This window comes from Empedobacter sp. UBA1574 (assembly GCF_002322895.1).
In the GTDB taxonomy this organism is placed as follows: domain Bacteria; phylum Bacteroidota; class Bacteroidia; order Flavobacteriales; family Weeksellaceae; genus Empedobacter; species Empedobacter falsenii_B.
This window is the reverse complement of sequence record NZ_DCOI01000013.1, coordinates 1-43766: the sequence shown is the minus strand read 5'-3', so window position 1 is coordinate 43766 and position 43766 is coordinate 1. Positions and strand designations below refer to the sequence as shown.

Annotated in this window: 45 protein-coding genes; 32 read left to right on the top strand and 13 right to left on the bottom strand. The window is 31.6% G+C overall.

Annotated elements, in window-relative coordinates:
- Positions 1-495: 495 nt before the first annotated feature.
- The gene (locus B3578_RS03205) at positions 496-924 is read left to right on the top strand and encodes an NUDIX domain-containing protein (protein ID WP_280037508.1); all 429 of its coding nucleotides are present in this window, start codon (positions 496-498) and stop codon (positions 922-924) included.
- Here the strand turns inward: B3578_RS03205 and B3578_RS03200 are convergent.
- From B3578_RS03200 to greA, 4 genes are read right to left on the bottom strand one after another with little or no spacing between them, the layout of a single operon-like run.
- Complete coding sequence (locus B3578_RS03200) at positions 921-1304, bottom strand: hypothetical protein (protein WP_052217679.1); 384 nt, start codon at positions 1302-1304, stop codon at positions 921-923. The genes B3578_RS03205 and B3578_RS03200 overlap by 4 nt on opposite strands.
- Positions 1305-1874 (bottom strand): tetratricopeptide repeat protein, encoded by a 570-nt coding sequence (locus B3578_RS03195; RefSeq protein WP_291047011.1) that lies wholly within the window; start codon positions 1872-1874, stop codon positions 1305-1307.
- Between the two features lie 3 nt (positions 1875-1877).
- Complete coding sequence (locus B3578_RS03190) at positions 1878-2270, bottom strand: HIT family protein (RefSeq protein WP_114999218.1); 393 nt, start codon at positions 2268-2270, stop codon at positions 1878-1880.
- 22 nt (positions 2271-2292) lie between these two features.
- Positions 2293-2772 carry a transcription elongation factor GreA gene (greA, locus tag B3578_RS03185; RefSeq protein WP_291047008.1) on the bottom strand — a complete coding sequence of 160 codons (480 nt, stop codon included), beginning with the start codon at positions 2770-2772 and terminating at the stop codon, positions 2293-2295.
- Between the two features lie 134 nt (positions 2773-2906).
- On the opposite strand from greA, the gene B3578_RS03180 reads away from it, so the two are divergent.
- From B3578_RS03180 to B3578_RS03135, 10 genes are all read left to right on the top strand, one after another.
- Positions 2907-3356 carry a hypothetical protein gene (locus B3578_RS03180; RefSeq protein WP_286496394.1) on the top strand — a complete coding sequence of 150 codons (450 nt, stop codon included), beginning with the start codon at positions 2907-2909 and terminating at the stop codon, positions 3354-3356.
- 206 nt (positions 3357-3562) lie between these two features.
- Positions 3563-4855 carry a phosphopyruvate hydratase gene (gene eno, locus B3578_RS03175; protein ID WP_221856624.1) on the top strand — a complete coding sequence of 431 codons (1293 nt, stop codon included), beginning with the start codon at positions 3563-3565 and terminating at the stop codon, positions 4853-4855.
- Positions 4856-4935: 80 nt separating this feature from the next.
- Positions 4936-6219 carry a citrate synthase gene (locus tag B3578_RS03170; protein ID WP_125350643.1) on the top strand — a complete coding sequence of 428 codons (1284 nt, stop codon included), beginning with the start codon at positions 4936-4938 and terminating at the stop codon, positions 6217-6219.
- A gap of 133 nt (positions 6220-6352) precedes the next feature.
- The gene (locus B3578_RS03165) at positions 6353-7021 is read left to right on the top strand and encodes a sterol desaturase family protein (protein ID WP_291047003.1); all 669 of its coding nucleotides are present in this window, start codon (positions 6353-6355) and stop codon (positions 7019-7021) included.
- 38 nt (positions 7022-7059) lie between these two features.
- Positions 7060-7968 (top strand): M28 family metallopeptidase, encoded by a 909-nt coding sequence (locus tag B3578_RS03160; protein ID WP_219035372.1) that lies wholly within the window; start codon positions 7060-7062, stop codon positions 7966-7968.
- On the top strand, positions 7968-8150 hold the full coding sequence (locus B3578_RS03155) for a hypothetical protein (RefSeq protein WP_125350646.1): 183 nt from the start codon (positions 7968-7970) through the stop codon (positions 8148-8150). The genes B3578_RS03160 and B3578_RS03155 overlap by 1 nt, the downstream gene beginning before the upstream one ends.
- A 66-nt stretch (positions 8151-8216) precedes the next feature.
- Entirely contained in the window at positions 8217-8735 is a 519-nt protein-coding gene (locus tag B3578_RS03150; protein ID WP_291047000.1) for a DUF421 domain-containing protein, read from the top strand.
- A 6-nt stretch (positions 8736-8741) separates the two neighbouring features.
- Positions 8742-9305: a DUF1572 family protein gene (locus B3578_RS03145; protein ID WP_291046998.1), complete on the top strand. Its 564-nt coding sequence runs from the start codon at positions 8742-8744 to the stop codon at positions 9303-9305.
- A gap of 62 nt (positions 9306-9367) precedes the next feature.
- Positions 9368-9700, top strand: coding sequence for a PadR family transcriptional regulator (locus tag B3578_RS03140; protein WP_125350649.1), 333 nt, complete (start codon positions 9368-9370; stop codon positions 9698-9700).
- Between the two features lie 83 nt (positions 9701-9783).
- Positions 9784-10401, top strand: a complete 618-nt coding sequence (locus B3578_RS03135; RefSeq protein ID WP_291046996.1) for a hypothetical protein — start codon at positions 9784-9786, stop codon at positions 10399-10401.
- Between the two features lie 26 nt (positions 10402-10427).
- Here the strand turns inward: B3578_RS03135 and aqpZ are convergent, their stop codons facing one another.
- Together aqpZ and gcvP are read right to left on the bottom strand one after the other, a co-directional pair.
- Entirely contained in the window at positions 10428-11138 is a 711-nt protein-coding gene (gene aqpZ, locus B3578_RS03130) for an aquaporin Z (protein ID WP_125350651.1), read from the bottom strand.
- 152 nt (positions 11139-11290) lie between these two features.
- A complete protein-coding gene (gene gcvP, locus B3578_RS03125) occupies positions 11291-14146 on the bottom strand; it encodes an aminomethyl-transferring glycine dehydrogenase (protein WP_291046994.1) in 2856 nt (951 codons plus the stop codon).
- 230 nt (positions 14147-14376) lie between these two features.
- On the opposite strand from gcvP, the gene hisE reads away from it, so the two are divergent.
- From hisE to B3578_RS03110, 3 genes are read left to right on the top strand one after another with little or no spacing between them, the layout of a single operon-like run.
- The gene (gene hisE, locus B3578_RS03120; protein WP_125350653.1) at positions 14377-14721 is read left to right on the top strand and encodes a phosphoribosyl-ATP diphosphatase; all 345 of its coding nucleotides are present in this window, start codon (positions 14377-14379) and stop codon (positions 14719-14721) included.
- An 18-nt stretch (positions 14722-14739) separates the two neighbouring features.
- Positions 14740-15516 carry a M48 family metalloprotease gene (locus B3578_RS03115; protein ID WP_291046992.1) on the top strand — a complete coding sequence of 259 codons (777 nt, stop codon included), beginning with the start codon at positions 14740-14742 and terminating at the stop codon, positions 15514-15516.
- A 16-nt stretch (positions 15517-15532) separates the two neighbouring features.
- The gene (locus tag B3578_RS03110) at positions 15533-16204 is read left to right on the top strand and encodes a TPM domain-containing protein (protein ID WP_291046990.1); all 672 of its coding nucleotides are present in this window, start codon (positions 15533-15535) and stop codon (positions 16202-16204) included.
- Positions 16205-16647: 443 nt separating this feature from the next.
- On the opposite strand, the gene B3578_RS03105 is transcribed toward B3578_RS03110, so the two are convergent.
- Positions 16648-17049 carry a thiol-disulfide oxidoreductase DCC family protein gene (locus B3578_RS03105; RefSeq protein ID WP_114999244.1) on the bottom strand — a complete coding sequence of 134 codons (402 nt, stop codon included), beginning with the start codon at positions 17047-17049 and terminating at the stop codon, positions 16648-16650.
- A gap of 72 nt (positions 17050-17121) precedes the next feature.
- On the opposite strand from B3578_RS03105, the gene B3578_RS03100 reads away from it, so the two are divergent.
- Entirely contained in the window at positions 17122-18510 is a 1389-nt protein-coding gene (locus tag B3578_RS03100) for an HTTM domain-containing protein (protein ID WP_291046988.1), read from the top strand.
- A 42-nt stretch (positions 18511-18552) separates the two neighbouring features.
- On the top strand, positions 18553-19056 hold the full coding sequence (locus tag B3578_RS03095) for a DUF2314 domain-containing protein (protein WP_219034560.1): 504 nt from the start codon (positions 18553-18555) through the stop codon (positions 19054-19056).
- A 75-nt stretch (positions 19057-19131) separates the two neighbouring features.
- On the opposite strand, the gene B3578_RS03090 is transcribed toward B3578_RS03095, so the two are convergent.
- Complete coding sequence (locus B3578_RS03090; protein ID WP_291046986.1) at positions 19132-21264, bottom strand: Tex family protein; 2133 nt, start codon at positions 21262-21264, stop codon at positions 19132-19134.
- Between the two features lie 362 nt (positions 21265-21626).
- Here B3578_RS03090 and B3578_RS03085 point away from each other — a divergent pair, with 362 nt between their 5' ends.
- A complete protein-coding gene (locus B3578_RS03085; RefSeq protein ID WP_221856687.1) occupies positions 21627-22049 on the top strand; it encodes an acyl-CoA thioesterase in 423 nt (140 codons plus the stop codon).
- Between the two features lie 54 nt (positions 22050-22103).
- A complete protein-coding gene (locus B3578_RS03080) occupies positions 22104-23309 on the top strand; it encodes an RsmB/NOP family class I SAM-dependent RNA methyltransferase (RefSeq protein ID WP_038333863.1) in 1206 nt (401 codons plus the stop codon).
- A gap of 63 nt (positions 23310-23372) precedes the next feature.
- Here B3578_RS03080 and B3578_RS03075 read toward each other — a convergent pair whose 3' ends face one another.
- Positions 23373-25526 carry an OmpA family protein gene (locus B3578_RS03075; RefSeq protein WP_291046984.1) on the bottom strand — a complete coding sequence of 718 codons (2154 nt, stop codon included), beginning with the start codon at positions 25524-25526 and terminating at the stop codon, positions 23373-23375.
- Positions 25527-25815: 289 nt separating this feature from the next.
- On the opposite strand from B3578_RS03075, the gene B3578_RS03070 reads away from it, so the two are divergent.
- The 3 genes from B3578_RS03070 (at position 25816) to mnmA (ending at position 29422) form a co-directional block, all read left to right on the top strand.
- Positions 25816-26682: a cupin-like domain-containing protein gene (locus tag B3578_RS03070; RefSeq protein ID WP_291046982.1), complete on the top strand. Its 867-nt coding sequence runs from the start codon at positions 25816-25818 to the stop codon at positions 26680-26682.
- Between the two features lie 165 nt (positions 26683-26847).
- The gene (locus B3578_RS03065) at positions 26848-28164 is read left to right on the top strand and encodes a Na+/H+ antiporter NhaC family protein (RefSeq protein WP_291046980.1); all 1317 of its coding nucleotides are present in this window, start codon (positions 26848-26850) and stop codon (positions 28162-28164) included.
- Between the two features lie 64 nt (positions 28165-28228).
- On the top strand, positions 28229-29422 hold the full coding sequence (mnmA, locus tag B3578_RS03060) for a tRNA 2-thiouridine(34) synthase MnmA (RefSeq protein ID WP_219034556.1): 1194 nt from the start codon (positions 28229-28231) through the stop codon (positions 29420-29422).
- A 184-nt stretch (positions 29423-29606) separates the two neighbouring features.
- Here the strand turns inward: mnmA and B3578_RS03055 are convergent, their stop codons facing one another.
- Positions 29607-30260, bottom strand: coding sequence for a CDGSH iron-sulfur domain-containing protein (locus B3578_RS03055; RefSeq protein WP_219034555.1), 654 nt, complete (start codon positions 30258-30260; stop codon positions 29607-29609).
- A gap of 161 nt (positions 30261-30421) precedes the next feature.
- On the opposite strand from B3578_RS03055, the gene B3578_RS03050 reads away from it, so the two are divergent.
- Complete coding sequence (locus B3578_RS03050; protein WP_219034554.1) at positions 30422-30901, top strand: GNAT family N-acetyltransferase; 480 nt, start codon at positions 30422-30424, stop codon at positions 30899-30901.
- 55 nt (positions 30902-30956) lie between these two features.
- On the opposite strand, the gene B3578_RS03045 is transcribed toward B3578_RS03050, so the two are convergent.
- Positions 30957-31301 (bottom strand): DUF2071 domain-containing protein, encoded by a 345-nt coding sequence (locus B3578_RS03045; protein WP_291046976.1) that lies wholly within the window; start codon positions 31299-31301, stop codon positions 30957-30959.
- Positions 31302-31391: 90 nt separating this feature from the next.
- On the opposite strand from B3578_RS03045, the gene B3578_RS03040 reads away from it, so the two are divergent.
- Positions 31392-32426 (top strand): alpha/beta hydrolase, encoded by a 1035-nt coding sequence (locus tag B3578_RS03040; RefSeq protein WP_291046974.1) that lies wholly within the window; start codon positions 31392-31394, stop codon positions 32424-32426.
- Positions 32427-32469: 43 nt separating this feature from the next.
- On the opposite strand, the gene B3578_RS03035 is transcribed toward B3578_RS03040, so the two are convergent.
- On the bottom strand, positions 32470-32961 hold the full coding sequence (locus B3578_RS03035) for a metallophosphoesterase family protein (protein ID WP_125350164.1): 492 nt from the start codon (positions 32959-32961) through the stop codon (positions 32470-32472).
- A 34-nt stretch (positions 32962-32995) separates the two neighbouring features.
- Between B3578_RS03035 and truA the strand changes: the two genes are divergently transcribed.
- From truA to B3578_RS03015, 4 genes are all read left to right on the top strand, one after another.
- Positions 32996-33751, top strand: a complete 756-nt coding sequence (truA, locus tag B3578_RS03030; RefSeq protein ID WP_291046972.1) for a tRNA pseudouridine(38-40) synthase TruA — start codon at positions 32996-32998, stop codon at positions 33749-33751.
- Entirely contained in the window at positions 33738-35498 is a 1761-nt protein-coding gene (locus B3578_RS03025) for an ABC transporter ATP-binding protein (protein WP_291046970.1), read from the top strand. Before truA ends, B3578_RS03025 begins: the two co-directional genes overlap by 14 nt.
- A gap of 76 nt (positions 35499-35574) precedes the next feature.
- On the top strand, positions 35575-35991 hold the full coding sequence (locus B3578_RS03020) for a hypothetical protein (protein WP_219034549.1): 417 nt from the start codon (positions 35575-35577) through the stop codon (positions 35989-35991).
- 135 nt (positions 35992-36126) lie between these two features.
- Positions 36127-37077: a LysR substrate-binding domain-containing protein gene (locus B3578_RS03015; protein ID WP_038333906.1), complete on the top strand. Its 951-nt coding sequence runs from the start codon at positions 36127-36129 to the stop codon at positions 37075-37077.
- A gap of 58 nt (positions 37078-37135) precedes the next feature.
- On the opposite strand, the gene B3578_RS03010 is transcribed toward B3578_RS03015, so the two are convergent.
- Complete coding sequence (locus tag B3578_RS03010; protein ID WP_221856730.1) at positions 37136-38254, bottom strand: calcium:proton antiporter; 1119 nt, start codon at positions 38252-38254, stop codon at positions 37136-37138.
- A gap of 196 nt (positions 38255-38450) precedes the next feature.
- Between B3578_RS03010 and B3578_RS03005 the strand changes: the two genes are divergently transcribed.
- From B3578_RS03005 to B3578_RS02985, 5 genes are all read left to right on the top strand, one after another.
- Positions 38451-38762, top strand: a complete 312-nt coding sequence (locus tag B3578_RS03005; RefSeq protein ID WP_038333915.1) for a DUF3817 domain-containing protein — start codon at positions 38451-38453, stop codon at positions 38760-38762.
- Between the two features lie 614 nt (positions 38763-39376).
- Positions 39377-40579, top strand: a complete 1203-nt coding sequence (gene fabV, locus B3578_RS03000) for an enoyl-ACP reductase FabV (RefSeq protein WP_125350168.1) — start codon at positions 39377-39379, stop codon at positions 40577-40579.
- 313 nt (positions 40580-40892) lie between these two features.
- The gene (locus B3578_RS02995) at positions 40893-42302 is read left to right on the top strand and encodes an amino acid permease (protein ID WP_291046955.1); all 1410 of its coding nucleotides are present in this window, start codon (positions 40893-40895) and stop codon (positions 42300-42302) included.
- 545 nt (positions 42303-42847) lie between these two features.
- Positions 42848-43072: a hypothetical protein gene (locus B3578_RS02990; protein WP_291046953.1), complete on the top strand. Its 225-nt coding sequence runs from the start codon at positions 42848-42850 to the stop codon at positions 43070-43072.
- Between the two features lie 5 nt (positions 43073-43077).
- Complete coding sequence (locus tag B3578_RS02985; protein ID WP_280052099.1) at positions 43078-43611, top strand: STM3941 family protein; 534 nt, start codon at positions 43078-43080, stop codon at positions 43609-43611.
- Positions 43612-43766: the final 155 nt, after the last annotated feature.

Sequence of the window (43766 nt, the reverse complement as noted above, 5' to 3'; positions counted from 1 at the left end):
GTTTTTATTAAAAGCCTCAAGATTTATTTCTTGAGGCTTTTTTGTATTTATGGATTTCGCTTTAGGCTGAAGGCTGTAAGCTTAATGCATCTTCAAACTATGTTCTATGAAACAAGAAGCTTCCTTTCATCCAACAAGAAGCTTCTAATTAGTCAACGAGAAGCTTCTTCTTTATAAAAAGGAAGCTTCCTTTATAACTTACAACTCATAAATCGAAAAGCCCCTATTTCCCTCAAGTGGATATTTTAACTTCTACTTCTATTCCTGTAAGTCTTAAATCTTACGTCTTATAACTTATTACTCAAAACTCAGAACTTACAACCCGCGTTAGGGATAGTAGTGGAAATCCTTTTGTAGAAATTGGATTTTCCTGTAATCACTTCCAATTTTCTTCTACAAAAGATTGCAACGGATAGCCCGACCGAAGGGAACGCTATAATAATACGCATTTGAATGAAGAATTTTTATATATTTAGGTTTTAAAGTAAACAGGATATGAAACCATTTAATGTGCGTGTATATGCGTTATTGGAACACAAGGGAAAGGTATTGGTGATTCACGAGCCGTTTCAGGGAGAGTTAATTTATAAGTTTCCTGGCGGTGGATTGGAGTTTGGTGAAGGAACAAAAGATTGTATAAGGAGAGAGATAAAAGAGGAATTGAATTTGAAAGTAGAAGTTCATGAACATTTTTATACACAAGATTTTTTTGTGTTGAATGCTTTTGATCCGACAGAACAGGTTTTATTGATTTATTATAAAGCGACAATTACAGAGAAAGCATTGGATAAATTGAAAGTTTTGGATGCGGATATCAACGAATTGTTGTGGTTATCCAAAGAAGAATTGAATGTAGAGAAATTTACGTTAGACGCAGATAAAGTGGTAGTTGATTTGTATAAAAAAGAAAACTTCGAATCTTAAGACTCGAAGTTTATTATTTTTTGATCATCAAAATACTGTATAACGGCGTATTTCATTAACAAGGTTTGTTCATTTGTTTTGAGAGGTGGTAAATCTTCCAACAACTCAAAATGTGGCCAACCATCTGGATCTAATCCATCGAAACGATAAAAACCAAAAGGTTCTAACACGCGACAAACTGCAATGTGTAATAAATTGAGTTTATCATCTTTTTTGAATCGTTTTTTTCCTTGTCCTAATTCTTGAACACCGATCAAAAAAAGAATCGTATCTAAATCTGGTCTTTCACCATCTGTGAAATTTTGTTGAAAGAATTCTTCAATCAGTTTCCATTTGTTGGTGTTTGATGATGATTCTTCTGTAAATTTTGATATATCCATTTAGAATTTACGTCCTTTGTGACGCATATGTGGGTTTTGTAATTGCGAATTACTTACGTTGAAACGTTTCATTTGATCATTCATCATTTTGATTTGATCTGTAAACATTCCTTTCGAATCGTTTTTCTTCGCTTCTTTAATGTAACCTTCCGCTTCTTTCTTTTTACCTTTTGACATTGCAGCTCCAGCCAAAGATAAATTAGCCATTGCTCTGTCATGATCAAACGATAAACCGTAGTTTAAGGCTTCTTTCATATATTTTTCTGAAACGGCAACATTATTCTGCGCTTCAGTAATTCCCATCATGTAGTGGTAATATCCCATTTGCTTAGGAATTAATTCTGATGATGGATTTTTGATCTTTTGTAACCATTTTTTCGCTTTTGCCATATCCTCTTTACGCAAAAACCAGAAAGCTAACAAGATGTTTTCGTTTCTGAAATAGAATAAAATTGGAAATACAGCGACTAATAACGACACAAATCCCCAACCGTATTCGCGAATGGTAAACAAAAAGATTGCTAAAGCGATTAATACAGCGGCGATTACTAATTTAATGTATTTGTTCATCGATTATAAATATGATTTGATATTATCTGCAATTTCGATCATTTTCTCGGCAGATAATTGAAGTTTTGGATTTGAGAAATTGATATCTTGCATTGTATTTAGAGGAACCAAATGCACATGTACATGTGGTACCTCTAAACCAACAACAGCTACGCCAACGCGTAAACAAGGTATTGCTTTTTCTATAGCTTGTGCAATTTCGTAAGAAAAGTCCATTAAACCTAAATAGGTTTCTTTGTCTAAATCGAAGATTTTATCGACTTCTTTTTTCGGGATAACCAATACATGACCTTCTACCAAAGGAAAAGCGTCCAAAATAGCGATGTACTTATCGTTTTCGGCAATTTTGTATGATGGTATTTCTCCGTTTATAATTTTAGTGAAAATGCTTGCCATATGTTTTTTAATTTTTGAAATCTTAGTCCAAAGATATTTCTAAAATTTGAAAATTTAAAGTCATTCCGTTAGGTAATGTAATTTCTGCAACTTCTCCAAGTGATTTTCCTAACAATCCTTTTGCGATTGGAGTATTCACAGAGATACGCATTTTAGCTAAATCAGCTTCAGATTCAGGTACCAAAGTGTACACTAATTCTTGTCCGTTCGCTGTATTTTTTATTTTAACTTTTGATAATATTGATACTTTAGAATGGTCTAATTTAGATTCATCAATTACGCGTGCATATGCTACAACTTCTTTCAATTTAGCAATTTGCATCTCTAACATTCCTTGAGCCTCTTTTGCAGCATCATATTCTGCATTTTCAGATAAATCTCCTTTATCACGCGCATCAGCAATTTGTTGCGAAATTTTTGGACGCTCAAAAGTTTCTAACTGATGAAGCTCTTCACGCAACTTTTCTAATCCTTCTTTCGTTACATATTGTATATTTGCCATAACAACAATGTTTAATTAATTTTTTATTAAATAGATCTTATAAAATAAATAATCCTACACATATGTAATACTATGCGCAGGACTATTTAGTTATTGTACTACAAAGATAATAAAAAAAATACAGCAAATTAAAAATGAAACAATTTATTAAAACGATTCTAAATAAGGTTATTTTGGTTTGTGTTTTTGCCAGCTTATTTCAAGGTTGCAATTCAGATGACGGTACAGTAAGTTGTGTGCCAAATACAATTGTGAATGTATCAATCAATATCAATTTACCATTATATTCTAATCTAAATAATCCAGGAGGATGGGTATATGTTGAAGGAGCAACAGCAGGTTCTAGAGGTTTGATTGTTGTACGTACAGCTTCTGGTTTTAAAGCTTACGATCGTAATGCGCCGCATATTTGTCCTGGTGCAGAAACTACTTTGTATGTAAAGAATGACATCAGTATTGTATGTGATGCAGATAATTCTGAATGGATTTTATTGACAGGACAACCTACAAAAGTAGCGAACAGAGCACCAAGAACTTACCAAGTTTATGTAAATGCAAATGGAACGCTTACAATAACGAATTAAATTTTTTATCGAAAGTTTTTTTAATTCACTCAAAAAATAATAATCTTTGCAGGCATCTAAATTATACTTCTTTATTATGCATGCATAAATTTTTCGAATTGTTTTTGAATTAAATTATTTTTAAAAAAAGATAATTTCGTTGTAAAGATTACTCAAATCCATTATTTTTGGTAAATCAAAATTTTATCAATTAAAAAATATTAATAATGAGCATTATTTCGCATATCCATGCAAGACAAATTTTAGATTCTCGTGGTAACCCAACTGTAGAAGTAGACGTGTATACAGAATCAGGTGTTTTAGGTCGTGCAGCTGTTCCATCAGGAGCATCTACAGGAGAGTATGAAGCAGTAGAATTACGTGATGGTGGAGACTTGTACTTAGGTAAAGGAGTTTTGAAAGCTATCGAGAATGTAAATGAAGTGATTGCTCCAGAATTAATTGGTTTTTCTGTTTTCGAACAAAATTTAATCGATCAAGTAATGATTGATTTAGATGGAACTGAAAACAAAGCTAAATTGGGTGCTAATGCAATTTTGGGTGTTTCTTTGGCGGTTGCAAAAGCTGCAGCAGAAGAATTAGGTTTACCATTGTTTAGATACATTGGAGGGGTTAATGCAAACACATTACCAGTTCCAATGATGAATATCGTAAATGGAGGTTCTCACTCTGATGCGCCTATTGCGTTCCAAGAATTCATGATTATGCCAGTTCAGGCAGAATCTTTTTCTGATGCGTTACGCAAAGGAACTGAAGTTTTTCATGCATTAAAGAAAATTTTACACGATCGTGGTTTATCTACAGCAGTAGGTGACGAAGGTGGATTTGCACCAACTTTTGATGGTACAGAAGATGCTTTAGATACTGTAATTTCTGCAATAGAAAAAGCAGGTTACAAAGCAGGTGAAGAAATTATGATTGCATTAGATTGTGCATCATCAGAATTCTATCACGATGGAAAATATGACTATACAAAATTCGAAGGAGAGAAAGGAGCTATCCGTACTTCTGCAGAGCAAGCAGCTTATTTAGCAGAATTGACAGAGAAATATCCAATTATTTCTATCGAAGATGGTATGGATGAAAACGATTGGGAAGGTTGGAAAATCTTAACAGATAAAATCGGTAAACGTGTTCAGATTGTTGGAGACGATTTATTGGTAACGAATGTAACTAAATTAGAAAAAGCAATTGATGTTGAAACAGCAAATTCTATCTTAGTAAAATTCAATCAAATTGGTACGTTAACAGAAACGATCAAAGCAGTACAAATGGCGCAAAATGCACGTTATACAGCAGTTATGTCTCACCGTTCTGGAGAAACAGAAGATGCTACAATTGCAGATTTAGCTGTTGCTTTGAACACAGGACAAATTAAAACTGGTTCTGCTTCTCGCTCTGATCGTATGGCGAAATACAACCAATTATTACGTATTGAAGAGATTCTTGGAGAAACTGCAATTTTTCCAGGGCTTAAGGCTTTTAAAGTTAAGCGATAAAATAATTTGAGACTGATATTTATCAGTCTCAAATTAATAAAAAAAGTGTAAATTACGCAATAAATAATATAAACTATAAAATGTCAGATAAGGTAATATTAAATTACAACGGAAATGAGTTGGAGCTACCTGTTACAACTGGTACAATGGATGAAAAATCTATTGATATTTCCAAGTTAAGAAGTGCTACTGGATTAATCACAATGGATCCAGGTTACAAAAATACAGGGGCATGCGAATCTAAAATTACATTTTTAGATGGTGAAGAAGGTAAGTTGATGTACCGTGGATATCCTATTGAACAATTAGCAGAGAAATCTTCTTTCGTAGAAGTAATGTATTTGTTAATCAAAGGAGAATTACCTACACAAGCTGAATTAGATAAATTTATCGCTGATATTAATGAGTATAACTATGTGTCAGAAGATTTAATCAAAATCTTAGATGCATTCCCAAGTTCTGCTCACCCAATGGGAGTATTAACATCTTTAACAGCTGCTTTATCAGCATTCAACCCAAAAGTTGTTGATGTTACTTCTCCAGATGATATGTACAAAGCGGCAGTTACTTTATTAGGTAAATTCCCAGTATTAGCGTCTTGGACACAAAGAAAAATTAAAGGATTACCAGTTAACTACTCTAACGATAAATTATCTTATGTAGAAAACTTTTATCAATTATTATTCAAAAAACCAGGTCAAGAATTAGACTTAGATCCAGTTATTATTGATGCAATTGACAAATTATTAATCTTACACGCGGATCATGAGCAAAACTGTTCTACATCAAGTGTACGTTTAGTAGGTTCTTCTCATGCAGGTTTATTTGCTTCTATCTCTGGAGGTATTTCTGCATTATGGGGACCATTACACGGAGGTGCTAACCAAGCAGTATTAGAAATGTTAGAAGCGATCAAAAATGATGGTGGAGATGTTGAAAAATACTTAGCTAAAGCAAAAGATAAAAACGATCCATTCCGTTTAATGGGATTTGGACACCGTGTTTATAAAAACTTTGACCCTCGTGCGAAAATCATCAAAGTAGCTGCGGATAACGTTTTAGAGAAATTAGGAATCAATGATCCTATTTTAGATATTGCGAAAAAATTAGAGCAAGCTGCTTTAGAAGACGAGTATTTCAAATCAAGAAACTTATATCCAAACGTAGATTTCTATTCAGGAATTATCTACAAAGCGTTAGATATCCCAACTGAAATGTTTACAGTTATGTTTGCTGTTGGACGTCTACCAGGATGGATTGCACAATGGATGGAAATGCGCGAAACAAATCAACCAATTGGTCGCCCTCGTCAATTATACACAGGAGCACCATTACGTGATTACGTTGAAATTGAAAACAGATAAGAATTTTCTTATTTATCATATAATCCGAAAATCAAACTTTGATTTTCGGATTTTTTTTAACAATTAATTTTTAGAGATTGTTTGTTTAAAATATGTTAAAACCTTATTTTTAAGTAAATTAAATTTTGTAACCATGAAATTTGAGAAAATACATAATAAAGGTCAAGCGCAAATCTTCGAAAACAAATACCTCGAAATGTTGACAAAAGGTCATCCCGCAGTTATTTGGGGAATGTACATTCCTCTACTTTCCTATTGTATTTATTATGGAATTTCTAGCTACGATTTATCTACAATAACATTTATTTCAATTTTTTTTGGAGCGATGTTATTTTGGACCTTGTTCGAATATTTTGCGCATCGTTATCTTTTTCATTGGACAGCCGAACAACCAAGTCTAAAACGAATTGTTTACATTTTTCACGGAAATCATCATCATTATCCACGCGATAAACAACGTTTGTTTATGCCTCCAGTTCCAAGTATTCTTTTGGCGTCAATTATTTTTTTGATTCAATATTTAATTTTAGGGAAATACACCTTTGCTTTCTTTCCTGGTTTTATGATTGGTTATTTATTGTATGCGTCTATGCATTATTTGATTCATGCTGTTGCGCCGCCTTTCAAGTTTATGAAACCTCTTTGGCGCAATCATCATTTGCATCATTATAAAGACGAAGAATTAGGTTTTGGCGTTTCCAATACGTTTTGGGATCGTATTTTCGGAACAATGTTCGACCTAAAGAATGAAAAAGAAGACAAAGAAAAAGTAAAAGAATTGATGTTTGAGAAGAAAAGTTAATTTTTCGTATCTTCCGTCAAATTAAGTTCACACAAAAAATGAAAAAATATACTTTACTTGCAATTGGATTACTTGCTTTCAATCAAGCAAACGCGCAATATTCAAAAGAAAATCAAAAGAAATATGTCGAAGAATTAGCCTCTGATGCTATGCAGGGTCGAAAATTTGGAACGCCCGAAAATCGATTGGCTGCTGAATTGATTGCTGAAAAATTCAAACAAAATAAATTAAAACCTTGTGTTGGTGATTCATATTTAATCGAATTTGAATATAAAGGCAAAACAGGACAAAATGTTTGCGGAATTAAAGAAGGTAAATCGTCTGATATTTACGCTGTAGGTGCGCATTTTGATCATGTTGGAACAGATGACAAAGGTGAGGATAAAATTTTTAATGGAGCAGATGATAATGCAAGTGGAACTTCGGCTGTAATGGCTTTGTCTGATTATTTCAAAAACAAAAAAGTTAAGCAAACTATGATGTTTATGGCTTTTGATGCGGAAGAAATTGGATTAATTGGCTCTAAAATGTTGGTAGAAAACACAGATTTTCAGTCTTATTTACCAAATATGAAAGTGATGTTGAATTTAGAAATGATTGGAACTGTTTCTGCTTTCGGCGAAGGAAAAGTATATATGACAGGTAGCGACCGTTCGGATTTGATGAATTTGATGAATAATAATTCTACTAAAACATTCAAAGTTGAAAACGACCCTTATTTGCAGCAACAATTATTTTATCGTTCGGATAATGTAAATTTTGTGAATCATAAAGTGGTATCGCATGCGCTTTCTTCTGTAAACATGGAGAATCAACATCATTATCATCAAAAAAACGATGAAGTTTCGGTGATTAATTTCGAAAATCTGTCAGAGATTACACAAGGAATTGGACATTCTTTATACGAAATGATGAAGAAAAATATTCAACCAAAATATAACAACTAATGGATAAAGCAATTAATATTGTTAGTATTGCGGTTATTGTAATTTTATTGTTAGCGTTTTTATCAGAAAAATTTTTCCCAATAAGAGGTCTTGAATTGTTTTATGAGAAAAAGTTTTATCTCGCAATTATCTATTTAATTTTAAGAGTTTCCAGAATTTATATTCTTAGAAAATCAAAATAAATTTTTAAATCCGTTCCAATTTCAGAACGGATTTTTTAGTACCTTTTATTTACTTAAAATAAATGTATGGAAGGTTATTTAGAAATTGTTTTGCGCTGTATTTCGGTGTATTTTTTTATGTTAATTGCACTTAGAATTTTTGGTAAACAGCAATTATCCCAATTAAATACGGCCGATGTAATCTTAATTTTATTAATTAGTAACGCTGTACAAAATGCAATGGTTGGTTCAGATTCGAGTTTGCAAGGAGGATTGATAGCAGCTTTTGTATTGTTTCTTTTAAATTTTATTTTCAAAAGAATAATGTTGAAAAATAAATTTTTAGGAAACTTAATTGAACAAAAATCTGAAATTTTAATTCGTAATGGAAAAGCTGATTTTACGATGTTGAGCAAATTGGGAATTAATTCGGAAGAATTGAACGAAGCAATGCGCGAACATGGTGTAGAACATATTAAAGATGTGAAATTGGCGATGATGGAGATTGATGGAAATATCTCAATAGTGACAACGGATAAAAATCAATTTAAGGAAACGCATTATAAACGCAAGCATAATCACAAAAATTTGCAAGGAACTAATTAACAGAATATGGAAAATAATTTAGTAAACGGGATTATCAAACAATTCCAGTATTATAAACATTTGGGTGAAAAAACATTTTCACAATTAACGGATGAAGAATTGTTTTGGCAATACAATGAAAACTCAAATAGCATTGCGATTATCGTGAATCATCTTTCAGGAAATATGTTGTCGCGTTGGACTGATTTTTTGACAACAGATGGTGAAAAAGAGTGGCGAAATCGTGATGAAGAATTTGAAGATAGAATCAAAACTAAAGAACAACTTTTAGATAAATGGGAGAAAGGTTGGAAGTATTTGTTTGATGCTTTAGCACAAATTAAAACCGACGAAGATTTACAGCAAATTATTTATATCCGAAATGAAGGACATACAGTAATAGAAGCGATTAATCGTCAATTGGCGCATTATCCGTATCATGTTGGTCAAATTGTTTTTATAGGAAAATTAATAAAGGACAATGAATGGAATTCACTTTCGATTCCGAAGAATAAATCAGCAGATTATAATCAAACGAAATTTTCTTCAGAAAAGAAAACACAACATTTTACAGATGAGTTTTTGAAATAAATTTTAGTTAAAGTGTTTTTAATTGAATTATTTATCTTAACTTACATAAGAAACTTAGGTATATGAAAGATGTTCAATTTTATAAAGGAACTCTGCAACCGATTATTTTAAAACTATTACAAGATCATAAAAGAATGTATGGTTATGAAATCATTCAAAAAATTAGAATTTTAACGCAAGATGAATTTGAGTTAAAAGAGGGTGCATTGTATCCTATTTTACATAAGCTGGAAGCTGAGAATATAATTGAAGTGGAAGCTGAGCGAGTAGAAGGTCGAATAAGAAAATATTATAAGTTGACTGAGTTTGGAACTAAAGAATCTGTAAAAAGAATTCAATTGTTAACAGAAACAATGCTACAAATCCAAAAATTATTGAACCCTAAATTGATTTAATCATGAGAAAAATTTCTGCTTTTGAAGTTCAAAAATTAATCGATTTTACGCGTCAGCATTATGTTGAGTATTATGATTTGCAATTGGAATTAGCCGATCATTTGGCTTGTGGAATTGAAGAACAATGGGAAACAAATGAAACTATAACTTTTGAAGATGCTTTACAAAATGAATTTAAGAAGTTTGGAATATTTGGTTTTTCTGAAATTGTAGATAAAAGAAGGTTTGCGCTTCAAAAAAAATACAATAATTTAATTTGGAAAGTGATGAAAAGTCATTTACTTACTTTTCAGTATTTTATTTTTGTTATGAGTGGAATATTATTGTTTAATTTGATAGCTTTTAAATATAGTAAAATTGCTATTTTAAGTACGATTGTTTTATTTTTTGGATTATTTATTTATCGATATATAAGGTTACAAAAAAAATATCGTCAAAAATTAAGTGTGAAAAATAGAAAACTGATTTTACAAGAGCTTATTTTTAAAAATCTTTATATCATCTCGTTTGCATTTTCTTTGTTTAATCTAAGTTTGCAGGTTTTGATTCATCTTGATAATAACCAAATTATTTTAAATATTGTATTTTCGATTATATTTAGTTTTATCTTTTTACTTTTTTATGTAACCTGTTATTTTTTACCGAATAAAGAAGAAGAAATACTTAATGAATTTTATCCTGAATATCAGTTAATAAAATAAAAAAAGCTCCATTCGGAGCTTTTAGTTTATGCTTGACTTTCGTCTTTTTGTAATAATAATTTATAAATTAATCCACCTACAATTGCTCCAGCGATTGGTGCTACCCAGAATAACCATAATTGCGTTAAAGGTTCGCCGCCTACAAAAATAGCTTGTGATGTAGAACGGGCAGGATTTACAGATGTGTTAGTGATTGGAATAGAAATTAAATGAATTAATGTTAAAGCCAAACCAATTGCAATTCCAGCAAATTTTCCGTTTGCAAATTTATCTGTAGCACCTAAAATAACAATTAAGAAGAAGGCTGTTAAGACAAATTCAATTAGAAAAGCAGATAACATGCTATAACCATGTGGAGAAAAGGCTCCATATCCATTGGAAGCGAATGCACCAGCTTTGGTATTGTCAATTGCAAAATCTGAGTTTCCAGATGAGATTAAGTATAATACACCAGCTGCAGCAATTGCTCCGAGTACTTGTGAAATAATATAAGGAATAAGTTGTTTTCCATCAAATCGTCCTCCAGCAAATAATCCGAAAGAGACAGCAGGGTTGAAATGTCCTCCAGAAATATGACCAACTGCATAAGCCATTGTTAATACAGTAAGACCAAATGCTAATGCAACACCAGCGTAACCAATTCCTAATTCGGGAATACCAGCTGCAAAGATTGCACTACCACAACCTCCGAAAACTAACCAAAAAGTACCGAAAAACTCGGCAGCATAATTTTTCATAAATGTTTTAATATTAAAAGTTTAGTTAGAATGAATTTTAAAAAAAAATTAAGAAATACAAACATTTTAAACATTTAAATTATTTCAATAAAAAAAATCGCTCCGATTTCTCAGAGCGATTTGTATTTAAAAATATATTCTTTCTAGAATAATTAATCCATATAGGCTTCGATAGGAGCACACGTACAGATTAAGTTACGATCTCCGTAAGCATCATCAATACGAGAAACAGATGCAAAGAATTTACGTTCGCGAACCCATTCTGCTGGATATGCAGCTTTAGAACGAGAGTAAGGATATTCCCACTCGTCTGCTGTAATCAAGTGAATTGGGTGAGGCGCGTTGTGTAATACATTGTTGTCAACTGGATAATCTCCGTTTGCAACTTCGTCGATTTCTTGACGAATGGAAATTAATGCATCACAAAAACGATCTAATTCTGCTTTATTCTCAGATTCTGTTGGCTCAACCATCAATGTTCCAGCAACTGGGAAAGATACTGTTGGTGCGTGGAATCCGTAATCAATCAAACGTTTTGCAATATCAGTTACTTCAATTCCTGCTTTTTTGAATGGACGACAATCTAAGATAAATTCGTGCGCAACTACATTGTTTCCATTTGTATATAAGATATCAAAATGTTTCTCTAAACGAGTTTTCATGTAATTAGCATTTAATATTGCACCTTGTGTCGCTTTCAATAAACCTTCTGCTCCTAACATTAAAATGTAAGAGTAAGAAATTGGTAAAATGAACGCAGAACCATAAGGAGCTGCAGCAAATGTATTTGTCGCTTCTTTTCCTCCAGTTTCGATTAATGGAGAAGATCCTAAGAAAGGAGCTAAATGTGCTTTTACACAAATTGGTCCTACACCAGGTCCTCCACCTCCGTGAGGAATAGCGAATGTTTTGTGTAAGTTTAAGTGACAAACGTCTGCACCAATATTTCCTGGAGAAGTTAATCCAACTTGCGCATTCATGTTTGCACCGTCCATATAAACTTGACCTCCGTATGCGTGAATCATTTCAGTAACTTCTTCGATATTGCTATCAAAAGCGCCATAAGTTGATGGATAAGTAATCATCAATGCAGCTAAGTTATCTTTGTGTTTTTCACATTTTTCTTTCAAATCAACTAAATCTGTTTCACCAGATTCTAAGTTTTTCACAACAACAACTTGCATTCCAGCCATTGCAGCAGAAGCAGGGTTAGTTCCGTGAGCAGATTGTGGAATCAACGCTACATTTCTGTGTCCTTCTCCTCTTGCTTCAAAGTAAGAACGGATTACCATCAATCCTGCATATTCTCCTTGTGCACCAGAATTTGGTTGTAAAGAAGTTGCATCAAAACCTGTGATTACAGCTAAATAATCTTCTAAGTTTTTGATTAATGTTTGGTAACCTTTTACTTGATCTTTTGGAGTGAAAGGGTGTACATTCCCCATTCTTTCCCAAGACATGTGCAATAATTCTGTTGCAGCATTCAATTTCATTGTACAAGAACCTAACGCAATCATCGATTGGTTAAGCGCTAAATCTTTACGCTCTAAACGTTTGATGTAACGCATTAATTCTGTTTCTGTATGATATAAATTGAAGTTTTCGTGTGTTAAGAAATCAGAAGTTCTGATTAAATCTTGAGGTAAATAAGAATCATCTACTTCAAATTCGAAACCATCTTCTGTATTTTTAATTGTTGCAAAAACACTTAAAATTTCAAAAATATCTTCTTCAGAAGTCATTTCATCAATTGTGATTGAAATTTTTCCGTTTTCGAATCCATTTACATTAATTTCTTCTTCTGCAAAAATCTTCACAATTTCGTCAGAGTTTTCAACCTCAATTTGAATTGTATCGAAGAAATTTGTATTCACTAATTTAAATCCTAAATGCTCTAAACCTCCGTGTAAAACAGCTGCTTTAGTATGGATTTGATCAGCGATATATTGTAAACCATCTTTTCCGTGATAAACAGCGTAGAAAGAAGCCATAACTGCTAACAATACTTGTGCAGTACAAATGTTAGAAGTTGCTTTTTCACGTTTGATATGTTGTTCACGCGTTTGTAAAGCCATACGTAATGCATAGTTTCCTAAACGATCTTGAGAAACTCCAATAATACGTCCTGGAATTACACGCTTATATTCTTCTGTACAAGATAAGAAAGCTGCGTGTGGTCCACCGTATCCCATTGGAACACCAAAACGTTGAGAAGTACCAATTGCGATATCAGCTCCCCATTCACCTGGAGGTGTTAACAATGTTAAAGCTAATAAATCTGTTGCAACAGCAACTTTTACGTTAACCGCATTTGCTTTTTCTACAAATGATTTATAATTATTGATTTGTCCTCCTTTTCCGATGAATTGTACAATCGCTCCGAAGAATTCTTCTGTTAATTCAGTTGTTTCAAAGTTTCCAACAACTAATTCAATTCCTAAACCGTGTGCTTTCGTTTCTAAAACTGCTACAGATTGAGGGAATAAGTTGTCTGCTACAAAAAATTTGTTGACATTGTTTTTCTTTTGATCACGAGAACGAGATTCAAATAACATGTGCATTGCTTCACCACATGCAGTACCTTCGTCTAATAAAGAGGCATTTGCGATAGGTAAACCTGTTAAATCAGAAATAACAGTTTGGAAATTTAATAAAGCTTCTAAACGTCCTTGCGCAATTTCCGCTTGGTATGGTGTATAAGCTGTGTACCAACCAGCATTTTCTAATATATTACGTTGAATTGGTGCTGGTAAAATTGTACCATAATATCCATATCCAAGATAATTTTTTACTTTTTTATTTTTTGAAGCGATTTCAGCTAAATGATTAATAGCTTCAAATTCTGATAAAGCTTCTGGTAAATCCAAAGCATTTTTCAATCGAATGTTCTGAGGAACTGTTGCCTCAATTAAAGAATCAATAGAATCTTTCCCAATTACAGAAAGCATTTCAGCTGCTTGCTGCGCATTGTTTCCAATATGTCTAATGGAAAAATCGTTTGTGTTCATTGTGTTTGCGCTATGTTTATTTTCGCGTAAAAATACGTTTTTTTATCTTAAAATAAAAGTGAATAACAATCTTAAAAATTAATTGAATGAATAGATTAGAATTTTATTTTTTTAGAAATAAATGTGAATAAAAACTTTCTTTTTTTTCAAAAAATAGTAATATTGGCAATAGAATTGAGATAAATAATTCGGTAGAATTTCTTAAATTTATTCTACGTTTAAAAAAATCTATGAAAACAAACGATTTTATGGAACTTAATGAAAATACTTCTGAAGTCAAAAAAGAAAAAAAATTTCCATTCTTAAAGAAATTGGAAATAATGATGGAAGAGGCGAAATTAGAGGATGCGAAAAAATCTAAAATGAAACGTGTTCATAAAAAAGGTAATTCGCAAATCGCTAAAAAAATGGGGGAAGAAGCTGTAGAAATGGTGATTGCTTCGGAACAAGATAACGACGAAAACTTTTTGGAAGAATCGGCAGATGTTTTCTTTTATTACCTTATGGCTTTACATGCTCGTGGCTTTGAATTAAAAGATGTTTTGGAGATTTTAAAGAAAAGGCACAAAAAATAATTAACACCTTATACTGATATGCAAAAGGGCGGGACGTCGATGAAATTAATAATTGCCGCAGCAATTGTTATTTTTTCTGTTATAAAATATTTTTCTTCTTCGGAAGTCAATGAAATTACAGGCGAAAAGCAATATATTTCATTAACCAAAGATGACGAAATTGCGATGGGAATTAATTCGGCTCCGCAAATGGCTCAAGAGTTTGGTGGACTATCTCGCAATGTGCAATACCAAGAACTTGTAAAACGAGTAGGCGCGAAAGTGGTCAATACTAGTGATGCGCATAAAACGAATTATCCATTTCAGTTTTATGTGTTGGCAGATAATCGAACTGTAAATGCTTTTGCATTGCCTGGTGGCCCAATTTTTATTACCGAAGCTTTGTTGACGCGTTTGCAAAACGAAGACCAATTGGCTGGAGTTTTGGGACACGAAGTTGGTCACGTTATTGCGCGTCATAGTGCAGAACAAATGTCGAAACAAGAACTTTCGCAAGGAATTGCAGGAGCGGCAGGCGTTGCAGCTGGAGATGCAAATTCGGCTTATTACGCACAACTAGTCGCGAATATGGTGAATATGAAATATGGTCGTGATGATGAATTGGAGTCTGATGATTTGGGCGTTCGATTTATGATTCAAGCAGGATATAATCCAGAAGCATTGATTGGTGTAATGGATATTTTGGAAGAAGCTTCGGGTGGAAGTCAAGTTCCAGAATTTCAAAGTACGCATCCATCTCCATCTAATCGTCGCGAAAAAATAAAAGCTGCAATTGAGAAATATAAAAATCAGTAGATTTTAATTCGTTGTAATGATAAGAAAAATACTTCTATCAGTTCTTTTATTCACAAATATTACATTTTCTTATGCACAAGATTATGATCAAATAAGCAAAGAAATCTGTAAATCATTTAAAAAGAAAAAACCAGCTAAAAATTTATTAGATTTTAATAAATATTTCAATACTGATGCAGTAGACTTTTTAATATCAGATGTAAACATCTTTCAGTTCAATCTACAAAAGAATTTGATTAAAAATTGTACTGAATTTCCTTATATTGAAAATTATTCTTTGATTCCGTTTTCAAATGTTGTTGATTTAGAAAAAGTTTTTAATAGAGAAGAGTTAGCAAAACTTGAAAAACAATTAAAGGAAATTCAAAAGATTAATCGTTTTCAGCTATTTATAATTTCTACGGATGATTATTTTCCAAATGAAAATATAATAGATTATTCATTTTCAATCCTTAATAACAATAGTTCTGATCGATTTCAAAAGGGAAATATGATAATTGTGTTTAATTTAAAATCAAGAGAAGTTAGAATTTCGACGAATAAGATTGCACGAAATATATTTTCTGACGAATTTTCTCAAAAGCTAATTGATGAGGTAGTTGTTCCAAACTTTAGTGAGGAAAAGTATTTTGAAGGAATTAACGAAGCTATTGTAAAAATTAATGAAAAAATAGTTGCAGAAGATTAAATAAATTAAACAGAGTTAATAAATTGAAAGTCCATTTCTCTTTTCTTGAAGTTTTATATATTGCTCAAGTCATTTGTTGTTTTTTATTTATTAAATACACAGATGGATTAGGCTATATGCAAGGAAATGATTTTTATTATACTTCCCAATTACAATCTTCTGGAGGTGAAGATGAAGTTTCAATTTATAGTTTAGGATTGATAACAATACTATTTTTATTCATTAGCATTCTTTCAAAAAGGAAATATAGAGTATTATCATTTTATTTGTTGTTTGCTTATTTTTCGCTTTTTTTAATTCAAATGGGAGAAATAGATTCAACAATATTAAATGGAAACTTTGTTCTCTTGATAATTGTAGTAATAAACCTTTTATTGACTTTTTATTTTTGGGTAATTCTTTTTAAGAAGATTAAAAACTATTTGAATCAAGAAGTTTAAAACTTAATCTAAAAACTTCGCTTTTAATTCAGGAGTAGGTAACCAACAACTTTCTTGTTTTCCAAACCAACGATAACGATTTTTCGCAATAAAACTATAAACCACATCGCGTAAAGGTTTTGGAACAATCATAAAAATAGTCAACCACGAAGTTATTCCGTCCAAATATTTAGCAATTTTTAGCGCAGCAGATGATTTGGTATAAAATTTATCATCTTCAATAAAAACGATAGAATCAAATTGAGCGGCATCCAAATTATTTTCTTTCAAAAAATTTTGTCCAAAATCAGATTGTAATGAAGCAAACTGAAATTGATTTTTATTGTCATGTTCAATCACAAACTGAACAGATTGATTGCATAAATTGCAAATTCCATCAAACAAAATAATTTTCCTCGTTTTCATACAATAAATATACGCTAAAAGTAGCTAAACTCTAAAGGTTATTTTTAAATTAGCCAAAATTAACAATCAATCATGTTTAGCGAATATTTATTCCGAAAAGTTGATAATTCTCCACTTGTAATTTTCCGAATAATCTTTGGTTTATTAATTGTTGCAGAATGTTGGGGAGCCATTTTTACAGGTTGGGTACAAACAAATTTTGTTGAACCGCACATTACATTTTCGTTCATCGGATTCGAGTGGACAAATGTTTTCTTGGGACAAAATATGATTTATTTGTACGTGCTCATGGGAATTTTAGGCTGGTTTATCGTGTTTGGATTTGCTTATCGATTTTCAATTATCGTATTTTCTATTTTATGGTCGTTGACGTATTTCATGCAAAAAACAAGCTACAACAACCATTATTATCTGTTTATGCTAGTTTCGTGGATGATGACGATAATTCCTGCGCATCATTTCTTTTCGATTGATAGTTTAATTTTTCCGAAAATAAAACGTCTAACCATGCGCAATTGGGTACCAACATTATTCATTATCCAGTTATTGATTGTGTATGTTTTTGCGGCTTTTGCAAAGATTTATCCAGATTGGTTTAACGGTGTTTTTTTACAAATGAAATTTCACGAATATGGCGATTTATTAACAACAAAATATAATTTGATTGGATTAGGAAAAGTTGTAAGTAGTTTAGAGTTTGCACAAGTTTTTGCTTGGGGCGGATTCTTTTTCGATTTATTGATTATTCCTGCAATGTTGATGAATAGAACGCGTGGAATCGCTTTCAAATGTGCTGTAGCCTTTCATATTTTCAATTCTGCAGTTTTCGGGATTGGAATATTTCCTTTCTTTGCTTTGGCAATGTTAATTTTCTTTTATGATCCCGTTAAGATTCAGGAAGTTGTTTTTCCTAAAAAATCATTTATGATGGATCGTTCGGATGATGATAATTTATTGACAACACGTCGTGTCATGTTCTCTTATTTGATGTTTTTCTATGTGATTTGGCAAATATATTTACCTGTTCGTCATTATTTTATTCCAGGAAATGTTTTTTGGACAGAGGAAGGTCATCGCATGGCTTGGCGAATGATGTTGCGTAACAAAGCGGGTGAAGTTGTGGTATATGTTTCGAAACCAGATCCGCAGAAAAAAGGTAAATTCTTGAAACGCGAGAAAGTAGATTTGACAAAATATCTAACCTTCAAACAAATGTCAAAAATGGCGGTTAGCCCAGATATGATGTGGCAATTTGCACGTTATGTAAAATATGATTATGCGAAAAATGGTGTGAAAGATGTCAAAGTTTTTGTGGATGCAAAAGTTTCTGTCAATGGTAGCGATTATTATCAATTTACAAATGCAAATTACAATTTAGCTTATACAACTTGGAGTTATTTTGGTCATCAAAAATGGATTCAGCCAACACCAAAAGAGTTGAATTTATCTTATTTTGAATAAATTTATGTAACTTTATAGGACAACAATCAAAGAAATACAATTATGAAATATACATTATTCGCAATAGCTTTTTCGGTTTTATTATTTTCTTGTGGTAACAAAGAAAATGCTGGAGTAGAAGCTTATAAAGGTTTGGATAAGCAAAAGCAAGAACAAAAAGATTTGGATAGTATTGGGAAGGAAGCGCAACAAACGTTTGATGATTTCAAATTGGCGTTGTCGATGAAAGATACAACGACAACTAATTTTATTGTCAAACAAATGTATGATATTCCGAATGCGACACAAAAAGAGCATATTTGGATTCGTGATGTATATTCGGACAACGATCAATTAAAAGGAATTGTGGACAACGTACCTCAATACACAAAATTGGTTAAACACAATGATACAATTGTGATAGATCCAACTAAATTATCAGATTGGATGTATTATAAAGGTGATAAAATGATTGGTGGATTTACAATAAAATATATGCGTAGTAAAATGACTGATGCGCAGAAAAAAGAGTTTGATAAACAATATAAAGTAAAATTTGAGGATTAATTTCTGCTCAGAAAATAATAAAATCAAAAAGGCAATCTTTCGTTAGATTGCCTTTTAATTTTGAAATTATTTTCCTTAATCAATCAAAGACAATTGAATTTTACGTTTTTCTGTATCAATTCCAATTACGGTTACTTCAATTTGTTGACTCAAATGCACTTTTGAATTTACATCTGAAATAAATTCATTCGAAATTTTAGAAATATGAATCAAACCATTTTCTTTGATTCCTATATCTACAAAACAGCCAAAATTGGTAATATTATTAATAATTCCAGGAACTTTCATGCCCAATTGCAAATCTTCGAATTTCTTTAATCGTTGATCAAAACTAAAAACTTTTGCAGTAGAACGCGGATCTAAACCAGGTTTTTCAAGTTCTTTTTTAATATCTTCTAAAGTTGGTAAACCTACTTTTTCGGTAATATATTTGGTTAAATCAAGTTGATTAATCAATTCTTTATTTTGAATCAAATCTTTCAAATCAACTTTCAAATCTTTCGCCATTTTCTCTACAAGAGCATACGATTCTGGGTGAACAGCAGAATTATCTAACGGATTTTTTGCATTTGGAATTCGTAAAAAAGCAGAAGCTTGTAAGAATGCTTTTTCACCCAAACGAGGAACTTTTAGTAACTCTTTTCTCGAATTAAATGCACCATTTTCGCTTCGATATTCTACAATATTTTCAGCCATTTTTTCACCAATTCCTGCAACATAATTTAGTAAATGTTTGCTTGCTGTGTTCAGATTTACACCAACTTTGTTTACACAGAAAGAAACAACATCATCCAACTCATTTTTCAATAAAGTTTGATCGACATCATGTTGATACTGACCAACTCCAATCGATTTTGGCTCTATTTTTACTAATTCTGCCAAAGGATCTTGTAAACGGCGGCCTATAGAAACAGCACCGCGAACGGTAACATCTTTATCCGGAAATTCGTCGCGCGCAATTTTAGAAGCCGAATAAACCGAAGCACCAGCTTCATTTACAACAAAAACTTTTAGTGGACGATCAAATGCAATATTCTGAACCAAATTTTCAGTCTCGCGAGAAGCTGTTCCATTTCCTATCGAAATTGCATCGATATTATAAGCATTGATAAGCGATTTTAGTTTTTTGATGGCTTGTGTTTTTTCATTTTGAGGCGCATGCGGATAGATGTTTTCGTTGTGCAACAAATCACCTTGCTCATCTAATACAACCACTTTACAACCCGATTTGTAACCAGGATCTATCGCTAAAATTCGTTTTTCTCCCAGAGGTGGCGCCAAAAGCAATTGATTTAAGTTTTTCGAAAAAACATTTATTGATGTTTCATCTGCTTTTTGTTTTGCTTCTTTCAACACTTCATTTGAGATTGAAGGAGCTAAAAGTCGTTTGTAAGCATCTTTTATCGCTTCCTCAATAACCCAAGAAACTTCTGGTTGAATAGATTTGATTAAAGTGTATTCTAAAAATTTGAAGGCTTCTTTTTTATCAATTGATACATTTACTTTCAAAAAACCTTCATTTTCGCCGCGTAAAATAGCCAATAATCGGTGAGAAGCAATTTTTTTCAATAATTCTTCGTATTCAAAATAGTTCGAGTATTTAGCCGAATCTTCATCATCTATTTTAGATTTTACTAGTTTACTTTCAATCAAAGCAGATTTTCTGAAAATATCTCGCAATCGATGACGTACATATTCATTTTCATTTATCCATTCTGCAATAATATCTTGTACACCTGCAAAAGCATCTTCGATACTTGTCACATCTTCATTTAGATATTTTTTTGCTAAATCATCCAAATCAGGAATATTATTTTGCTTCATGATGATTTTTGCCAAAGGCTCTAAACCTTTTTCTTTTGCAATGGTTGCACGTGTTTTTTTCTTCTTTTTATAAGGAAGATATAAATCTTCTAATTGAACCAAATCAAAACTTTTCTGAATACGTTGTTGTAATTCATTGCTCAATTGATTCTGCTCTTCCAATGTTTTTAAAATAAATTCTTTTCGAGAAACAATTTCATTGTATTGATTTTGCAGTTTTTTTATAGCAGAAATTTGAACTTCATCAAGATTTCCTGTGACCTCTTTTCTATATCTCGCAATAAAGGGTATGGTATTATCTTCATTCAAACAATTTACTGTATTGTTGATTGATTTTTCTGAAATAGAATTAAGATGTTGATGAATGTATTGAATCAAATTCATGTTAAAAGTTTGGCCTTGCAAATTACTATTTTTCACAAACATAAAAAATAGCATGTTTTATTTATATAGGTCGTATTTAATAGAGTGCTTTTTTTATATAATAATCTAATATTTAGAGTTTTTAATATCAGTCTTATTTTAAATAAAAAAGAATAATAAAAATTTTCTAAAAAGTTTTGGTGTTTATTAAATTATTTCTAAATTTGACCTTAGGTAGTAGAGAGTAAGATTGATTTTTTTTAATGTTAAATTTATACTTACTAGTGTAAGTTTTTTTAAAAATCAATTGGGTTTAAGCTGAGGAGCTTAAACCCGTTTTTTTTTATACAACTTTCTTATCTTTGAGCAAATATATCTACAAAATGGCTCGTATAAAATTAGATTTTTCAGACAAATTTTTATTTTCAACAATAATACCAGTACGCATAACTGATCTCAATTATGGAAATCATTTGGCAAACGATAAAGTATTGTCCATTATACATGAATCGCGAATTCAGTTTTTTCAACATTATGGCTATTCGGAATTAGATTTTGGAGGTGTAAGTGTGATTATGGGTGATGTTGCGATTGAGTATAAAAATCAAGCTTTTTATGGTGATGAATTGTTGATTGAGATTGGTGTGCAAGATTTTTCGCGTGTTAGTTTTGATGTAATCTATAAAATTTCTACAAAAGATAAATTAATTGCAAAAGCGAAAACAGGAATTGTGACCTTCGATTATCAGCAAAATAAAGTGGTTGAGGTTCCTCAAAAGATAAAAGATCTTTTTGAAGTTGTATAATCTTATAAATTAATTACGCTAATCATTTAAGTCTTTGTAAATTTGCACCGAGTTATGAAGATTTTACCATATAAAAATTTATTTGTCGGAATTACCGACACATTGCAACAAATTTTCTTCGAAGGAAAATATGCAGATAAAGAAGTTGAGCGAACATTGAAATCGAATAAGCAATGGGGAGCGCGCGATCGTGCTTTTATTGCCGAAACGGTTTACGATTTAGTTCGTTGGAAACGTTTGGTTGAAGGGGCAATGAGCCGTCCGCTTTCTCCTGATACAATTTGGGAGTTTGTTGGAACTTGGTTTGCTTTAGATCCAGAGCAAACGTTACCAAAATGGGAAGAATTTCAAAAAATCTATCCAAAAGAAGTCTTGAAAAGACATCACAATTCGTCTAAAAATATTGCGGTTGCAGAATCGTATCCAGATTGGATGTTCGAGTTAGGAGAGAAGTCGTTGGGAAATCGTTGGTTAGATGAAGTGCATGCAATGAACTCGCAAGCACCAACAGTTTTACGTGTGAATTCCTTGAAAACAGACCGTAAAACATTACAAAAAGCGTTGAAGGAGCGTAGAATAAAAACGAAAGTTTTATCGAAATATCAAGATGCTTTAGAGCTTGAAGAGAAAACAAATATTTTCCGTACAGATGAATTTCAGAATGGTTGGTTTGAAGTTCAAGACGCAGGATCGCAATTGATTGCGCCTTATTTACGTGTTCAGCCAGGAATGCGTGTGGTAGATGCTTGTGCTGGTGCCGGAGGAAAAACATTGCATTTAGCTGCTTTGATGGAAAACAAAGGGCAAATTATTGCAATGGATTTGTACGATTGGAAATTGAAAGAATTGAAACGTCGTGCAAAACGTAACAATGTTCAGAATGTACAAACAAAGGTGATTGAAGCAAAAACAATCAAGCGTATGGAGAATTCTGCTGATCGCTTATTGATTGATGCACCTTGTTCTGGAATGGGAGTTTTGAAACGTAATCCTGATGCAAAATGGAAATTAAGACCAGAATTTATTGACGAAATATTAGCAACACAAGAAAAAATATTAGCTGATTATTCTAAAATCATTAAAGTTGGTGGAATGATGGTTTATGCAACTTGTTCTATTTTACCACAAGAAAATGAGCAGCAAGTAGAAAAATTCTTGAAGAATAATCCAAATTATAAAATGGTTTCAGATAAAATGCATTATCCATCTCAAACTAATTATGATGGATTCTACATGGCTTTGATTGAAAGAATTTCTTAAGCTGTTAATTATTATAAGATACAAAAGACTAAGTGAAAGCTTGGTCTTTTTTTGTTACAATAATTATTTTATCTTAAATCTAACTCGTCTATTCTCAAAATTTTTCCAATCAATACAATTTGCAGCAGGATTACATTCTTTGTGTTTCAAGTCTGAAAAGCCTTTAGCGGAAATTGAAAATCGATTTTTATTTAGACCTTTTTCTACCAAATAATTCAACACAGCGTTTGCTCTTCGTTGTGATAAATCTATATTGTAAGATTCTGTTCCAACCGCATCTGTATGACCTTCGATAACAAAATGATGTGATGGATTTCGTTTCATAATTGCAACAACTTCATCCAATTTTGGATAATCAATAGCTCTGATTTCAGCTTTATCAAAATCAAATTCGACGGTTTCCATTAAATAATTTGAATAATCTTGAACATAATTTCCAATCTTTTTATCACTCAAATTACTTTCAGGACAACCATTTCCAAAACGATTTCCTTTTATATACGGACATTCATCTTCGATATCCATCACGCCATCGGCATCTGTATCATAATCATTGTTGTAATTTTCTATATTTCCTTTTTGAATCAATAAATTATAAGGTGTTGAAATGTTAAATTCAGTTCCAATTTTCTCAATTTCTTTTCGATATCGTCCATCTTTTTTGCACATTTCACCGCAACGTTCTTCATCTTTTAAGAGATAATCGATCTTTTGTTTTGCCCAATAAAATTTAATTGCTTCTGTAAATTCACTTGGATTTGGTTGTTTGATTTCAAAATTTTGAGTGAAATTTTGGTTGGATTGAAGACCTATGATTTCGATTTTTTTTGGATAACGACGATTACAATCGCGTGAAATAAAATTGATAGAATTTTGAGCTAAATACGTATTGAAATTCTTCGGAAATGTTTCGTTGAGGTTGATTTGGGATGATTGAACTTTAAGATGATAAATAGAAGAATTCAAAACAGCTTGCAGAAATTGTGTTATTTTCTGATTCAATTCTCTTGGTTCATTGACCGTAATCGGAAGCGTTCCTGTTGCTAAACTTATGAAATTCATCGCATGATAGTCCAATTCCTTTCCAATTCCTAATGTTATAAATTGAGTATCTTTTGCATAATTTCGGAGTGAATTGTAAACAGTTTCATTCAAATTCATCGCTCCATCAGAAATAATTGTAATGATTCGTTTATAATTTTTATCAAAAGGATTTTTCTGAATTTGTTTGATTGTTTCATCCAATAATTTTTCGCCAGTTCCATTCAAAGAATTAATTTTTTCTAAAGCTAAATTGATGTTTTCTTTCGTTGGAAATTGAGAAGAATTAAAAATTAATTCATTTTTCGTAGAATAAACCAACACATTAAATTTATCTGTTTCGTTTAGATTTGGAAGAAGTTGATACATCAATTTTTTGGTGGTTTCAATTGGTTGATTCATCATAGAACCAGAAGCATCCAAAACGAATAAAAATTCTCGCGGAGCATCATATTTAGAAGGATTATTTGCAGGTTCAATTGTTCCTAAAATATAATCGCAACCATTTTCAGTAAACGTTTCAATTCCTGTTTGTAGTTCATTTTTTGTATAAGCATATTGAAGAGTTGGAATCTTTTTATCGGAATTTTTTGAAACATAATTTCGATCATCTTCCTTTGAAAATTTTAAATCAGAAACAATTTTTGAAATCGGAAAATTTCCCGAAAGATGAATATCTGAATTTATGTTTTTCGGAAAACCATTCAATTGATTGTTCCAACGATTAATTTGGGTAAAAGATTCTGTTCGTTTCACGATAAACTCTAAAAACGAAACTTGATAATTCAAACTATTTTCTTCAACAATTTTCGAAACTTTTAGCTTAATTTTTAGTGTAGCATGTGCAGGAATTTTTCCTAAATCTAATTGTAAAACTTGATTGTTTTGTTGATTTTTAAAAATAGTTGAAGTATCAATATTTTTTAACTCTTTTCGAATATCTACAATCGATTTGGATTGAATTTCGAAAACTTTATCATTTACAAAAGCTTTTAATTCGTACACATTTTGAGAAGCTTGATAAGGATAAATAAATTTAGCCGAAATATCTTCCGAAGAATTGTTCTGAAAAGTAAAATTATGACTCAAATTTCCCAATAAATGATGAAAATTATAGTCATTTTCGAGAGAAATTGCTTCTATTTTTTCAAAATCGTCCTCATCTTTAAGTTCCAAATACGGAAAAATTTGCTGTGCACAACAAAACGTATTCAGTAGAATAAAAAAAATGGAAAAAAATAGATTTTTTGTGTTCAACGAATCGATTTTAAAAATTCAATGTAAAGATAATGAAAGAATTGATGTATTTTCTATCATCAGTTATAGTAAAGTTCAATGTATATTTAATAAATTATCAAATCAGAAATAATTATTAAATCATATTTAAAAAAGATTGGTTTAATAATTGCATCGTTCAGATTTAACAAAAAAGTTAAGTAAATTTGCACTTTATTTTACATAAAAGATGAATTTTAATTTCACAGAAGTTGAAAGAGTAGAAAGTATTTCTGCAAAAGATTTTCAGAAATATTACGTTAAACCTCAAAAACCAGTTGTAGTAGAGCGAATTACAGAGGATTGGCCTGCGTACGAAAAGTGGAATTTTGAGTATATAAAACAAGTTGCAGGCAACAAGGTTGTCCCTTTATACAATAATGATCCGGTTGATTATACGAAGAAAGTAAATGAACCAATAGCAAAGATGAAAATGTCTGAATATGTAGATTTGTTGCAAAGTGAGCCGACAGATTTGCGTATATTTTTGTACAATTTGATGAGTCAAGTTCCGCAATTGCAACAAGATTATAAAATGCCAGATTTGGGTTTGAATCTTTTCAAATCGATGCCAATGTTATTTTTTGGAGGTGAAGGATCGAATGTTTTTATGCATTATGATATCGATTTAGCGAATATTTTGCATTTCCATTTTGCAGGAAAAAAACGTTGTATTATTGTTCCGCCAAAGGATTCGAAATACATGTACAAAATTCCACATTCGGTAATTTGTAGAGAAGATATTGATTTTGATAATCCTGATTTTGATAAATGGCCAGCGTTGAAAAATATAAATCCGATGGTAGCAGACTTAAAACACGGAGAAATGCTTTATATGCCAGAAGGTTGGTGGCATTATATGAAATATTTGACGCCAGGTTTTTCGATGAGTTTGCGTTCGTTGGCACATAAACCAAAAAATTTGTCCGAAGCGATTTATAACATATTTTTGATGCGTACATACGATAATGTGATGCGAAAAATAAAAGGTAAAACTTGGATTGAAGAAAAAAATGAGCGCGCAATTACACAAACAAATAAATTAATTGCGAAATAAAAATACAGTTTTTAGAAAATTTTTCTAAATGAAGGAATATCTTTCGAAAGATGTTCCTTTTTTTATTCTACTGTCCTAAAAACTTATAAATCAATAAATATTTGATTTTCATGTTTTAAAATTTCGATAGATATTTGCAGAATATTTTTCTGAATTTTTAGTAATATGATCATAAAAAAAGGAAATTTTTGGGCTTTATTGCCTTTAATCATTTTCATACTTGTCTATTTTTCGGCATCTATTTATCTGAACGATTTTTATTCTGTTCCAGCATTGGTTGTTTTCATGTTAGCATTAGTAATTGCATTTGTTCAATTCCCTAAGGTTTCATTTCATACGAAAGCCGAGGCTTTTTGTAAGAATGCGGGTGAAGAAACCATTATGTTGATGATTTTAATTTTTCTTCTCGCTGGAGCGTTTGGAAGTTTAGGATCTACAATTGGTGCTGTAGAATCAACAGTGAATTTATTTTTGAATTATCTTCCTTCTTCCTTTATTGTAGCAGGTTTCTTTTTGTTGTCTTGTTTTATTGCGACGGCTTTGGGAACATCGGTTGGAACAATTGTAACTGTTGCGCCGATTGCAGTGCAAATGGATAAAATGATTCCAGGTTCTATGCCAATTTTGTTAGGAGCAGTAGTTGGTGGAGCGATGTTTGGCGATAATTTATCATTTATTTCTGATACAACGATTGCTGCAACACGTACGCAAGAAGTGAGCATGAAGTCTAAATTTAAAACTAATTTTCGAATAGTAGTTCCAGCAGCTATTGTTTCGACGATTATATATTTTTCACTTTCTCAACATTTTGACACAACCAATTTCCAAGGAAAACAGTTAGATTTTGACTTGATTTTAATCTTACCTTATCTATTAGTTTTTGGACTAGCAATGTCTGGAATTAATGTGATTTGGGCTTTAATTGTAGGAATTCTTTCGTTTCTTGGAATTGGTTTGTTCTATTCTGGTGTTCCTTTACTAGACTTAGTTTCTTCTATTAATGAAGGTTTTAAAGGAATGTTTGAGTTGAGTATTATTTGTTTAATTATTGGTGGAATTGTTGGAATTATTCGTTTGAATGGCGGATTAGATTTTATCATTTATCATCTAACCAAAAATATTAAAACAAAACGTCAGGCTGAGATGAGTATTGCGTCGCTTACAGCTTTGGCGAATGCTTGTTTGGCAAATAACACAATTACAATTTTGATTTGTGGTAAAATTGCAAAAGATATTTCTGATCATCATGATTTAGAGGGAAAACGTGTGGCAAGTATTTTGGATACGGTTTCGTGTTTTGTACAAGGAATCTTACCTTATGGTGCGCAAGTTTTGGCAGCGGTTGCAGCTGCAAATACAATTTCAAGTGCAACAAAGGTTTCTTCGGTTGATGTGTTATCTAACTTATATTATCCATTTTTAACTGGAATTTGTACCCTTATTTTTATCTTATTTTTTCAGTCAAAATCATTCAAAAAATAGATTGATGTATGATATTCATTCGTCGAATATTATTTTATAACTTTGTAGACTGAAATTTTTTAAGATGAAAAGAGTTGTCGTAGGACTTTCTGGAGGAGTAGATTCAAGTGTTACAGCCTATTTGCTAAAAGAGCAAGGCTATGATGTGATCGGATTATTTATGCGTAATTGGAACGATGCATCGGTAACGTTGGAAGATGAATGCCCATGGATAGAAGATAGTGCAGACGCTTTGTTGGTAGCTAAAAAATTAGATATTCCTTTTCAGGTAATTGATATGTCTGATTCGTACAAAGAACGTATTGTAGATTATATGTTCAATGAATACGAGCAAGGAAGAACACCAAATCCTGATGTGTTGTGTAACCGAGAAATTAAGTTCGATTTGTTTTTGAAAACAGCTTTAGAGCTTGGAGCAGATTATGTAGCAACAGGACATTATGCACGAAAAACTTCTACAATTGATGAAAATGGAAAAGAGATTTTTCAATTGTTAAAAGGTAACGATAACAATAAAGATCAATCATATTTCTTATGTCAATTGTCGCAAGATCAATTAAGCAAAGCATTATTCCCAATTGGAGATATAGAAAAACCAGAAGTGAGAAGAATTGCGCAAGAGCAAGGCTTGGTTACAGCGAATAAGAAAGATTCGCAAGGTTTATGTTTTATTGGAAAAGTTAGTTTACCTGAATTTTTGCAACAACAATTAAAACCAAAAGAAGGTGTAATTGTAGAAATAGCCAAAGATTGGAACGGATATAAAAGAGAAATTCCAACTTTTGAAAATAAATATGAAGCATTAGATTTCGAAGCAAAAGGTTTCTCATACAAACAAGAAGACGGAGATATTGTAGGTAAACATCAAGGCGCACATTATTTCACTCGCGGTCAACGAAAAGGATTGGGAGTTGGAGGAAAAGTAGAACCTTTGTTTATTATTGATACAGATGTAGAGACTAATGTTATTTACACAGGTCAAGGCGCTGATCATTCAGGTTTATTGAAGAAAGCATTGTTTATAAAAGAAGAGGAAGTACATTGGGTTCGCGAAGATTTAACTTTGAAAACCGACGAAACAATGGAAGTGATGGCGCGTATTCGTTACCGCCAACCTTTGCAAAGAGCAATTTTACACAAAGCTGAAAACGGAATGTATGTTGAATTTGAAAACCCTCAATCTGCAATCACAGAAGGTCAATTCTGTGCTTGGTATGTTGAAGACGAACTTTTAGGCTCTGGTGTAATTAATAATTAAAAAATATAAACATCATTATTATATTGAACGCTCAAGATTTTCTTGAGCGTTTTATGTTAATATCATTTATAAAAAAAAATCCTTTTACTTTTTGTTGCTTTGGTAAACCATCTTGAAATCTCATCTAAGCATGTGTTCCATCACAAAAAGACTAATTAAAAGATTGTCCACAACGGCAAATTGTTTATCGATTTCCCACTTCGTAATATTCGCCATTCGCACTTTTTAGCGGAATTCCTCCCCATAACGCATAAGGACCGCTCAAATCATTCGCAACATCTTCAATAATTCCAATAGAAGCTGAGGTGTTATCGTTTTCAATTGGTTGATTATTTTCATCCCAAACAATCAATCGTCCAGAAGGACAATGATGCGCCATTTCAATACTCAAATTAACAGAGTTGTGTGTGGAATCTTGGACTTGATTCCAAATACGTTTTCCATTATCACAAAATCGAGCAAAAGCACATAATTTCTCGTCATCAGTAAGTGAAATAACAGGTTCTTCTATAACTTCTGCAGTTAATAATTCGGGATTAAAAGTTGCTCTTTCAGTTAAATCAACATTATTTTCTGCTGCTTTTTTATGCGAACCATCACAATAAGGTTTGTGTTGAGATAATCCACAACGGCAAAGATAAGTTGTATCTTTTGCTTCAAATTTTTCTCCTTCTTGGTAATTGACAGAAATTCCTTGCTGATTTGGAATGATAAACTGCTGAACAATTTTAGGTTTTCCGTGCAAGATATAAGATCCATTTTCTGTGATTTCTATATAGATACCATCTGTATTTTGACTTGTTCCTATTTGAATATTTAACTTGTTTTGATCATCCATAATTGTAGATTTAGACTGATATTTACTACAATTTAAAAACTATTTTGGTTAGAATGAGTTTAAATTTTGTGCAGTAATTGACTATAATTTAATAGATAAAGGTTGTTGTTTTTACATAGGATTTAGAATGTTTTGATTACTTTTATTTGAAAATAATGATTATGCCAACAATTCAACTCAAACATACAGAAATTAAACATCACAATGCTTTGTTATATCATTTACCAGAAGATCAAATTTCTTTTACAGCCTTACCTAGCGAGACTTTTGAGCGTTTGAAATTACGCACAGATGGACATGCAAAACCAATTACAATTTTGTTAGATGATGAACCAATTGGTTTTTTTGTGTTAGACTATGGTGACGATAAATTGGAGATGACGAATAATACGAATTCGTTGTTGTTGCGTTCTTTATCAATAAACCCTGAGTTTCAAGGAAAAGGTTACGGAAAAATTTCGATGAGTTTGATGGATGATTTTGTAAAAGATAATTTTCCAACAATTGATGAATTGGTTTTAGCGGTTAATTTCAAAAATAAATCAGCATATGATTTGTATCTAAAAGTTGGTTATATAGATGATGGTTCTCAACGAGAATGGTTCAATGGAATGCAACATTTATTGAGAAAGAAAATTTAATTGTTAAACTTTATCCTTTTCCAAGCGACAACTTGCACACCTTCTGAATAATGCATTAAATCTGGTCTCGAATCGATGAAAAATAAATACCAGATTTTCCATTTTTTGTGAGATATGTTCTCAAATTAATTTCGTCAAAATCAGAAGTAGGAGAGAGTGCAGGCAAAAAGCGAGGTCGAATTTTTTCCATTGTAAATGCGATAATTGAGACCCAATCAGAATCATTTATTTCATCAATTTCTAAATCTTTTGGAACTAATTCTCTCAAAATTTCTTTGTCAATTTTGTAATGAAAAAATAACGCTCTATTCCATTCTTGATAATATTTCCATCGTTTTGTTGGATCATTCCAAGCACGATGATTTGTTTCGTCTAAAATTTGTTTGATTGTATATTTCACTTAAAACCTTGTTAAACTTATGGTTGAAGGTACAAAATCTATTGCGAAATAAAGAAAATTGTAGTTACTTCGCATACCAATTTTTATCATATGAAAAACTTGTTTTATATCTTCGTGATTAGTTTTTTAACGTCATGTGCAGCAATACATAATGTGCCAACCTCTCAGAATCCAAATAATTTTATTCAACCAAATACAACAAGTTCTTTTGTGGATCAAAACGGAAATTTTTACCCAGATAATTGGTTGAAATCGTATGGTAAACCTCCTAAAAATGCAAGTCGTAGAGATTATTCATTAATGAAAATTGCGACTGAAAGCAATTTTCAAAATCAATTAACTTCTTATGAAAGTTTGCGTTTGAAAAATATCGAAAAAAGAGTTAAAAATAAGAAACGTGTCATCATTTTTGTGCATGGAATTGATAATGATTATTTGTTTAGCCTGAAAAATTACAATAAAGCCAAAACTTATATGAATATTAATTCTTCGAATGATGAGGTGATTAATTTTTATTGGGATGGATTGGTGAACGAGAGTCTTTTTGGTACTGCAAAAGTTTGGGTAAGTGCAACGACAAATAGCCAAATGGCGGGTGTTTTCGGGCTTCGTAGAATTTTGAATGTCATTCATAACAAAGACGTTTATTTGATTTCGCATAGTCGTGGCGCATCGGTTGTTTTGAGCTCGTTGGTGAATCCTTCGTTGCGTGAAAGTGAGATAAAACGTGCTGAAACTGCGCATCATGTCGATTTTACGAATGCAGAAACTTTGTTAGAAAATAATAATAAAATTTACAGCATTATGTTGGCGCCTGCGATTGGAAAAGTTGATTTCACATTGGATAATAATCAATTAAAAACCTTTACACCTCAGTTAAAACGCATGCATATCACGATAAATAATACGGATTATGTATTAGGGAAAGGAAAGATTGGGGTTTTATCTCGAAGTTTGATTGCGACAGATTTTGGTTACAAAAAAGATTTATATGATGAGCTTTCTAAAAATTATACATTCTTAGAAGAAACAGATTTTTCTGGACAAGATTCGCACGAATTTAGAGAATATATCACTAATTCGAAGTTTGTTACTATTCTGAAAGAATTCAAGTTAGCGAAATAAAGCGAAATGCGAACTTCGAATCTCGAAATGCGAGATTCGAAAATCATTTCTTAAATTCAATCACTTCCAAATTTTCAATTTTTCCTTTATTCAACTCAAACCGTAACATTGTACGAACTTTCTGAAAACCGTGTTTACCAACTGCGCCAGGGTTCATGTGAATTAACCCTAATTGTTTATCAGGCATTACTTTTAGAATGTGTGAATGTCCACAAATAAATAATTTTGGAGGATTTTCTGTGATTTCTTTTCGTATTGTAGGATTATATTTCCCTGGATAACCGCCAATATGTGTTATCCAAACATCAACACCTTCTAACGTAAATCTGTTGTTGAGCGGAAATTCTGCGCGCGCTTTATTATCATCAATATTTCCATAAACAGCACGCAAAGGTTTTATTTCAGCTAATTTATCGGTTACAGAAATATCGCCAATATCGCCAGCATGCCAAATTTCGTCTGCTTGTTGCGCATATTCCAAAATTCTATCGTCGATATAAGAATGCGTGTCCGAAAGTAAAAGAATTTTCTTCAAAAGGTTGTATTTTTGTTGCTCAAATTTACAACAATTGCGATATTTTTTAGAATTAGCATACAACGGAAAAAATTATTTTGGTTATCAAATTCAACCCAATCAAATTTCGGTTCAAGAAGTTATTGAAGATAGATTGTCTAAAATCTTAAGAAAAGAAATTTCGATTGTCGGAGCAGGGCGTACAGATTCTGGTGTTCATGCGAAAAAGATGTTTATTCATTTTGATTATGAAGAAGAATTATCGGTTGATATAATCAAAAAGTTAAATTCTTTTTTACCAAAGGACATCGCTGCTTATCGTTTATTTTTGATGGATGATGAAGCGCATGCTCGTTTTGATGCAATTTCACGTTCTTACAATTATTTTATTTCACCTTTCAAAGATCCTTTCGCGTTTGATAGTGCTTGGATTTTTAATCGAGAATTGGATATTGAAAAAATGAATGAAGCAGCAAAATTGTTAATTAAGCAAGGAGATTTCGGAAGTTTTGCTAAATTACATACCGATGTGAAAACAAATATTTGTGATGTGAGAGAGGCTTTTTGGCGCAAAAATGAAAACGGACAATTGGTTTTTCAAATCACTGCCGATCGTTTTTTACGAAATATGGTGCGCGCAATTGTTGGAACATTGGTTGAAGTTGGATTAGGAAGAATTTCTATCCACGATTTTGAAGAAATTATTGAACAAAAACAACGTTCTTCGGCAGGAGCTTCGGCACCAGCGCAAGGATTGTATTTGGTAGATGTTCAATATCCAAAAGAATTATTTAAAAATGAGTTCAAATAACGAGAATACATCGTTTGATTTTAATGGATTAAAACGTGTTTTACAAATCGGAGCACAAAGCAAAGTGATGTTTTGGTCGGTGGTTTTTGTAGCGGTTTTTAGTGCGTGTTTTTCTGTTTATCGTCCGTATTTAACGGGAAATATCATCGACGATTATATTCAGACAAAAGATTTATCAGGGCTTCAAATGCAAATCGTGAAACTATCTTTGGTGTTAGTTTTCGAAGGAATTTTGTCTTTTTTTATGGTTTATTTAGCGAATGTTGTTGCACAACGAGTTATCCGTTTGTTGCGCGTTCGTTTGTATAATCATTTGATCAAATTCAAGCTTGGTTACTTCGATAAAACGCCAAATGGAGTTTTGGTAACGCGTTCAGTTTCTGATATAGAAACGATTGCCGAGGTTTTCAATGACGGAATTTTAGTGATGTTAGGCGATGTACTAAAAATCATTTTCATTGTTTTTGTGATGTATTGGATGAATTGGGTTTTAGCAACGGTTGTGATTGTGATTCTTCCATTGATGATGATTATTACACGATTATTCCAAAAAGCATTGAAAAATGTTTACCAAGAAGAACGTACAATTGTGGCGAAGCTGAATACGTTTGTGCAAGAACGATTAACAGGAATGAATATTATTCAGGTTTTTAATCGTCAGCAAGCAGAATACAATAAATTCGTTTCGATTAATAATGATTTAAAGAAAAATTATCTAAAAACAGTTTTCTATTTTTCATTAATGTTTCCTGTTGTCGATATTATTTCGGCTTTAGCAACAGGAAGTTTGATTTGGTTTGGAGGTCTTAGAACTGCTGTTTATGGAGATGTTTCTGTCGGAGATTTGATTGCTTTTACACAATATGTTACGTTGTTAACTGCGCCAATGCGTGCAATTGCAGAACGTTTCAATACCATTCAGCGTGGTTTGGTAGGAGCAGATCGTGTGTTCAAAATTATTGATGATGATCAAACGTTGCCAGATAACGGAACAATAAAGTTGGATCATGTAAAAGGTAAAATCGATTTTGAAAATGTGAAGTTTTCTTATGTTCCGAATAATTTGGTGTTGAAAGGAATTTCTTTTTCGACAAAACCAGGTGAAAAAATTGCAATTGTAGGAGCAACAGGTGCTGGAAAATCTACTATAATTAATTTATTGAGTCGTTTTTATGACATCGATTCTGGAACAATTAAAATAGACGATGTAAATATCCATGATATGGAATTGAAAAATTTACGTCAACACGTTGCGGTTGTTTTGCAAGATGTTTTCTTATTTAATACAACAATTTATGACAATATTGTTCTAGGAAATAAAGATATTTCGTTGGAAGAAGTTCAGAATGCGGCTAGAATAATAGGAATCGATCATTTTATTATGTCGTTACCAAAAGGTTATTATAGTGAAGTAAGCGAGCGGGGAGCTACCCTTTCTGTTGGGCAACGACAGTTGATATCCTTTCTGAGAGCATATATTTATAATCCACAAATTTTGGTATTAGACGAAGCAACATCATCGATTGATACCGAGTCGGAAGAATTGATTCAGAATGCAACAGATAAGCTAACGCAAGGCAGAACTTCTATCATCATTGCGCATCGTTTAGCAACAATTCAGAACGCAGATAAAATTATTGTAATGGATAATGGAATGATTGTTGAACAAGCTACACATAGCGAATTGTTGGATCAAAAAGGTTATTACGCCAATTTGTATGAAGTTCAATTTTCGAAAGAAAATTGAAAAATTAACAAAAATAAATCGTTAGATTTGTTTATATTCAACAATCAATAATATTAACTTTAAAACTCTAATTAAAATGAAAAAATTATTTTTAGCCGCTGCAGTATTAGGTGTGGTTTCTTTATCTTCTTGTAAATCTGAAAAAGAAAAAGTAGATGCAAAAGTAGAAAACACACAAGAAAATGTAGCAAATACAGTAGAAGACCAAGTAGAAGCTGGTAAAGAGACAATGGATAAAATTGCTGATGTAGCAAAAGATTTACCAACTTTCTCTGATCCAAAAATTACTGAATTTGTTGGAAAATACAACAAATGGGCTGCTGACATGAAATTAGCTGCAACTGCTGGTGATGCAAATAAATTAGCTGAATTGACAAAACAATCAGTAGATTTTCAAAAAGAATTACAAGGTTTTACTCAAACTTTGAAACCAGAAGATGCTAAAAAATTACAAGATTGGACAGCTGAAATTCAGAAACAATTAAACAAATAATTAAATTTATATTTAATGATAAGCTCGAATTTATTCGGGCTTTTTTTATGGATTAAATTATGATTTAAGATATAGATTGATAATATAATAATGTATATCTTTATCACAAAAATTTATAGATATCAATTTTTATATATGACATTAGTACAATTACAATATGTGCTGGCAGTGGCTGAGCATAAGAACTTTACAATTGCTGCTGATAAATCCTTTGTAACTCAACCAACATTGAGTATGCAGATTCAGAAATTGGAAAAAGAATTGAATATTGATATTTTCGATAGAACATCGCATCCAATCAAAATCACTCAAATTGGAGAGAAAATTGTTGCGCAAGCAAAAACAATTTTAATGGAAGCTAACCGAATGAAACACTTGGTAAACGAAGAAAAAGGTTTGTTAGAAGGTGATTTCATTATTGGTGTTATTCCTACTGTTTTACCTTCTTTGGTACCATTATTTTATAAAACATTTCAGAAAAATAATCCGAAATCGAATCTTATTATCAAAGAATTGCAAACGGATAAAATTATAAAAGGAATAAAAGATGGTTCGTTGGATTTTGGTATTGTGGTTTCACCACTTTTCGAAGATCAAATTATCGAAAAACCGCTTTATTATGAGCCATTAGTAGCTTATGTACCAAACGGGCATCGCTTATCTGACAAAGATAAAATCAATGAAGATGATCTAAACACTTCTGATTTATTAATCTTGCAAGAAGGACATTGTTTCAGAAATAATGTGTTGGCTTTATGTGATACTTCTAATCTGAAAAATCGTCCGATTAAGTTAGATTCAGGAAGTTTTGAAGCCTTAGTTAAATTAGCAAATGATGGATATGGAATGACCTTGTTGCCTGCTTTGGTTGCAGATGATTTGCCACAAGAGTATAAGAAATTTGTTAAAAACTTTGAGTCGCCAGTTCCAACACGTGAAGTTTCGTTAATTTTTCATCAATCTCAATTAAGAGATTCTTTCGAGAAAGAATTAATCAATACAATTCAAAGTATTTTGAGAGGAAAAATATTCTTAGAAAAAGATCAAAAGTTAGATTCGAATATGGTTTCTTTACCAAAAAAATAATAAAAAAAAACGACTCAAAATTTAATTTTGAGTCGTTTTTTATGTCTTTAAATTTCCTTTAAGGAACTATTGTTGTAAATAAATACGTAGCAAAAAGTGTTAATAAAACAATTCCTTGCTGAATATTTGTTCGACCAGAATTTAATGATAAATAAACAGTGAATAAGGATAATACTAATAAGATAGATGATTTTGCATCTATTCCTAATGTTACTTCTAGTCCTGTAAAATAACATACGATTGCTACAGCAGGAATTGTTAATCCAATTGATGCTAAAGCAGAGCCTAAAGCCAAGTTAAGGCTTGTTTGTAAACGGTCTTGTTTTGCGGCTTTATATGCGGCTAAACCTTCTGGTAATAAGATAACTACGGCAATTATAATTCCCACCAATGATTTTGGAGCACCTAAATCCATCACAATTGTTTCGATGGTTGGCGATAATTTTTTTGATAACAAAACGACTGCACACAAAGCAACTAATAATAAAACTAAACTCGAGATTGTAGTCAATAAATTTGGTTTTTCGACATGTAATTCTGATGTCACATTATCTTTGCTAGTTTGCGGTAAGAAATAATCGCGGTGACGAATGGTTTGGACAGAAATAAATCCGCCATATAAAATAAGAGAAATAATTGCGACAAAGATTAACTGGGAAGAAGAGAATTCACCTCCTTTTTCTGATGTCAAAAAATTTGGTAAAACCAAGGTCAATATAGATATTGCAACTAAAGTAATTAAAGCAGTTGAAACACCTTGTTTGATAAAGTTCTGTTCTCTATAACGAACTCCTCCAGCCAATAAACAGATTCCGATAATTCCGGTAAGAATAATCATTACAGCAGCAAAAACGGTATCTCTTGCCAAAACAGAAGGGAAGCCGGTAGGTTCGGACATCATCAACGAAACAATAAGCGAAACTTCTATAACTGTAATAGCTAAAGCTAATATAATGGTTCCGAAAGGTTCACCAACTTTATGTGCAACAACTTCCGCGTGATGTACAGCTGATAAAACAGCTGAAATTAGAATAATTCCTAAGATTGCTGAAAACCACATCTGATCTTTAAATCCTTCGGCTATAGTTAATGAAAATATGGCAAGAATGGGACAGATGATTGTCCAGTATGGTAAAGCTAAATTGAATTTTTTTGAAATAAAATTATCTACATGCATTAATTATAAGGTTTTGGATTTTTACAAATTTAATAAATAATATTGATAATTGTTATGTGTAATTATCATGAATAATAATAATCATAATGTTTAATAATCATAAATATTAATAGTTATTTCAATAATTGAGTAAAAATAAACTTTTTAACTAATGATTATCATACCTCTACTATCAATAAACGATTAAATTTGCAAAATGTTAAACGTATCTGACGAAAAGTTAAAAAAATGGTTTAGCACATCATGTGTGTGGGAAACGATAAGTTGTACGCTCTTATTTTTGGTCGCAATGCCAATAAAATATCAATTCGATTATGTGTTGCCAATGCCATTTGCTGGTTGTTTTCACGGTTTTTGGTTTACAGCTTACTTGATTTTACTTTTTAGAGTAAGAAGAATATATAAATGGGACGACGAAGACTTTATCATTTATGTGATGTATGCATTTATTCCGTTTGCAACTTTAGCGGTACATAAAGTAATAAAAGAGGATAAAAATAATAGATAAATTAAAAAACGGTTTCTTTTTGAAACCGTTTTTTAATATCCATATATTTTACGCCATTTAGCTACAGTGTTTCGACTGATTTTAAACTTATCAGTAGTATATGATGTATTGGTATAATTATTTTTTTGCTGAAATTTCAAAATTTCTAAAACAGAACTCAAATCATAAGATTTAATTCTGTGGTAGGAATTTTTTATTCAATTATGAATAGTGTTTTTAAGGATATTGTATTCATTCGAAATTTTTTGAATTTTCTTTTTTTCTTCAGTGTATAAATTCTAAAAAAAATCATATTTCAACAACTTCGACCATTTAATAAATCGTCTATTTGTATGTCTTTACTTAGCGATTGAGTATTAATTTCTTTTTCAGAATAAGTTTTGAAGAAACCTTTGATACGGGATATATCAATTCCAAGTTCGTCGACTTTTTTTGATTAAATAACCCATGTGAATATCTTTCATAGGTAAGTAGGTTTTGAGTAATTGTAAATGTAGTAAATCGAAATCTGTATTTCTATTAATTTTCTCAAAAATAGAATGATTTTATGTACAAAAAGATCGTTTCGTTATATAGAATTTATTTTATAAATTTATGCGACTAAATTAAGTATAATGATTATTCAACCAAGAACAAGAGGTTTTATTTGCATTACGACTCACCCTGAGGGAACTGCAAAAAATGTTCACAATCAAATTGAGTACGTAAAATCAAAAAATATTTCAGCCGAAGGACCAAAAAAAGTATTGGTAATTGGAGCTTCGACAGGTTTTGGTCTGTCATCTCGTATTACAGCTGCTTTTGGATATAATGCTGCAACAATAGGTGTTTTCTTCGAAAAACCTGCTGCACCAAGAAAACCGGGGACTGCGGGGTGGTACAACACAGCTGCTTTTGAGAAAGAAGCGCAAGAAGCTGGTTTGTATGCAAAAAGTATTAATGGAGATGCTTTTTCTGATGAGATTAAACAACAAACGATTGATTTAATCAAACAAGATTTAGGTCAAGTAGATTTAGTAGTTTACAGTTTAGCTTCGCCTCGTCGTACACACCCAAAAACAGGTGTTGCGTATTCATCAGTTCTTAAACCAATTGGTGAACCATTTACAAATAAAACAGTAGATTTTCATACAGCAGAAGTTACAGATATTACAATTGATCCGATTGAATCTCAAGAAGAAATTGATAATACAATTGCTGTAATGGGAGGTGAGGATTGGAAATTTTGGATGGAAGATTTGAAAGCTGCTGGTGTTTTAGCTGAAGGAGTAAAAACTGTTGCTTATTCATACATAGGGCCAGAATTGACGCATAGAATCTACAAAGATGGATCGATTGGTATGGCTAAAAACGATTTAGAAAAAACGGTTCCTGTTATCAACGAATTATTAGCAGATTTAAATGGTGTTTCTTACGTTTCTGTAAACAAAGCTTTGGTAACACAGTCTAGTTCTGCGATTCCAGTTGTGCCATTATATATTTCGTTATTGTACAAAGTAATGAAAGCAAAAGGAATTCATGAAGGTACAATCGAGCAAATGCAACGTTTGTTTGCAGAGCGCTTGTATACTGCAAATGGAGAAGTTCCTTTGGATGAAAATGGACGTATTCGTATTGATGATTTGGAAATGCGTGAAGATGTACAAAAAGAAGTGGATGATTTGTGGAAAATTGTAACTTCTGAGAATATTAAAGAAATTTCTGATATCAAAGGTTATCATGATGAATTCTTACAGTTGTTTGGATTTAGTTTTGATGAAATTGATTATGATGCTGATACAAACGAATTGGTAGCAGTTCCAAGTATTGAAGAATAAGAAGATCATTTCAATAAAATAATACAAAAACCTCGAAAATTATTTTCGAGGTTTTTTTTGTCTCAATAAAATAAGTCAAAAATAATTTTATTCGTATTTGTTTAGATTATAAGATTTTGTTTCGTTAAAAATATGGAGTGATTATTATTAATAATTTAAAAAAATATTTTAATATTAGTTTTAAATTATATTATTCTTAAATTTTAAGTTTTCTTTTAGAGATATATCCAAAAAATATGAAATTTATTTTTCGAATCTTAAAAATATATCCGAAACACTTTACATTTCATTAAGTTTTAACACATGTATTTTTATGTCAATTTGGAAAATTAAACCATTAGCGAAGTTAATAGAAGATTCGCAAGAAACAGAAGGTGGTTTAAAAAGATCTTTATCTTCGGGAGCTTTAGTTGCTTTGGGTATTGGCGCTATCATCGGTGCCGGATTATTTAGTTTAACAGGAATAGCAGCGGCAGATCATGCTGGTCCAGCAGTTACTTTATCGTTTGTTTTAGCCGCGGTTGGTTGTGCGTTTGCAGGTCTTTGTTATGCCGAATTTGCTTCGATGATTCCTGTTGCAGGAAGCGCTTACACGTATTCTTATGCAACAATGGGTGAGTTTATAGCTTGGATTATTGGTTGGGATTTGGTGTTAGAATATGCTTTGGCAGCGGCAACCGTAAGTGTGAGTTGGTCGGCATACGTCGATAAATTTTTACAAGGAATTAATATTCATTTACCTCAAGAATTATTGCATGCTCCAGCCGATGGAGGAATGGTTAATTTACCAGCAATATTTATTGTGTGTTTATTGTCTTTAGTACTTATTAGAGGGACGAAAGAGTCTGCTATTATCAATAATATTCTTGTTATTTTAAAAGTTACAGTTGTAATTGTTTTTATTGTTTTAGGATGGAGTCATATTAATCCTGAAAATCATATACCATTTATTCCTAAAAATATTCCAGGAACTCAATTTGGAGGAATGCCAGGGATTGCAGCAGGAGCAGCAGTCGTTTTCTTTGCTTTTGTTGGTTTTGATGCGGTTTCTACTGCAGCACAAGAAGCTAAGAATCCACAAAAAGGAATGCCAATAGGAATCTTGGTGTCATTGGTTATTTGTACCATATTGTATGTGTTATTTTCATGGGTAATGACAGGTTTGGTACCATACGAAATCTTTAAGGGAGATGCTTCTCCAGCAGCGACAGCTTTTGCGGTAACAGGTTATACATTTTTACAAAGTGTGTTGATTTTGGCAATTATTGCAGGCTATACGTCGGTTATATTAGTGATGTTATTAGGACAAAGTCGTGTGTTTTATAGCATGAGTAATGACGGATTGTTACCTTCTTTCTTTTCAGATGTTCACAAAAAATTTCGCACGCCTTGGAAAACTAATTTATTCTTTTTGGTATTTGTAAGCATTTTTGCAGGTTTTGTTCCAATCAAAGATTTAGGGCATATGGTAAGTATCGGAACTTTATTCGCTTTTACATTGGTGTTTATTGGAATAATTGTAATGCGCAAAAAAATGCCAAATGCTGAGCGTAAGTTTAAAGTTCCATTGGTTCCTCTAGTTCCAATTTTAGGAATTATTGTATGTGTTTATTTAATGACATCATTAACGATGGAAAGTTGGTGGCGACTTTTAATTTGGTTAGTGATCGGAATTTGTATTTACTTTTTCTACGGAAAACAACATAGTAAGGTTGATGGTTAGAAAATTATCATTTTGAGTTTTTTTTAGAAATCCTTTGTCTTTTAGATGAAGGATTTTTTGTGGTGATAAGAAACCTAAAAAAAAGTTTGAACAATGTTTAAGCTTTTCGTGGGCTGACAGGTTGATCTTGCTACCTTTATTTGGACATAAGAATTATGGATTAAGCTGTAAAAATTAACTTAGAAAAATGAAGAAAAAATTTTATAGTAAAGAGTTTAAAGATCGCGCCGTTCAACAGAGCTACCAGCGTGAAAATATCAAAGAGCTCGCAGCTTAGGTCTTAAATATTTTGTCCTATTTTTTGTTGCAAGTTCAGTTTTTTGGCGTGCAATTCTTTTAAACGTAATCACTATAGTAGGAAAATTATTTTTTGGATTTTTATTTTACGTAAAACCGTAATTTGGTTTTAGATAATTGTTGGAGATTTGTAAAATTGAAAATATAAATTACATTATTGATATAGAATAGTTTTTGTTATAATGTCAATAAAGTAAAAAAGATTAATTTTGTAAAAAAGTAAATATTGATATATGAGAATGTACAGTATGTTAGGAGGAGCAACTGCTGGACTTATAGTAGGATCAGAAACGGGTCCTGGAGTTCTTATTACAGGCTTTTTAGGTGCAGTCGTTGGAGGAGTAGTAGGTGAAGAAACAATGGAATTTTATTTAGATAAAGCTATGACTCCTTTGACACCTGATCAAAAAAATCAACAAACACAAAAATTAATTCAAAGTAGTCAAACAGTATCAGGACCATTAAAATACTAGTAGTAATGAGTGAAATAATAATAGAGAAAAGTAACGAAAAAATAATTGGATTAATCTTATTTTTTATATTATCTAATATATTGTCAATCTTTATGATTTTTAACTCAAATTTCTTTGTTTCTAAATTTATTCAAAATGATATTTTAATTTTTATTGGAGGAATAATAGGTTTTATATATACGTTTGCTATGGTTATCACTCATATAATACTATTATTAAACAAAGAAAAAGGTATTATATTAACTAATTTTGGAATAACAGATAATTCTAATTATGAAAGTCTGGGATATATTAAATGGGACGATATTTCTCACATAAAAACTGTTAAAACATATTCCGGTGAATATTTAGAATTATCAATTAAAAATAAAAAAAATTACATAATAAATAATAATATAAGTCTTTTAAAAAGACTTCTTATTGTTATGAATAATTGGCATCCAAATGAAACTATAATTTTAAATTCTAGAAAACTAAACTGTACTTTTCAAGAGTTAGAGGCTTCAGTTATTACAAAATGGGAAAAAAGAGATAATTAGATTAGTTGGTCTACTCCAAGGTAATGTTCAAATGTGTTATTTTTACACAACGTATAATTCACTATAACACAAAAGGCAAACGTTTGTTTGCCTTTTGTTATTTTATAAAGTTGCTACATTTTTATTAAAGAAATCTGTGGGTACGTCATATCCTC

Excerpts from the sequence above, each read along its gene's own strand:
- B3578_RS03205 (WP_280037508.1), top strand. The coding sequence starts at position 496 with ATGAAACCATTTAATGTGCGTGTATATGCGTTATTGGAACACAAGGGA.
- B3578_RS03200 (WP_052217679.1), bottom strand. The coding sequence starts at position 1,304 with ATGGATATATCAAAATTTACAGAAGAATCATCATCAAACACCAACAAA.
- B3578_RS03195 (WP_291047011.1), bottom strand. The coding sequence starts at position 1,874 with ATGAACAAATACATTAAATTAGTAATCGCCGCTGTATTAATCGCTTTA.
- B3578_RS03190 (WP_114999218.1), bottom strand. The coding sequence starts at position 2,270 with ATGGCAAGCATTTTCACTAAAATTATAAACGGAGAAATACCATCATAC.
- greA (WP_291047008.1), bottom strand. The coding sequence starts at position 2,772 with ATGGCAAATATACAATATGTAACGAAAGAAGGATTAGAAAAGTTGCGT.
- B3578_RS03180 (WP_286496394.1), top strand. The coding sequence starts at position 2,907 with ATGAAACAATTTATTAAAACGATTCTAAATAAGGTTATTTTGGTTTGT.
- eno (WP_221856624.1), top strand. The coding sequence starts at position 3,563 with ATGAGCATTATTTCGCATATCCATGCAAGACAAATTTTAGATTCTCGT.
- B3578_RS03170 (WP_125350643.1), top strand. The coding sequence starts at position 4,936 with ATGTCAGATAAGGTAATATTAAATTACAACGGAAATGAGTTGGAGCTA.
- B3578_RS03165 (WP_291047003.1), top strand. The coding sequence starts at position 6,353 with ATGAAATTTGAGAAAATACATAATAAAGGTCAAGCGCAAATCTTCGAA.
- B3578_RS03160 (WP_219035372.1), top strand. The coding sequence starts at position 7,060 with ATGAAAAAATATACTTTACTTGCAATTGGATTACTTGCTTTCAATCAA.
- B3578_RS03155 (WP_125350646.1), top strand. The coding sequence starts at position 7,968 with ATGGATAAAGCAATTAATATTGTTAGTATTGCGGTTATTGTAATTTTA.
- B3578_RS03150 (WP_291047000.1), top strand. The coding sequence starts at position 8,217 with ATGGAAGGTTATTTAGAAATTGTTTTGCGCTGTATTTCGGTGTATTTT.
- B3578_RS03145 (WP_291046998.1), top strand. The coding sequence starts at position 8,742 with ATGGAAAATAATTTAGTAAACGGGATTATCAAACAATTCCAGTATTAT.
- B3578_RS03140 (WP_125350649.1), top strand. The coding sequence starts at position 9,368 with ATGAAAGATGTTCAATTTTATAAAGGAACTCTGCAACCGATTATTTTA.
- aqpZ (WP_125350651.1), bottom strand. The coding sequence starts at position 11,138 with ATGAAAAATTATGCTGCCGAGTTTTTCGGTACTTTTTGGTTAGTTTTC.
- gcvP (WP_291046994.1), bottom strand. The coding sequence starts at position 14,146 with ATGAACACAAACGATTTTTCCATTAGACATATTGGAAACAATGCGCAG.
- hisE (WP_125350653.1), top strand. The coding sequence starts at position 14,377 with ATGAAAACAAACGATTTTATGGAACTTAATGAAAATACTTCTGAAGTC.
- B3578_RS03115 (WP_291046992.1), top strand. The coding sequence starts at position 14,740 with ATGCAAAAGGGCGGGACGTCGATGAAATTAATAATTGCCGCAGCAATT.
- B3578_RS03110 (WP_291046990.1), top strand. The coding sequence starts at position 15,533 with ATGATAAGAAAAATACTTCTATCAGTTCTTTTATTCACAAATATTACA.
- B3578_RS03105 (WP_114999244.1), bottom strand. The coding sequence starts at position 17,049 with ATGAAAACGAGGAAAATTATTTTGTTTGATGGAATTTGCAATTTATGC.
- B3578_RS03100 (WP_291046988.1), top strand. The coding sequence starts at position 17,122 with ATGTTTAGCGAATATTTATTCCGAAAAGTTGATAATTCTCCACTTGTA.
- B3578_RS03095 (WP_219034560.1), top strand. The coding sequence starts at position 18,553 with ATGAAATATACATTATTCGCAATAGCTTTTTCGGTTTTATTATTTTCT.
- B3578_RS03090 (WP_291046986.1), bottom strand. The coding sequence starts at position 21,264 with ATGAATTTGATTCAATACATTCATCAACATCTTAATTCTATTTCAGAA.
- B3578_RS03085 (WP_221856687.1), top strand. The coding sequence starts at position 21,627 with ATGGCTCGTATAAAATTAGATTTTTCAGACAAATTTTTATTTTCAACA.
- B3578_RS03080 (WP_038333863.1), top strand. The coding sequence starts at position 22,104 with ATGAAGATTTTACCATATAAAAATTTATTTGTCGGAATTACCGACACA.
- B3578_RS03070 (WP_291046982.1), top strand. The coding sequence starts at position 25,816 with ATGAATTTTAATTTCACAGAAGTTGAAAGAGTAGAAAGTATTTCTGCA.
- B3578_RS03065 (WP_291046980.1), top strand. The coding sequence starts at position 26,848 with ATGATCATAAAAAAAGGAAATTTTTGGGCTTTATTGCCTTTAATCATT.
- mnmA (WP_219034556.1), top strand. The coding sequence starts at position 28,229 with ATGAAAAGAGTTGTCGTAGGACTTTCTGGAGGAGTAGATTCAAGTGTT.
- B3578_RS03055 (WP_219034555.1), bottom strand. The coding sequence starts at position 30,260 with ATGGATGATCAAAACAAGTTAAATATTCAAATAGGAACAAGTCAAAAT.
- B3578_RS03050 (WP_219034554.1), top strand. The coding sequence starts at position 30,422 with ATGCCAACAATTCAACTCAAACATACAGAAATTAAACATCACAATGCT.
- B3578_RS03040 (WP_291046974.1), top strand. The coding sequence starts at position 31,392 with ATGAAAAACTTGTTTTATATCTTCGTGATTAGTTTTTTAACGTCATGT.
- B3578_RS03025 (WP_291046970.1), top strand. The coding sequence starts at position 33,738 with ATGAGTTCAAATAACGAGAATACATCGTTTGATTTTAATGGATTAAAA.
- B3578_RS03020 (WP_219034549.1), top strand. The coding sequence starts at position 35,575 with ATGAAAAAATTATTTTTAGCCGCTGCAGTATTAGGTGTGGTTTCTTTA.
- B3578_RS03015 (WP_038333906.1), top strand. The coding sequence starts at position 36,127 with ATGACATTAGTACAATTACAATATGTGCTGGCAGTGGCTGAGCATAAG.
- B3578_RS03010 (WP_221856730.1), bottom strand. The coding sequence starts at position 38,254 with ATGCATGTAGATAATTTTATTTCAAAAAAATTCAATTTAGCTTTACCA.
- B3578_RS03005 (WP_038333915.1), top strand. The coding sequence starts at position 38,451 with ATGTTAAACGTATCTGACGAAAAGTTAAAAAAATGGTTTAGCACATCA.
- fabV (WP_125350168.1), top strand. The coding sequence starts at position 39,377 with ATGATTATTCAACCAAGAACAAGAGGTTTTATTTGCATTACGACTCAC.
- B3578_RS02995 (WP_291046955.1), top strand. The coding sequence starts at position 40,893 with ATGTCAATTTGGAAAATTAAACCATTAGCGAAGTTAATAGAAGATTCG.
- B3578_RS02990 (WP_291046953.1), top strand. The coding sequence starts at position 42,848 with ATGTTAGGAGGAGCAACTGCTGGACTTATAGTAGGATCAGAAACGGGT.
- B3578_RS02985 (WP_280052099.1), top strand. The coding sequence starts at position 43,078 with ATGAGTGAAATAATAATAGAGAAAAGTAACGAAAAAATAATTGGATTA.